The 56,509-nt window shown below is 71.3% G+C and carries 51 protein-coding genes and 1 pseudogene (2 of these 52 running past the window's edge); 26 read left to right on the forward strand and 26 right to left on the reverse strand.

Translation table 11 applies throughout. The annotated features are described in order from the left end of the window. The 5 genes from ACFC0D_RS06310 to ACFC0D_RS06330 all read right to left on the reverse strand — a co-directional run. Positions 1-1,020 carry the 5' portion of a threonine aldolase family protein gene (locus ACFC0D_RS06310; RefSeq protein ID WP_376431766.1) on the reverse strand. 60 nt of this gene lie to the left of the window's left edge, so the window shows 1,020 of its 1,080 coding nt (coding positions 1-1,020); it begins with the start codon at positions 1,018-1,020; its stop codon lies beyond the left edge, outside the window. Next, complete coding sequence (locus tag ACFC0D_RS06315; protein ID WP_376431612.1) at positions 1,017-1,775, reverse strand: SDR family NAD(P)-dependent oxidoreductase; 759 nt, start codon at positions 1,773-1,775, stop codon at positions 1,017-1,019. Before ACFC0D_RS06315 ends, ACFC0D_RS06310 begins: the two co-directional genes overlap by 4 nt. A 29-nt stretch (positions 1,776-1,804) precedes the next feature. Next, complete coding sequence (locus tag ACFC0D_RS06320) at positions 1,805-3,211, reverse strand: DUF6421 family protein (protein WP_376431614.1); 1,407 nt, start codon at positions 3,209-3,211, stop codon at positions 1,805-1,807. Between the two features lie 80 nt (positions 3,212-3,291). Continuing rightward, positions 3,292-4,314, reverse strand: a complete 1,023-nt coding sequence (locus tag ACFC0D_RS06325) for an alpha/beta hydrolase (RefSeq protein ID WP_376431616.1) — start codon at positions 4,312-4,314, stop codon at positions 3,292-3,294. Continuing rightward, complete coding sequence (locus tag ACFC0D_RS06330) at positions 4,311-5,444, reverse strand: LLM class flavin-dependent oxidoreductase (protein WP_376431618.1); 1,134 nt, start codon at positions 5,442-5,444, stop codon at positions 4,311-4,313. Before ACFC0D_RS06330 ends, ACFC0D_RS06325 begins: the two co-directional genes overlap by 4 nt. Positions 5,445-5,495: 51 nt before the next feature. Between ACFC0D_RS06330 and ACFC0D_RS06335 the strand changes: the two genes are divergently transcribed. Next, on the forward strand, positions 5,496-6,104 hold the full coding sequence (locus ACFC0D_RS06335; protein WP_376431620.1) for a helix-turn-helix transcriptional regulator: 609 nt from the start codon (positions 5,496-5,498) through the stop codon (positions 6,102-6,104). 151 nt (positions 6,105-6,255) lie between these two features. Then, positions 6,256-6,939 carry a glycerophosphodiester phosphodiesterase gene (locus ACFC0D_RS06340; protein WP_376431622.1) on the forward strand — a complete coding sequence of 228 codons (684 nt, stop codon included), beginning with the start codon at positions 6,256-6,258 and terminating at the stop codon, positions 6,937-6,939. A 16-nt stretch (positions 6,940-6,955) separates the two neighbouring features. Here the strand turns inward: ACFC0D_RS06340 and ACFC0D_RS06345 are convergent, their stop codons facing one another. Continuing rightward, positions 6,956-7,507 (reverse strand): GNAT family N-acetyltransferase, encoded by a 552-nt coding sequence (locus ACFC0D_RS06345; protein ID WP_376431624.1) that lies wholly within the window; start codon positions 7,505-7,507, stop codon positions 6,956-6,958. Positions 7,508-7,659: 152 nt separating this feature from the next. Here ACFC0D_RS06345 and ACFC0D_RS06350 point away from each other — a divergent pair, with 152 nt between their 5' ends. From ACFC0D_RS06350 to ACFC0D_RS06365, 4 genes are all read left to right on the forward strand, one after another. After that, entirely contained in the window at positions 7,660-8,217 is a 558-nt protein-coding gene (locus tag ACFC0D_RS06350) for a DUF5134 domain-containing protein (RefSeq protein ID WP_376431768.1), read from the forward strand. 86 nt (positions 8,218-8,303) lie between these two features. Continuing rightward, positions 8,304-9,239, forward strand: coding sequence for a M56 family metallopeptidase (locus tag ACFC0D_RS06355; RefSeq protein WP_376431627.1), 936 nt, complete (start codon positions 8,304-8,306; stop codon positions 9,237-9,239). Positions 9,240-9,305: 66 nt separating this feature from the next. Further along, positions 9,306-9,983, forward strand: a complete 678-nt coding sequence (locus ACFC0D_RS06360; RefSeq protein WP_376431629.1) for a phosphatase PAP2 family protein — start codon at positions 9,306-9,308, stop codon at positions 9,981-9,983. A 129-nt stretch (positions 9,984-10,112) separates the two neighbouring features. Continuing rightward, the gene (locus tag ACFC0D_RS06365) at positions 10,113-10,817 is read left to right on the forward strand and encodes a TetR/AcrR family transcriptional regulator (RefSeq protein ID WP_376431631.1); all 705 of its coding nucleotides are present in this window, start codon (positions 10,113-10,115) and stop codon (positions 10,815-10,817) included. On the opposite strand, the gene ACFC0D_RS06370 is transcribed toward ACFC0D_RS06365, so the two are convergent. Continuing rightward, a complete protein-coding gene (locus tag ACFC0D_RS06370) occupies positions 10,793-12,322 on the reverse strand; it encodes an LVIVD repeat-containing protein (RefSeq protein ID WP_376431633.1) in 1,530 nt (509 codons plus the stop codon). The genes ACFC0D_RS06365 and ACFC0D_RS06370 overlap by 25 nt on opposite strands. Positions 12,323-12,515: 193 nt before the next feature. Here ACFC0D_RS06370 and ACFC0D_RS06375 point away from each other — a divergent pair, with 193 nt between their 5' ends. Both ACFC0D_RS06375 and ACFC0D_RS06380 read left to right on the forward strand, forming a co-directional pair. Next, positions 12,516-13,166, forward strand: coding sequence for a DUF305 domain-containing protein (locus ACFC0D_RS06375; RefSeq protein ID WP_376431635.1), 651 nt, complete (start codon positions 12,516-12,518; stop codon positions 13,164-13,166). 112 nt (positions 13,167-13,278) lie between these two features. Next, positions 13,279-14,700 (forward strand): FAD-dependent oxidoreductase, encoded by a 1,422-nt coding sequence (locus ACFC0D_RS06380; RefSeq protein ID WP_376431637.1) that lies wholly within the window; start codon positions 13,279-13,281, stop codon positions 14,698-14,700. A 76-nt stretch (positions 14,701-14,776) separates the two neighbouring features. Here the strand turns inward: ACFC0D_RS06380 and ACFC0D_RS06385 are convergent, their stop codons facing one another. After that, the gene (locus tag ACFC0D_RS06385; RefSeq protein WP_376431639.1) at positions 14,777-15,142 is read right to left on the reverse strand and encodes an ArsR/SmtB family transcription factor; all 366 of its coding nucleotides are present in this window, start codon (positions 15,140-15,142) and stop codon (positions 14,777-14,779) included. A 125-nt stretch (positions 15,143-15,267) separates the two neighbouring features. Between ACFC0D_RS06385 and ACFC0D_RS06390 the strand changes: the two genes are divergently transcribed. The 5 genes from ACFC0D_RS06390 (at position 15,268) to ACFC0D_RS06410 (ending at position 20,325) form a co-directional block, all read left to right on the forward strand. Beyond that, entirely contained in the window at positions 15,268-16,350 is a 1,083-nt protein-coding gene (locus ACFC0D_RS06390; protein ID WP_376431641.1) for an NADH:flavin oxidoreductase/NADH oxidase, read from the forward strand. Positions 16,351-16,551: 201 nt separating this feature from the next. Then, positions 16,552-17,637: a WD40/YVTN/BNR-like repeat-containing protein gene (locus ACFC0D_RS06395; RefSeq protein WP_376431643.1), complete on the forward strand. Its 1,086-nt coding sequence runs from the start codon at positions 16,552-16,554 to the stop codon at positions 17,635-17,637. A 34-nt stretch (positions 17,638-17,671) separates the two neighbouring features. Then, complete coding sequence (locus ACFC0D_RS06400) at positions 17,672-18,349, forward strand: uracil-DNA glycosylase (protein WP_376431645.1); 678 nt, start codon at positions 17,672-17,674, stop codon at positions 18,347-18,349. Beyond that, positions 18,346-19,317, forward strand: a complete 972-nt coding sequence (locus ACFC0D_RS06405) for an N-acetylglucosamine kinase (protein WP_376431647.1) — start codon at positions 18,346-18,348, stop codon at positions 19,315-19,317. Before ACFC0D_RS06400 ends, ACFC0D_RS06405 begins: the two co-directional genes overlap by 4 nt. A gap of 87 nt (positions 19,318-19,404) precedes the next feature. Beyond that, positions 19,405-20,325 carry a sirohydrochlorin chelatase gene (locus tag ACFC0D_RS06410; RefSeq protein WP_376431649.1) on the forward strand — a complete coding sequence of 307 codons (921 nt, stop codon included), beginning with the start codon at positions 19,405-19,407 and terminating at the stop codon, positions 20,323-20,325. 77 nt (positions 20,326-20,402) lie between these two features. On the opposite strand, the gene ACFC0D_RS06415 is transcribed toward ACFC0D_RS06410, so the two are convergent. Together ACFC0D_RS06415 and ACFC0D_RS06420 are read right to left on the reverse strand one after the other, a co-directional pair. Next, entirely contained in the window at positions 20,403-21,449 is a 1,047-nt protein-coding gene (locus ACFC0D_RS06415) for a lactonase family protein (protein ID WP_376431651.1), read from the reverse strand. A gap of 134 nt (positions 21,450-21,583) precedes the next feature. Beyond that, complete coding sequence (locus tag ACFC0D_RS06420) at positions 21,584-23,086, reverse strand: FUSC family protein (protein WP_376431770.1); 1,503 nt, start codon at positions 23,084-23,086, stop codon at positions 21,584-21,586. 312 nt (positions 23,087-23,398) lie between these two features. Here ACFC0D_RS06420 and ACFC0D_RS06425 point away from each other — a divergent pair, with 312 nt between their 5' ends. The 4 genes from ACFC0D_RS06425 to ACFC0D_RS06440 all read left to right on the forward strand — a co-directional run bounded on the left by ACFC0D_RS06425 (position 23,399) and on the right by ACFC0D_RS06440 (position 25,796). Then, a complete protein-coding gene (locus ACFC0D_RS06425; RefSeq protein WP_362356832.1) occupies positions 23,399-23,881 on the forward strand; it encodes an Lrp/AsnC family transcriptional regulator in 483 nt (160 codons plus the stop codon). 24 nt (positions 23,882-23,905) lie between these two features. Beyond that, positions 23,906-24,592 carry an HAD family hydrolase gene (locus tag ACFC0D_RS06430; RefSeq protein ID WP_376431654.1) on the forward strand — a complete coding sequence of 229 codons (687 nt, stop codon included), beginning with the start codon at positions 23,906-23,908 and terminating at the stop codon, positions 24,590-24,592. A 112-nt stretch (positions 24,593-24,704) separates the two neighbouring features. Continuing rightward, on the forward strand, positions 24,705-25,325 hold the full coding sequence (locus ACFC0D_RS06435) for a DinB family protein (RefSeq protein ID WP_376431656.1): 621 nt from the start codon (positions 24,705-24,707) through the stop codon (positions 25,323-25,325). Positions 25,326-25,580: 255 nt separating this feature from the next. Continuing rightward, complete coding sequence (locus tag ACFC0D_RS06440; protein WP_376431658.1) at positions 25,581-25,796, forward strand: DUF6243 family protein; 216 nt, start codon at positions 25,581-25,583, stop codon at positions 25,794-25,796. Positions 25,797-25,916: 120 nt separating this feature from the next. On the opposite strand, the gene ACFC0D_RS06445 is transcribed toward ACFC0D_RS06440, so the two are convergent. From ACFC0D_RS06445 to ACFC0D_RS06455, 3 genes are all read right to left on the reverse strand, one after another. Beyond that, positions 25,917-27,770 carry an N-acetylmuramoyl-L-alanine amidase gene (locus ACFC0D_RS06445; protein ID WP_376431660.1) on the reverse strand — a complete coding sequence of 618 codons (1,854 nt, stop codon included), beginning with the start codon at positions 27,768-27,770 and terminating at the stop codon, positions 25,917-25,919. 229 nt (positions 27,771-27,999) lie between these two features. After that, a complete protein-coding gene (locus tag ACFC0D_RS06450; RefSeq protein WP_376431662.1) occupies positions 28,000-29,187 on the reverse strand; it encodes an RCC1 domain-containing protein in 1,188 nt (395 codons plus the stop codon). A 452-nt stretch (positions 29,188-29,639) separates the two neighbouring features. Continuing rightward, positions 29,640-30,242: a sporulation protein gene (locus ACFC0D_RS06455; RefSeq protein ID WP_376431664.1), complete on the reverse strand. Its 603-nt coding sequence runs from the start codon at positions 30,240-30,242 to the stop codon at positions 29,640-29,642. Positions 30,243-30,293: 51 nt separating this feature from the next. Here ACFC0D_RS06455 and ACFC0D_RS06460 point away from each other — a divergent pair, with 51 nt between their 5' ends. Then, the gene (locus ACFC0D_RS06460; RefSeq protein ID WP_376431666.1) at positions 30,294-31,205 is read left to right on the forward strand and encodes a sporulation protein; all 912 of its coding nucleotides are present in this window, start codon (positions 30,294-30,296) and stop codon (positions 31,203-31,205) included. 11 nt (positions 31,206-31,216) lie between these two features. On the opposite strand, the pseudogene ACFC0D_RS06465 reads toward ACFC0D_RS06460, so the two are convergent. Both ACFC0D_RS06465 and ACFC0D_RS06470 read right to left on the reverse strand, forming a co-directional pair. Continuing rightward, positions 31,217-31,357: pseudogene (locus ACFC0D_RS06465) on the reverse strand (transposase); the annotation flags it as partial. After that, entirely contained in the window at positions 31,342-32,115 is a 774-nt protein-coding gene (locus ACFC0D_RS06470) for a hypothetical protein (protein ID WP_376431668.1), read from the reverse strand. The gene ACFC0D_RS06470 and the pseudogene ACFC0D_RS06465, both read right to left, overlap by 16 nt. 161 nt (positions 32,116-32,276) lie before the next feature. Between ACFC0D_RS06470 and ACFC0D_RS06475 the strand changes: the two genes are divergently transcribed. Continuing rightward, positions 32,277-32,729: an SRPBCC family protein gene (locus ACFC0D_RS06475; protein ID WP_376431670.1), complete on the forward strand. Its 453-nt coding sequence runs from the start codon at positions 32,277-32,279 to the stop codon at positions 32,727-32,729. 7 nt (positions 32,730-32,736) lie between these two features. On the opposite strand, the gene ACFC0D_RS06480 is transcribed toward ACFC0D_RS06475, so the two are convergent. The 3 genes from ACFC0D_RS06480 to ACFC0D_RS06490 form a co-directional block, all read right to left on the reverse strand. After that, positions 32,737-33,537, reverse strand: a complete 801-nt coding sequence (locus ACFC0D_RS06480) for a TIGR01458 family HAD-type hydrolase (RefSeq protein WP_376431672.1) — start codon at positions 33,535-33,537, stop codon at positions 32,737-32,739. A 215-nt stretch (positions 33,538-33,752) separates the two neighbouring features. Beyond that, on the reverse strand, positions 33,753-36,191 hold the full coding sequence (locus ACFC0D_RS06485; RefSeq protein ID WP_376431674.1) for a discoidin domain-containing protein: 2,439 nt from the start codon (positions 36,189-36,191) through the stop codon (positions 33,753-33,755). 271 nt (positions 36,192-36,462) lie between these two features. Further along, a complete protein-coding gene (locus ACFC0D_RS06490) occupies positions 36,463-37,494 on the reverse strand; it encodes a LacI family DNA-binding transcriptional regulator (protein WP_376431676.1) in 1,032 nt (343 codons plus the stop codon). A 124-nt stretch (positions 37,495-37,618) separates the two neighbouring features. On the opposite strand from ACFC0D_RS06490, the gene ACFC0D_RS06495 reads away from it, so the two are divergent. From ACFC0D_RS06495 to ACFC0D_RS06515, 5 genes are read left to right on the forward strand one after another with little or no spacing between them, the layout of a single operon-like run. Then, a complete protein-coding gene (locus tag ACFC0D_RS06495; protein WP_376431678.1) occupies positions 37,619-38,902 on the forward strand; it encodes an ABC transporter substrate-binding protein in 1,284 nt (427 codons plus the stop codon). A 56-nt stretch (positions 38,903-38,958) separates the two neighbouring features. Continuing rightward, positions 38,959-39,831: a carbohydrate ABC transporter permease gene (locus ACFC0D_RS06500; RefSeq protein ID WP_376431680.1), complete on the forward strand. Its 873-nt coding sequence runs from the start codon at positions 38,959-38,961 to the stop codon at positions 39,829-39,831. Between the two features lie 2 nt (positions 39,832-39,833). Next, on the forward strand, positions 39,834-40,679 hold the full coding sequence (locus ACFC0D_RS06505; protein WP_376431682.1) for a carbohydrate ABC transporter permease: 846 nt from the start codon (positions 39,834-39,836) through the stop codon (positions 40,677-40,679). A 37-nt stretch (positions 40,680-40,716) separates the two neighbouring features. Continuing rightward, positions 40,717-41,997, forward strand: coding sequence for a glycosyl hydrolase (locus tag ACFC0D_RS06510; RefSeq protein ID WP_376431684.1), 1,281 nt, complete (start codon positions 40,717-40,719; stop codon positions 41,995-41,997). A 33-nt stretch (positions 41,998-42,030) separates the two neighbouring features. Further along, positions 42,031-45,096, forward strand: a complete 3,066-nt coding sequence (locus tag ACFC0D_RS06515) for an alpha-mannosidase (protein WP_376431686.1) — start codon at positions 42,031-42,033, stop codon at positions 45,094-45,096. On the opposite strand, the gene ACFC0D_RS06520 is transcribed toward ACFC0D_RS06515, so the two are convergent. From ACFC0D_RS06520 to ACFC0D_RS06530, 3 genes are all read right to left on the reverse strand, one after another. Next, positions 45,059-46,426, reverse strand: a complete 1,368-nt coding sequence (locus ACFC0D_RS06520) for an MFS transporter (protein WP_376431689.1) — start codon at positions 46,424-46,426, stop codon at positions 45,059-45,061. The two genes, ACFC0D_RS06515 and ACFC0D_RS06520, sit on opposite strands and share 38 nt — an antisense overlap. Positions 46,427-46,520: 94 nt before the next feature. Further along, positions 46,521-46,880, reverse strand: a complete 360-nt coding sequence (locus ACFC0D_RS06525; protein WP_376431691.1) for an ArsR/SmtB family transcription factor — start codon at positions 46,878-46,880, stop codon at positions 46,521-46,523. Positions 46,881-46,955: 75 nt separating this feature from the next. Continuing rightward, the gene (locus tag ACFC0D_RS06530) at positions 46,956-47,177 is read right to left on the reverse strand and encodes a hypothetical protein (protein WP_260227397.1); all 222 of its coding nucleotides are present in this window, start codon (positions 47,175-47,177) and stop codon (positions 46,956-46,958) included. A gap of 172 nt (positions 47,178-47,349) precedes the next feature. On the opposite strand from ACFC0D_RS06530, the gene ACFC0D_RS06535 reads away from it, so the two are divergent. Further along, complete coding sequence (locus tag ACFC0D_RS06535; protein WP_376431694.1) at positions 47,350-47,991, forward strand: DUF7019 family protein; 642 nt, start codon at positions 47,350-47,352, stop codon at positions 47,989-47,991. 37 nt (positions 47,992-48,028) lie between these two features. Next, positions 48,029-48,730, forward strand: coding sequence for a hypothetical protein (locus ACFC0D_RS06540; RefSeq protein WP_376431696.1), 702 nt, complete (start codon positions 48,029-48,031; stop codon positions 48,728-48,730). A 33-nt stretch (positions 48,731-48,763) separates the two neighbouring features. On the opposite strand, the gene ACFC0D_RS06545 is transcribed toward ACFC0D_RS06540, so the two are convergent. The 5 genes from ACFC0D_RS06545 to kdpA all read right to left on the reverse strand — a co-directional run. Then, on the reverse strand, positions 48,764-49,996 hold the full coding sequence (locus ACFC0D_RS06545) for a protein kinase (protein ID WP_376431699.1): 1,233 nt from the start codon (positions 49,994-49,996) through the stop codon (positions 48,764-48,766). Further along, on the reverse strand, positions 49,993-53,598 hold the full coding sequence (locus ACFC0D_RS06550; RefSeq protein ID WP_376431701.1) for a protein kinase: 3,606 nt from the start codon (positions 53,596-53,598) through the stop codon (positions 49,993-49,995). Before ACFC0D_RS06550 ends, ACFC0D_RS06545 begins: the two co-directional genes overlap by 4 nt. Before the next feature lie 84 nt (positions 53,599-53,682). Next, a complete protein-coding gene (locus ACFC0D_RS06555) occupies positions 53,683-54,360 on the reverse strand; it encodes a potassium-transporting ATPase subunit C (RefSeq protein WP_376431703.1) in 678 nt (225 codons plus the stop codon). A 2-nt stretch (positions 54,361-54,362) separates the two neighbouring features. Then, positions 54,363-56,504 carry a potassium-transporting ATPase subunit KdpB gene (kdpB, locus tag ACFC0D_RS06560; RefSeq protein ID WP_376431705.1) on the reverse strand — a complete coding sequence of 714 codons (2,142 nt, stop codon included), beginning with the start codon at positions 56,502-56,504 and terminating at the stop codon, positions 54,363-54,365. Next, on the reverse strand, positions 56,501-56,509 hold the final stretch of the coding sequence (gene kdpA, locus ACFC0D_RS06565) for a potassium-transporting ATPase subunit KdpA (RefSeq protein ID WP_376431708.1). Its footprint extends 1,656 nt past the window's final position; the window shows 9 of its 1,665 coding nt (coding positions 1,657-1,665); its start codon lies off the right edge, out of view; it ends in the stop codon at positions 56,501-56,503. The genes kdpB and kdpA overlap by 4 nt, the downstream gene beginning before the upstream one ends.

Genomic DNA, 56,509 nt, shown 5'->3' on the forward strand with positions numbered 1-56,509 from the left:
GTCGAAGGAGCACATCCAGCGCACATCGCCGGCGGCCTCGTCCCAGAAGTAGAAGCGGAAGCGCTCCTGGAGCCGGGTGCTGACCTCGTGCGGCAGCCGCGCGAAGACCGCGTTGGCCTGGACCGGGTAGAGGATCTCCACCCCGTCCACCTCCCGCACGCCGGCCGCGAGGCGCTGTGCCATCGCGTTGGCGTGGGAGGCGTTGCGCAGCCACAGGTCCTTGGCGAGCAGCGCCTCCAACTGGACCGACACGAAGCGCATCTTGGAGGCGAGCTGCATGGACAGCTTGCGCAGATGCTTCATGTGGCTGACCGCGTCCGGGTTGAGGACGACCACGGCCTCGCCGAAGAGCATGCCGTTCTTGGTGCCGCCGTAGGAGATGACGTCCACGCCGACCGCGTTGGTGAACGCGCGCATCGGCACGTTCAGGGAGGCGGCGGCGTTGGCTATCCGGGCGCCGTCGAGGTGCACCTTCATGCCCTTGCCGTGGGCGTGCTCCACGATGGCCCGGATCTCGTCCACGGTGTAGACCGTGCCCAGTTCGGTGTTCTGGGTGATCGAGACGACCTGCGGCATGGCCCGGTGCTCGTCCTCCCAGCCCCAGGCCTGCCGGTCGATGAGCTCCGGCGTGAGCTTGCCGTCCGGGGTCGGCACGGTGAGCAGCTTGAGGCCGCCCATCCGCTCCGGTGCACCGCCCTCGTCCACGTTGATGTGCGCGGACTCGGCGCAGATCACGGCGCCCCAGCGGTCGGTCAGCGCCTGCAGGGCGGTGACGTTCGCGCCGGTGCCGTTGAAGACCGGGAAGGCCTCGGCGTTCGGGCCGAAGTGGCTGTGCATGATCCGCTGGAGGTGCTCGGTGTAGTCGTCCTCGCCGTAGGCGATCTGATGACCGCCGTTGGCGAGCGCGATGGCCGCGAGCACTTCCGGGTGGGCTCCGGCGTAGTTGTCGCTGGCGAAGCCCCGGACCGACGGGTCGTGGTGACGACGCGCGTCGGTCCTGGTGGGCAGAGCCGGGGTCACGGCTTGGGGGTCAGCCACAGACGCTGTCCATTCACTTCCTGTGCGGGCCGGTCCCAGACGGCGGCGATCTCGTCGGCCAGATCCGTGACGTCGGTGAAGCCCGCGAACTTCGCATTCGGGCGCTCGGCGCGCATGGCGTCGTGCACCAGTGCCTTGACCACCAGGATGGCAGCAGCGGCCTTGGGACCCTCGTCGCCCCCCGCCTTGCGGAAGTCGTCTCCCATGGCGAGCGTCCACGCCTCGGCCGCCGCCTTGGCGGCGGAGTAGGCCGCGTTGCCGGCGGTGGGCTTCGAGGCGCCCGCGGCGCTGATCAGCACGTAGCGGCCGCGGTCGCTGCGCAGCAGCGGCTCGTGGAAGGCGAGCGAGGTGGACTGGACCGTGCGGATGAGGAGCTTCTCCAGGAAGTTCCAGTCGGCGAGATCGGTCTCGCCGAAGGACGAGCTGCCGCGCCAGCCCCCGACGAGGTGCACGAGCCCGTCGATCCGGCCGAACTCCTTCTCCGTCTTGTCGGCCCACTCCCGCGCCGCGCCCAGGTCGAACAGGTCGACCGTGTCGCCGACGACCGTGGCGCCCCCGTGGGCGTACCGGGCGGCGTCGACCGCCTCGGCCAGGCGGGCCGGGTCGGCGTCGGCACCGACGACGATGGCTCCGGCTTCCGCGAGACGCATCAGCGTCGCCCGTCCCGCCGGACCGGCCGCTCCCGCGACCGCGATGACGGCACCCTCCAGCGGCCCGCCGTTCCCGTTGGCGTTCATGGTCGTCCCCTCCTTCTCCGTGACTGGGTTCACGCGGCAGCCTGCTCGGTCCGCGAAGCGTTCGCGGCGGTGATGCCCTTGGTGGAGGCGATCACGTCCTTCAGCTTCTTGGACAGGGCCTCATAGAACATGCTGAGCGGAAACTCGTCCGGAAGCACGTCGTCGACGAGCTTGCGGGGCGGCAGGGAGAGGTCCAGGGCGTCCGGACCCTTGGCCCACTTCGACCCCGGGTGCGGAGCGAGGTAGGTGGAGACGAGCTCGTACGCCTTGAACCAGTGGACGAGCTTGGGGCGGTCGATGCCCTCGCGGTACAGCTTCTCGATCTCGGCGCAGAGCTGGTTGGTGACCTCGGGGGCCCGCTTCCAGTCGATCTTGAGCTTGTTGTCCGTCCAGCGCACGACGTCGTGCTTGTGGAGGTACGCGAAGAGGAGCTGGCCGCCCAGACCGTCGTAGTTGCGGTTGCGGTCGCCGGTGACGGGGAAGCGGAACATCCGGTCGAACAGGACGGCGTACTGCACGTCCCGGCCGTGGGCGTTGCCCTCGCCCTCCAGCTTCACGGCCTCCTTGAAGGCGGTGAGGTCGCAGCGCAGCTCCTCCAGGCCGTACATCCAGAACGGCTGGCGCTGCTTGATCATGAACGGGTCGAACGGCAGGTCGCCGTGGCTGTGGGTGCGGTCGTGGACCATGTCCCAGAGCACGAAGGCGGACTCGCAGCGCTTCTGGTCCTCGACCATGGCGGCGATGTCCTCGGGCAGCTCGATGCCGAGGATGTCCACGGCGGCCTCGGTGACCTTGCGGAAGCGGGCCGCCTCGCGGTCGCAGAAGATGCCGCCCCAGCTGAAGCGCTCGGGGGCCTCGCGCACGGCGATGGTCTCGGGGAAGAGGACGGCCGAGTTGGTGTCGTACCCGGCGGTGAAGTCCTCGAACGTGATGCCGCAGAACAGCGGGTTGTCGTAGCGGGTGCGCTCCAGCTCGGAGAGCCACTCGGGCCAGACCATCCGCAGCACGACCGCCTCGAGGTTGCGGTCCGGGTTGCCGTTCTGCGTGTACATCGGGAAGAGCGCCAGGTGCTGGAGCCCGTCCTGGCGGTCCGCGGCCGGCTGGAAGGCCAGCAGGGAGTCCAGGAAGTCCGGCACCTGGAAGCCACGCTCGACCCACTTGCGCAGGTCGGCGACGAGGGCGCGGTGGTACGCGGCATCGTGCGGGAGCAGCGGGGAGAGCTGCTCGACCGCGGTCACGATGCGCTCGACCGCACTCTCGGCGAGGGCGCGGGACGGCGCGCCCTCGGTCTCGAAGTCGATGGACCCGTCCTTGCTCTGCCAGGGCCGGATCTCCTCCACGGCATTCTTGAGCTCGGGCCAGGCAGGGTGCTCGATCACCGGGGCATCGGTGAATATCCCCCCACCGGTCACGTCCTGCACAAGAATTTCCGTCATGTCACTTCCTCCACAGGAGAACCTCGCGTCAAGACACCGTATCCGGCCGCGGTTCCTCCGGACAAGAGGAGCAAGAGAAATTATCCTGCGAGACCCCCTTGGTCACCGTCAATTTTCCTGTCGGGAAGCGTTGAGGCGATCGCATCCCCCGCGCCGGCGAAGGCCTGAGCCGCCGCACCGAGGTACTCGTGCAGGGCCAGGAAGCCATGGAACATCCCCGGGTGGTGGTCCTCCGTGACCTCCACGCCCGCTGCGGCCAGGGCGGCGGCGAAGGCCCGCCCCTCGTCGCACAGCGGGTCGCAGCCCGCGGTGACCACATGGGCGGGCGGCAGGCCGGCGAGCTCGGCGCGCAGCGGGGAGGCCAACGGATGGCGGGGGTCTCCGGCCGGACCGAGGTAGTGGTCGCGGTACCAGCGCATATGGGCGTCGGTGAGGTAGTAGCCCTCGCCGTTCGTCCGGTACGACGCGTGGACGCCGGCCAGGTCGGTCGCCGGGTAGATCAGCACCTGGAGGGCGAGCGCGGGGCCCTGGCGGTCGCGGGCGAGCAGCGCGGCCGCCGCGGCGAGGTTGCCTCCCGCGCTGTCCCCGGCGACGACGAGGGCCGCGGGCTCGCCGCCCAGCTCGTCGATGTGCGCGGCGGCCCACAGAAGCGCCGCGTAGGCGTCCTCGACGGGTGCGGGGAAGCGGACCTCGGGGGCGAGCCGGTAGTCGACGGAGACGACGACGGATCCGGACTCCCGGCACAGGATCCGGCAGGAGCGGTCGTGGGTGTCCAGGCCGCAGAGCACCCAGCCCCCGCCATGGAGGAAGACGGTGGTCGGGCGGGGCCTCGCGTCCCCCTCGGGCCGGTAGATCCGCACCGGGAGCGGTGGGGCGCCCTCGGGGCCGGGGACCATCCTGTCCTCCACGGAGCCGACGACGGGCGGCTCACCGGGCGGCGCGGGGGCGCCGGCGAGCAGCCTCCGGGCCTCGACGGGGTCGGTGACGGCGCCGCCGATGTCCGGGAAGACGGCGGTGAGCAGATCGACGAAGGGACGGGCCTCGGGGTCGAGCCGGTCGCCCGGAGGACTGTCGGGACGGCCGGTGGGTGCGGTGTCCGTCATCGTGCGCCCTCGCCCTCGGTGAAGTACGGGATGACCTTCTCGCCCCACTGACGCAGGGTCTCCAGACAGGCCTCCTGCGGCACGGTCCCCATCTGCATCAGGCACATGATCTCGTCGGCGCCCGCGTCCCGGAGCCGTTCCACGTAGGCGATCGCGTCCTCGGCGGTGCCGTAGGCGTGGTCGGCGTGGAAGGTGGCCGTGGCGGAGGGGCGTACCGGTATCCGCTGTTCGTTCAGCCGGGCGACGACCTGCTCGGCAGCGCGGCGCATGTCGGCGGCCTCGTCCGCGCCCTCCACCACCGCCTCGTCGGGGATGCCCGCTCCCCCGTACCAGTGGCCGATCGACTGGGCGAAGAAGCGCTGGCCCCGGATGCCGATGCGGCGGGCCTCGGCGCGGTCGTCGAGGACGATCGTGGGACAGAGGACGGAGAAGTGGTCGTTGACGACCGTGGAGACGAACCGGTCGCCGGTGCGTGCGGCGCGGGCCGTGTCGTAGGCGCGGCGCATCTCGGCGATCGACCCGGGTCCGGCGAAACCCATCACGAGCGCGCCGATGCCGAGCTCGGCGGCCTGGGTGAGGGTCTCCGTGCGGCTGCAGGCGAGGAAGAGCGGCGGATGCGGGGTCTGCCGGGGGCGGGGCAGGATCGGATGCGGATCGATCCTGATCAGCTCGGAGCTGTACTCCAGCTCGTCCTTCTGCCAGGCCCTGCCGATGATCCGCAGGGCGTCCTCGACCTCCTGGGCCGTACGGTCCCGGTCGACACCGCACAGCGAGGTCTCCTGCTCGGTGCCGCCCCGCCCGGCGCCGAGGTCGAGACGTCCGCCGGAGAGCAGGTCGAGCATGGCTGCGCGTTCGGCGACGCGGGCGGGGTGGTTGAAGTTGAACGGCATGCAGACCACGCCGTGGCCGATGCGGATGCGGCTCGTCCGCGCGGCGACGTAGCTGAGGAAGACCTCGGGGGCGGACATGTGGGCGTACCACTTCAGGGAATGGTGCTCGACGGCCCAGATCCGGTCGAAGCCCATCTCCTCCGCCAGGACGGCCTGTTCGACGCAGTCGTGGATGACCTGGTGCTCGTGCTCCACGGTCGGGTCGGCCAGCTGTGCCTCGAAGATGACGGAGAACTTCATATGCCCTCCAGGGGGTTGTGTCGGGAAGCTGTCCTTGTTTCGATTAGCCATATGACTAGTCGTCAGATCGTGAAGAGGCAAGAGACGGAACACGGATTGCCGCAGACGGCCTGGGCGGTGCTCGGGCTGCTCTCGTTCCCCGGCGAGCGCACCGGCTACGAGCTGAAGAAGTGGGCGGACGCGTCCCTGCGCTTCTTCTACTGGTCGCCGGCGATCAGCCAGATCTACGCGGAGCTGCGCCGACTGGAGTCGCGGGGATACGTGATGTCGGCCCGGTCGGGTCCGGAGGAGCCGCGGACCAAGCGGCGGTACGCGATCACGGAGGCGGGCCGGGCGGCGCTGGCCGACTGGGCGGACGGCGACGGCGGGCCCGTGGTGCTCAAGCATCCGCTGGTGCTGCGGGTCTGGCTGGGGCATCTCGCCGCGCCGGAGCGGCTGCGGACACTCGTCGAGGAGCACATCGCCCGTACACGGGGTGAGCTCGAGGAGGTCCGGGACGCGCTCGCCCGCGCGGAGTCCGAGCCCGAGTGGCACCATCCGGCACTGGCGCTGCGCTGGAGCGAACGGCAGCACCTGGCGGAGCTGGAACTCGCCGAGTCGATGCTGACGGACCTGGAGGCACTGGTGGAGGCTCCGGCGAGGGGTGACACGGGGCACTGACGGGCCCGTGGGTGTGACGCCCGGAGTGTCAGGTTCCGACGCCCCGCGCGCATGCGCTTCCTTCTTGCGGTGAAGTCATTAGGCTGCGCCCCGAGCCGCACCGGGAGCCCGGAGGGACCTGGGCCCGGACATCGACGGAAGCGAGAAGATCTTGAGTTTCCTCACCATCGGTCATCGCGGAGTCATGGGCGTCGAGCCCGAGAACACCCTGCGCTCCTTCGTCCGGGCCGAGCAGGTCGGCATGGACGTCATCGAGCTGGACCTCCATCTGAGCAAGGACGGCGCACTCGTCGTCATGCACGACGCCGACGTCGGCCGGACCACCGACGGCAGCGGGGCGATCGCCGAGAAGACCCTCGCCGAGCTGCGCGAGCTGGACGCGGGCGCCGGGGAGCACGTCCCCGTCTTCGAAGAGGTCCTGGACGCGGTGCGGTCCCCGCTCCAGGCCGAGATCAAGGACGTGGCCGCCGCCCAGGTGCTCGCCGAGGTGATGAACCGGCGTGACCTGGTGGGGCGCGTGGAGGTCCTCTCCTTCCACGACAAGGCCCTCGCGGAGATCTCCCGGCTCGTCCCGGGCGTCCGTACCGCGCTCGTGGCGGACCTGTGGGACGCCGACGTCGTGGACCGGGCCAAGGCGGTCGGTGCCGGCGCGCTCGTCCTGAACATCCGGCACCTCACCCTGGAGACCGTCGAGCGCGCACACCGCGAGGGCCTGCGGGTCATCGGCTGGGTGGTGAACACCCAGGACCACCTGCGGCTGGTGCGGGCCCTGGAGCTCGACGGCGCGACGACCGACTATCCGGAGATCCGCCGCACCGGCCGCTTCACGGCCTGATTCGCGGGCCCGGCCCTCAGACCAGCGGCTTCACCAGGAGCTCGAACTGCAGGTCGTCCCGCTGCGGGACACCGAAGCGCTCGTCGCCGTACGGGAACGGGGTCATCTCTCCCGTACGGCGGTAGCCGCGCCGCTCGTACCAGGCGATGAGTTCCGCGCGCACGGAGATCACCGTCATGTGCATCTCGCGCACGCCCCAGATCTCCCGCACCCGGCGCTCCGCCTCGGTGATGATCAGGCGGCCGAGACCCGCTCCCTGGAGTTCGGGGCGGACCGCGAACATGCCGAAGTAGGCGGCGTCGCCGCGATGTTCGAGCTGGCAGCAGGCGACGACCTCGCCGTCGCGCTCCACCACCATCAGTCGGCTGCCCGGGGTGGTGATGACGGCGCGCACCCCCTCGGCGTCGGTCCGCTGCCCCTGCAGGATGTCCGCCTCCGTGGTCCAGCCGGTCCGGCTCGAGTCGCCGCGGTAGGCCGACTCCACGAGCGGCACGAGGACCGGGACGTCGTCCTCGACGGCGTCGCGGTAGCCGATCCGACCGGTGTCCTGCGGCGTGGCGGTGTCCATGCTGTTCGGGTCTCCCCTCGGGGCGCTGACGATCCCCCCGAGCGTAACGCCCCAGCGCCGTGCTCCCCTGCTCCCCCGCGTACGCCTGTGCGCTCGCGTACGCCCGGCCGGGCATGGGCATCGACCCGGAGGAACCCACCGGGAGGTGTGCCGTGCACGGACCGGCGTTGTCGGCCTGGCTGTTGCTGACGCTCTGCGGGGCGAGCGGGGTGTACTGCCTGCTGCGGATGCGCCGGTGCGCGGGCGAGGAGCGCAGAACGGCGGGGGGCGAGGCCGTGATGGGCTTCGGGATGGCGGCGATGGCGCTGCCCCCCGCCGTACTCACACCGCCCTCCTGGTCGTGGGCGGTGTACGCGGCCGTGTTCGGGGCGGCGGCCCTGCACGCGCTGTCGACGGTGCGGCGCGGCGGGCACCATCTGCACCATCTGCTGGGCTCCTTGGCGATGGTCTACATGGCGCTGGTCATGGCGGCCCCGTCCCAGGGAGCGCACGGAGGACACGGGGCAGGGGCCTCCGCGGGCGTACCGCTCGTCACGGGTGCGCTCCTCGCGTACTACGTCGTCTACGTGCTCCGCACGGGGACGCGGCTGGTCCCGGTGGCGGTGCCCGCGGGCGGCGCGCCGACGGCCTGGGCCACCCGGCCGGAGTTCGCGCTGGTGTGCCGGCTGTCCATGGCGCTCGCGATGCTGGCGATGCTCGTGACCCTCTGACGCCGGCCGCGTCGAAACCGTGGCGTACGTCACTTGGCGTGCGAGGCCATACCCCCGAGTAGTACGCCACTCATAGGCTGGACGCCATGTTGGTCTCCCTCGCGCTGCTCTCGCTCGGCGTCCTGACCGCCGCCGTGGCCCCACGGCTGCTGTCACGGTCCGACTGGGCGGAACGCGAGCCCGTGGTGGCCCTGTGGGTGTGGCAGTGCGTGGTGGCGGCGGTGCTGCTGAGCTTCGCGCTGTCGATGACGTTCAGCGCGGCGGCAGCCTGGCAGGTGGTACGGGGTCAGGTCTTCGCGGGCGCGCCGCACGGGGTGCTCGAGGCGTACGAACTGGGCACCCATCAGCCCTGGTCGGCGGCGCTCGCCGTGGCCTTGGCCTGTGGTGGGCTGTGGACCGGCGCGATGCTCGGCCGGGAGATCCGCCGGGCGCGGGCGCGTCGTCGGCAGCGCCGCTGCGAACTGCTCGTCCGTTCCCCGCTGTTGCCTGGTGAGGAGCCGGGCAGCGAGCGCCTCGTGGTGCTGGAGGGAGAACGTCCGGACGCCTGGTGGCTGCCGGGGACCGCGCCGCAGCTGGTCATCACGACGGCGGCGCTGCGCCGCCTCAAGGGACGCCAGCTCGATGCCGTGCTCGCGCACGAGCAGGGACACGCCCGGGCGCGCCACGACTGGCTGCTGCACTGTTCGGGGGCGCTGGCGGGCGGGTTCCCGGGGATTCCCGTCTTCGCGGCCTTCAGGGGCGAGATGCACCGGTTGGTGGAGCTGGCGGCCGACGATGTGGCCTCGCGGCGGTTCGGGCGGCTGACGATCGCGCTGGCGTTGGTGGAACTGAACGAGGAGCGCGGGGTGTTCGGGCCGGGTACCGCACCGGACGCGGATCTTCCGCAGCGGGTCAACCGCCTTCTCACGGCCGCTCCGCGGCTCACCGCGGGCCGGCGGCTGGGGCTGACGGCGTCCGCGGCGCTCGTCCCGGTCGTACCGGTTCTGGTGGCGTTCGTGCCCGCCCTCAGGGCACTCGGATAACCGGGGGTTCCGGCGCGTAGTCGGGGATTCCGGCGTGCCGGCGCGCGGGTCGGGGAAGATCGGCCCATGCGTTCCTCCGCCGTGGTCTCCGCCGCCCTGGCCGTGCTGCTGCTCGTCCTGGTGGCCGTGGGCTGGCCACCACTGCTCTCCCTGGACCGGTCGGTCACCGAGGAGCTGCACCGCAGCGCCGTCGCCGAGCCCGGGTTCACCCAGCTCAACCGGATCCTGAGCGACTGGGTGTGGGACCCATGGACGATGCGCGCGCTGATCGCCGTCGCGGTGGTGGTGCTGTGGTGGCGACGCGAGCGGCGGCTGGCCCTGTGGCTGACGGCGGCCGGCCTGCTCACGGCGGCCGTCCAGCAGGGGATGAAGTGGGCCGTCGGCCGGGAGCGGCCCGACTGGCCGGATCCGGTGGACTCGGCGCAGTACGCGTCGTTCCCCTCGGGGCACGCGATGACGGCGACCGTGAGCTGTGGGCTGCTGCTCTGGGTGCTCGCCCTGCACTGGCGGGAGAGCTGGCGGGGCTGGAGCGTGATCGCGGTGGCGGCCCTGGTGTCGGTGCTCGGTGTGGGATGGACCCGGGTCTATCTGGGGGTGCACTGGCCGTCGGACGTGGTGGCCGGCTGGTTGCTCGGCTACTGCCTCGTGATTGTGTCGATCATCACGTTCCGTGCATACGGCCGGGGCGCCGGGCGGGCCGGTCCGCCGGGGACGGGACGGAGGAGAATGGGAGAGACGCGATGAAGCCGCCTGTCCTGGACGATCCCCCGCGTCGCCCAGAACAGACGGCAAACCCGCTGAACAGCCACGAAGGCGCGACAGCAGGCTGCGCTGAGTATATTGGCTGCGAGCCAGTCAACGCAGGAGTCAAGCATGTCCCCGCGTAGCCCATCGGTCAATGAAGAGCTTCGGCGACGCTCTCGGGAGCGCCTCCTCGAGGCGACCGTCGAGCTCGTCTCCGAGCGCGGGTACGAGTCGACGACGCTGGGCGACATCGCCGAGCGGGCCGGTTCGGCCCGTGGTCTGGTCTCGTACTACTTCCCGGGCAAGCGCCAGCTGCTGCAGTCGGCGGTGCACCGGCTGATGCACCTGACGCTCGAGGAGGCGCTGGAGCGCGAGCCGCGGACCGATGACGGCCGGGAGCGGATGGCGCGGGCCATCGACGCGATCCTGGGGCTGGCCGTGGACCGCCCGGTACTGATGCGGACACACATGGCGGGCATCCTGCAGGCCGAGGGGTTCGTGCAGTGTCCGGAGCAGCAGCGGCTGGCGTTCCTGCTACGGGACACGGTGACGCGGTACGGCTCCGCGAACGTGGACGCGGACTATCCGCTGCTGCGGGCGCTACTGATGGGCGCCGTGGTGGCGGTGCTGCTGCCGGGGGCGCCGATGCCGATGGCGCGGCTGCGGTCGGAGCTGTTCCAGCGCTACGGACTGGATTGGGAGCAGGGAATGCCGCCGGACGGCGGTCCGCCCGACGGCATTCCCTTCACGGCCTCGGTGTCGGAGCTCCGGGTGCCGTGTCAGTCGCCCATGGCACAGACCTCGAAGACTCAGTCCTCGAAGTCGTCGAAGTAGTCCGGCTGGGTCTGGACGTTGAGCGCGTCCATCCGGATCCGCTTCGCCGGGTCCGTACGACGGTCGTCGAGCTTCAGGACGTCGAAGCCCTTCGCGATGTCGTTGGAGTAGATGTAGCCGTTGTAGTAGTAAGCGGACCACGAACCGCCGGTGCTGATGGTGGTGGCGGAGAGCGGACCGCGCTCGAAGTAGGCGATCTCCTTCGGCTTGCTGGAGTCGGTGAAGTCCCAGACGGAGACGCCGCCCTGGTACCACGCCTGGACCATGAGGTCCTTGCCCTTGACCGGGATCAGCGAGCCGTTGTGGGCGACGCAGTTCTCGGTGTCCGCCTGGTGGCGCGGGATCTTGAAGTAGCTGCGGAAGACGAGCTTGCGGTGCTTGCCCTTGCCGACGATGTCGTAGATGCCGTCCGCGCCGCGGTTCGGGCCGACGGCCGCGTTGCAGGTCGCGCCGGAGCCGCCACCGAGCTCGTCGGTGAAGACGACCTTGTTGGCCTTCTGGTTGAAGGTCGCCGAGTGCCAGAACGCGAAGTTGACGTTGTCCTGGACCTGGTCGATGACCTTCGGGCGTTCCGGGTCCTCGATGTCGAAGAGGATGCCGTCACCCATGCAGGCGCCGGCCGCGAGGTCCTTGCCCGGCAACACGGTGATGTCGTGGCAGCCGGTGGTCTTGGAGACACCCGGGTTGGTGGGACCGCCGGGGTTGCCGCCGCCGTCAGGGCCCTCGCCCGGGAACAGGACCGGGAAGCTCACGATCGCGGCCTTCTGGGGCGCCTTGCGGGGCACCTTGATGACCGAGATGCCGTCGTGCGGAGGCTGGCAGTCCGGGAACGCGGCGTTGGGCGAGTACGAGGAGACGTAGACGTACACGTCCTTCTTCTTGGGCACCAGCGTGTGGGTGTGCGAACCGCACGCGGTCTCGACGGCGGCGACGTACTTCGGGTTGCGGATGTCGCTGATGTCGAAGATCTTCATGCCCTCCCAGGAGGACTTCTCCGTGGCCGGCTGGCTGACGCTGGCACAGGAGTTGTCGCTGCGGGAGGAGTCGGTGGAGAGGAAGACGAGGTTGCCGGAGACGGAGATGTCGTTCTGGGAGCCCGGGCAGAGGACCTGGGCGACCGTCTTCGGGGCGCGCGGGTTGCTGATGTCGAAGATGCGGAAGCCGTCGTAGTTGCCCGCGAAGGCGTACTTGCCCTGGAAGGCCAGGTCGGAGTTGGTGCCCGCGAGCGCATCCTTGGGGATGTTCACGAGGTGCTGGATGTTGTCACTGTGGACGATCTCGTCCACGCCGGGTATCTCGCCGCTCTGAATGGCGGACCGGGCCTCGGCCGCCTGTGCAGAGGAGACGGTGCCCTGCGCGGTGGCGTCACCCGGGTCGGGCGTGGCGGCCGCGGGGCCGGCCGCGAGCAGGCTGACCAGCAGTCCGGCCGCGGCGGTCGCCACACCCAGACCTCTGATCCGTGCGCGCGGGGTACGCGTGATGCGCGTGGTACGCAACGAAGTCACTCCGTCCTCCCTTGTATCCGTTCGTAGTTGAACGGGTGATGGACCCCGGCAGTATCGTCCTTAGCGTGCACATCTCAACAGATGGCAACACACATGTAATGAATGTTTTTGCTCGATGCCCCTGAGAAGCGTGCTAGGAACGGTGCCCGACGCTTGTCCCCCCGGTCCCTCGGAACCACCCCTGGAGGTCGCCTTGTTGAACCGCCGTATCCGTGGAGCTGTCGCCGTCGCGCTGAGTGTCGCCGCGGTGTGGGCGCTGTCCGCCTGCGATTCGGCCCCGGACGGGAAGGCGCCGCAGAGCAAGGAGTCCACGGCGGCCTCGGTGGTGGCTCCGGGCAAGCCGGGCGAGCCGGCGCGGAGGATATCGCCGGCCGAGGCGTCCCGGCTGCTGCCCGACGACAAGCCGAACGCGGCGGACTTCACCTATGCGCAGATGATGGTCGTGCACCACAAGCAGGCGCTGACCATGACCGCGCTCGCTCCGGAGCGGGCCGGGTCGACGCAGGTCAAGAAGTTGGCGGACCGGATCACGGCGGCGCAGAAGCCGGAGATCGACGCGATGGAGGGCTGGCTGAAGAACAACGGCGGCCCGCGCGAGCAGAGCGGTCACGACCACCACACGATGCCGGGGATGGCGACCGAGACGCAGTTGGCGGAGCTCAGGAAGGCGAACGGCAAGGCGTTCGACGAGCTGTTCCTGAAGCTGATGGTCACGCACCACGAGGGCGCGGTGACGATGGCGGCGGAGGTGCTGGGGGAGGGCAACAACGTCCTCGTGGAGGAGATGGCGAACGACGTGATCGCGCAGCAGACGGCGGAGATCAACCGGATGCGCTCGATGTAGCGGAGCCCGTCCCGGGCCGACCGGGCCTGTCGCGCGTCTCCCCTGTCGGGGCTTCCGGTGCCATGCTGGAAGCCTCTCGGCGGGAATACCCGCGGCGGGAAGGAGTACGACCGTGCTTCGTGTCGCTGTCGTCGGTTCCGGGCCCAGCGGGGTCTACACCGCCCAGTCGCTGGTCCAGCAGTCCGGGGTGCCCGGGGTGCGGGTCGACGTCCTGGACCGGCTGCCCTGCCCGTACGGTCTGGTCCGCTACGGTGTCGCGCCCGACCACGAGAAGATCAAATCACTCCAGCAGAACCTGCGCGCGGTCCTGGAGGACCAGCGGGTCGGGTTCGTCGGCAACGTCGAGGTGGGCGAGCGGGGGCTGACCCCTGAGCGCCTCCTGGAGCTGTACCACGCGGTCGTGTACTGCGTGGGCGCGGCGCGGGACCGTCGGCTGGGGGTGCCGGGCGAGGATCTGGCGGGCAGCCACTCGGCGACGGACTTCGTCTCCTGGTACAGCGCTCATCCCGATGCCGCGGACAACGGATTCCGTCTCGACGGGCCCTCGGCGGTCGTGATCGGCGTGGGCAATGTGGCGGTGGACGTCACCCGGATCCTGGCCAGGGGCGCGGACGAGCTGCGGGCCACCGACGTGCCGCAGGGGGCCCTCGCGGCCCTGGCGGCCAGCAGGGTGCGCGCGGTGCACATGGTGGGGCGCCGGGGCCCCGGGCAGGCCAAGTTCACGACGAAGGAGCTCCGGGAGCTGGGCGGCCTGGGCAGCGCGCGGGTGAGCGTGGATCCGGCGGATCTGGCGCTGGACCCCGCGTTCGCGGACTCCTCGGCGCTGCCTGCCGTGAACCGGCGGAACCTGGAGGTCGTCCGAGGGTGGGCGGCGGGTGCGGCGGAGGGCTCGGGCGCGGCGGCGCGGGACGGCGCGGCCGAGGCGGCGCGGACCATCAGCCTGCGGTTCTTCCTGCGGCCGGTGGAGCTGCTGGGCGAGGACGGCCGGGTGGCCGCGGTCCGCTTCGAACGAACGGAACCGGACGGCACCGGCGGCGTGCGGGGCACGGGGCGGTACGAGGAGATCGAGGCCCAACTGGTCCTGCGGGCCGTCGGCTACAAGGGGGTCGCCCTGCCCGGGCTGCCCTTCGACCAGGCCCGGGGGACGGTCCCGAACGAGGCGGGCCGGGTGCTGCGGGACGGCGTGCCGTCGCCGGGCGAGTACGTCGCCGGCTGGATCAAGCGTGGCCCCACGGGCGTGATCGGCACCAACCGCCCGTGCGCCAAGGAGACCGTGACCTCCTTGCTGGCCGACGCGGCGGAGCTGGCCGGGCGGCCGGTGCCGGCCGACCCGATCGGCGCGCTGCGGGACCTGGGCCACGAGCCGGTCGCCTGGCGGGGCTGGCTCTCCATCGAGCGCGCGGAGTCGGACCTGGGCCGCTCACTGGGCCGCGGCCGGGTGAAGATCCCGGACTGGCCGGGCCTTCGGGCTGCGGCGCGGGAGGATGCGGACCTTCGCGCGGCCGCGAGGGAGGGCGCGGACCAGGAGGCGTAGCCGCGCCAGGGCTCTCGTCACGGCCGAACCGAGGCCACCACCCCGCTGGGGGTGCCGCGCGTCGGGCGGGGAGTCGCTACGCCTCGGCCGGGGTCGACTCCGCCAGGCGCTTCGCCTGGGCCCCGGCCGCCCGCAGGACGCTGTCCAGGAGGCCGGGGAAGAGGGCGTCCAGGTCCTCGCGGCGCAGGGCGTTCAGCTTGGCGGTGCCCCGGTAGATCTGCTGGATGACGCCGGCCTCGCGGAGCACCCTGAAATGGTGCGTCGTCGTCGACTTGGTCACCGGAAGGTCGAAGTAGGAGCAGCTCAACTCGGTGCCCTCGCGCGCCATGTCGCTCACGATCGTCAGCCTCACCGCGTCGGACAGGGCGTGCAGCACCCCCTCCAGGCGGATCTCCTCCCGCGCGGGGTGGTCCAGGACCCGAGGGTTGATCGCGGTCGTCACGGCGGCGGCTCCACTTCATCCGGGGTACGCGCCCATTGTACGAGAACTCTCGTAGTTTGACAGATGGCGTACTACGATGAGTATCGTACGAGCATCCTTCGAGGCCCCCCGAAACGGAGTCCGTCATGAGCGTCGCCCTGTTCGAGCCCTACACCCTGCGGTCGCTGACCATCCCGAACCGGGTGTGGATGGCCCCGATGTGCCAGTACTCGGCAGAGGTGTTCGGGCCGAACGCGGGAGTCGCCAACGACTGGCACTTCGCCCACTACGCCTCCCGCGCCACCGGCGGGACCGGCCTCATCCTCGTCGAGGCGACCGCCGTCGCCCCCGAGGGCCGGATCAGCCCCGCGGACCTCGGCATCTGGAACGACACCCAGGTCGAGGCGCTCCGCCGCATCTCCCGGTTCCTCAAGGAGCACGGCACCGTCCCCGGCATCCAGATCGGACACGCGGGCCGCAAGGCGTCCACCAAGCGCCCCTGGGACGGCCGCGGTCCGGTCGCCACCGGCGACCACGGCTGGCAGCCCGTCGCGCCGAGCCCCGTCGAGTTCGCCGAGGGCTACCCCGTCCCGACCGAGCTGACGACGGCGCAGATCGCGGAGATCACCGGACAGTTCGCCGACGCGGCCCGCCGGGCCCTGGCGGCCGGCTTCGAGGTGCTCGAGGTGCACGGCGCCCACGGCTATCTCATCGGCGAGTTCCTCTCCCCGCACAGCAACCGCCGCACCGACACGTACGGCGGCTCGTTCGAGAACCGCACCCGCCTGGCCCTCGAAGTAGTCGACGCCGTACGGGCGGTGTGGCCCGAGGAGCTCCCGCTCTTCTTCCGGATCTCGGCCACCGACTGGCTGGAGGAGCAGGGCTGGACCCCGGACGAGACCGTCCGCTTCGCGCGCCTGCTGCGGGAGCACGGGGTCGACCTGCTCGACGTCTCCAGCGGTGGCAACGGCGGCCCGGCCGAGATCCCGGTCGGCCCCGGCTACCAGGTGCCCTTCGCCGCCCGGGTCAAGGCCGAGACCGATCTGCCGGTCGCGGCCGTGGGGCTGATCACGGAGATCGACCAGGCGGAGAAGATCGTCGCCAACGGCGAGGCCGACGCCGTGCTGCTCGGGCGCGAGCTGCTCCGCGACGCCTCCTGGGCCCGCCGGGCGGCTCGCGAGCTGGGCGCCGAGACCCACGCGCCGAGCCAGTACGCCTGGGCGATCTGAGCCCTCCCGTTCCCGCCGCGGAATCCCCGCTTCGGGTTCCTCACTACGGATTCCTCGCTACGGGAACGCGCTTCGGACTCTCCCCAGGTTGACGCGGAACACGCCCGTGACCTGGGGAGAAGACCGTTCCGGGAGCCGCTGTCAGTGGCCGGGTGCAGACTGGCCCGTATCCGCGACAACGGCGTCCTGGAGGTGTCGGCCATGTCCGACGTAGTACTGACCGTAGGCACCCGCAAGGGTCTGTTCATCGGCCGAAGGCGCGACGGCCGGTGGGAGTTCGACGATCCCCACTTCAACGCGCAGGCGATCTACTCGGTCGCCATCGACAACCGGCGCTCCACGCCCCGGCTCCTCGTGGGCGGCGACAGCTCCCACTGGGGCCCGTCCGTCTTCCGCTCCGACGACCTCGGCGACACCTGGACCGAGCCGCCGAAGCCCGCGGTCAAGTTCCCCAAGGACACGGGGGCTTCGCTGGAGCGGGTCTGGCAGCTGCACCCCGCGCCCGCACACTCCCCGGACGTCGTCTACGCGGGCACGGAGCCCGCCGCCCTGTTCAGGTCCGACGACGGCGGTACGTCGTTCGAGCTGGTCCGCCCGCTGTGGGAGCACCCGACCCGGTCGCGGTGGGTGCCCGGCGGAGGCGGCGAGGCCGTGCACACGATCGTGACCGATCCACGCGATCCGGAGGCGGTGACGGTCGCGGTGTCGACGGCCGGAGTGTTCCGTTCCCGCGACGGAGGGGCGAGCTGGAACCCCTCCAACCAGGGAGTGTCCGCGGTCTTCCTGCCCGATCCGGACCCGGAGTTCGGCCAGTGCGTGCACAAGATCGCGCAGGACGCGGGCGACGTCGACCGGCTCTATCTGCAGAACCACTGGGGTGTGTACCGCAGTGACGACGCCGGCGCGAAGTGGACCGACATCGGCGCGGGTCTCCCCTCCGACTTCGGCTTCGCCGTCGCCGCGCACCCCCATCGGCCCGATATGGCCTATGTGTTCCCCATCAACGCGGACGAGGACCGGGTGCCGGCCGGGCGCCGTTGCCGTGTCTACCGTACGAGTGACGCCGGGGCCAGCTGGGAGGCGCTGACGGCCGGGCTGCCCGAGGGCGACCACTACGGCACGGTCCTGCGCGACGCGATGTGCACGGACGACGCCGACCCGGCGGGCGTCTACTTCGGCAACCGCAACGGCGAGGTGTACGCCAGCGCGGACGACGGGGACACCTGGCAGCTTCTCACCGAGCACCTGCCGGACGTGCTCTGCGTGCGGGCGGCGGTGATCGGGTGAGGCGCCCGGGCACTGCGCCAGTAGAGTGACGCCCGTGGCAGCACGACCGTTGAATGAGATCGTCGAACCGGGGTGGGCGCTTGCGCTCGCGCCCGTGGCCGAACGCATCGCCGCTATGGGCGACTTCCTGCGTCAGGAGATCGCCGCCGGGCGAACCTACCTGCCCGCGGGAGCGAACGTCCTACGGGCGTTCCAGCAGCCCTTCGACGAGGTGAGGGTCCTGATCGTCGGCCAGGACCCGTATCCGACGCCGGGGCACGCGGTGGGCCTGAGCTTCTCCGTGGCGCCGGAGGTGAACCCCGTGCCACCGAGCCTGGACAACATCTTCCGGGAGATGCACACCGATCTGGGGCTGCCCCGGCCCTCGAACGGCGATCTGACGCCCTGGACCCGCCAGGGTGTGCTGCTGCTCAACAGGGCGCTCACCACCGCGCCCCGGAAGCCGGGCGCCCACCGCGACAAGGGGTGGGAGGCCGTCACCGAGCAGGCCATCCGGGCGCTGGCCGCCCGCGGGAAGCCGCTGGTGTCCGTGCTGTGGGGCCGAGACGCGCGCAATCTGCGTCCACTGCTGGGCGATCTGCCGGCGATCGAGTCCTCGCACCCCTCCCCGATGTCGGCGGACCGCGGTTTCTTCGGCTCCCGGCCGTTCAGCCGCACCAACGAACTGCTCCTGCGCCAGGGGGCGCAGGAGGTGGACTGGCGACTGCCGTGACGGACGCGGGCTGGGTCGTCGGGATCGACTCGGGCGGCTCGGGGCTGCGGATCGCCCTCGCACGGGCGTCGGACGCCCGCCCCGTGGAGACCGTGACGTCGCGCGAGCCGGTGCGGACCGGTCCCGGCGGAATCGAGGCGGCCCATCTCCTCGCGCAGGTCCTGCCCGCCGTCGAGGCGATGAAGGCCCGCACCGGGGCCGGGGACATGGCCGCCGTGGCGGTCGGAGCCGCCGGTATGGCGACGCTCGGCGACGAGCTGCGTGCCGTGCTGCCGGGCGCTCTGGACCGGGCGCTGGGCGTACGGCGGCTGGCGCTGGCCGCCGACGCAGTCACCGCGTACGCGGGGGCCCTCGGGCAGCGGCCCGGGGCGGTGGTCGCGGGCGGCACGGGCCTGATCGCGCTCGGCACGGATCTCACGACCTGGCGCCGGGCCGACGGCTGGGGCCATCTGCTCGGCGACTGCGGCAGCGGTGCCTGGATCGGCCGGGCCGGCCTGGAGGCCGCGATGCGGGCCTTCGACGGGCGCCGCGGCGGTTCACCGGCGCTGCTGGCCCGGGCCGAGGAGCGGTTCGGTCCCGCCGCCGGGCTGCCGGGAGCGCTCTATCCGCGGACCGACCGGCCCGCCGTGCTGGCTTCCTTCGCCCCCGAGGTGGCTCACTGCGGCGCGGCCGGCGACGAGGTGTCGACGGCGATCCTGCGGCAGGCCGCCGCACATGTGGCCGAGGCCGCGGCTGCCGTGTGCCCGGCCGCGGGAGAGTCCGAAGTGGCTTTGACGGGCGGCCTGTTCAAGATGGGCGACCCACTCCTCGTACCGCTGCGCGCCGAGCTGGCGGAACAATTGCCGCATGCCCGCCCGGCATCGGCGGCGGGGGATCCGCTCGCCGGGTCGCTCGCACTCGCAGGTTGGCTGGCCACGGACACGCTTCGGCTGCCCACGGAGCCTCAGTTGCTGCAATTGACCCGGTAAACGACGGTTCGGACAAAGAGGGGCAGATAACGCGCTGCTGCACCTCAGTGCCCTGCGCGGCGGTCGAAACCAGTAACATGCGGCGCCATGAGCTCCCCCACTGGGCCTGCTTCCGGCCTGCCTGTACGAATGCCGCGACCCCGCCAGCCCGGACGGCACCGTCGCCCCGAACCCGTGGCGGCGCCCGAGGGTGCTCCCGCACTCGTTCTCGCCGTCCCCGGCGCGCCGTCGGCCGCCATACGCTCGCTGGCCGACGAGGTCGTGAGCATCGCCCGTTCCGAGCTGCCCGGCCTGGAGGCCGTGATCGGCTACCTGGACGGCGACGACGCCGAGTACCCCACCCTCGGAACCGTGCTGACGCGTGCCGAGACGCTGCGCACCGAGCGGTACCAGCTGGCCCTGGCGGCCGGCCGTGAGGTCAGCGCCCCCGAGGGCCCGGCCGCCGTCGTGGTGCCGCTGCTCGCCGGCCCGGACAGCGCCCTGATGCGCCGGATCCGCCAGGCCGTGATGGACAGCGGCAACGTCGCCGAGCTGACGGATGTCCTCGGCCCGCACCCGCTGCTCGCCGAGGCCCTGCATGTGCGCCTGTCGGAGGCCGGTCTTGCCCGCGCCGACCGCGCCCGGCTCTTCACGGTGGCCACCGCCGCCGACGGCATCGTCCTGGCCACGGTCGGTGGCGAGGAGGCCGTGCAGGCCGCCGGCATCACCGGCATGCTGCTGGCCGCCCGGCTGGCCGTCCCGGTCATGGCCGCCGCGCTGGACCAGGAGGGCTCGATCACCGCGATCGCCGAGCAGCTGCGCGGCTCCGGCTCGGTGCAGCTCGCGCTCGCCCCTTACCTGATCGGCCCCGAGCTGGCCGACGGCCTGCTCGACGCGGCCGCCAAGGAGGCCGGCTGCGCCGCCGCCGAGCCGCTGGGCGCCTACCCGGCGATCGGCAAGCTGGTGCTCTCGCAGTACACGGCCGCGCTGGGCATCGCCCCGCAGCAGCAGGGTGCCCCGGCCGTCTGATCGATCCACGGCATTCGGAAGGGCCCGCACCGGAGATGTCCGATGCGGGCCCTTCCGTATGCCGTGGATCCGGGGGTTCAGCCGAGGACCACGCAGGTGGCGGCCGGGGCCTCGATCGCGCCCGCGCGGCGCGGGACACCGCTCTCGGCGTCGATGTCGAACCAGGTCACGTCGCCGGAGCGCTCGTTGGCCGCGTACAGCCGCCGCCCCGAGGGGTCGAGGGCCAGGTCGCGGGGCCAGTGGCCCCCACAGGGCACGGTGGCGGCCAGGGCGGCCTTCTCGGCGTTCGGATCGAGGGTCAGGACGGCGATGCTGTCGTCGCCCCGTACGGCGGCCCACAGGAAGCGGCCGTCGGGGGAGACCGCCACCCCGGAGGGGTAGCTCGCCCCCGTGGCGCCCTCGGGCAGCACGGATGTCTCCGCGATCGGCTCGAGGGCTCCGGCCGCCCCGTCCCAGCGGCAGACGGTCAGGGTGGGTTCCAGCTCGTTCAGGACGTAGGCGTGGGTGCCGGCCGGGTGGAAGGCCAGGTGGCGCGGGCCCGTGCCCGGACGCAGGGCGGTCTCCGCATGCGGGCGCAGTGCTCCGGAGGCGGGATCGAGGGCGTAGATCCGTACGGAGTCGGTGCCGAGGTCCACGGCGGTCGCCCAGGGCCCGCCGGGTGCGGGCAGGACCTGGTGGGCGTGGGGGCCGCGCTGGCGTTCGGTGACCGGTCCCGAGCCCTCGTGCCGGGCGACGTCGGTGGCGGGGCCGAGCACGCCGCCCGGGCCGATGGGCAGGGCGGTGACGCTGCCGGAGCCGTAGTTGGCCGTGAGGACGTGGCCCCCGGCGACGGCGAGGTGCGTGGGTCCGGAGCCCTGTACGGCCATGTGAGTGCCGAGGAGCCGGGGGACGGCTCCGGTCACGTCGAAGGCGGCCACGGCGCCCTCCTCGGCCTCGGAGACGGCGTACAGCACCGTGCCCGCGAGGGCGAGGAAGGACGGGTCCGCGAGCGCGGCGGTCTCGGAGGTGACGGTCAATGCGCCGGTGGAGGCGTCGACGTCGGCGGTGAGGATGCCACGGCCCCCGGCCGAGGTGAACGATCCGATGAAGGCCCGTACAGGTCCCCGCGCGTCTGTGCCGCCCATGGCGTCTCCCCTCTCCGCCGGGCGGTCATGGCCGACCGCCCGCGTCGTCGGGGCCGACGTTAGCAGGCGGTCTAGACCAACTTGGATCACGCGGCCGGAAGGAGCCGATCCGCGACGCGGATACGAGCGGGGAGCTAGGCCGCGGGGACGAGCGGGGCGCGCGGGGAGGTGCGCATCGGCGCGGCCAGGTCGACCAGCGCGCGCTCGAGGCCGTACAGATGGCCGAGGGCCGCTTCGGCGCCCGGGTGGTGCGGCGGCAGAGCGTCCGCCGCGACGGAGGTGGAGCGCGCGGGACGGGTCGGCGGGACGAGGGCGTGGACGGCCGCCTCGACCCGCCAGGAGGCGGCGGCGAGCCGGGCGTCGTGGGAGGCGTCGGGGTCGGCGGCGACCGCGGCGAGGCCGCGGATCTCGCGGGCGCAGTCGTCGAGGAGGGCGAGGACACGGCGGGCGCGGGCCTTGCGGGCCCGCAGCGGGCTCAGCGGGTGGACGAGCGGCGCCAGCGAGAGCCGGACCCGGCCGAGCAGGACCTCGAGCTCGGCGGCGAGCGGCGCCGGGTCGGCGTCCGGGTCGCCGGCGAGCCGGCGCGCCGCGACGGTGGTGCAGTCGTGCACACAGGTCACGGCCCGCTCGATCCAGGCGTTGGTGGCGGCGTGGGTCGTCACGGGCAGCAGGGCGACACCCACGGCCGCTCCGATCGCGCCGACCGCGGTCTCCTCGAAGCGGAGCAGCAGGAGCCCAGGGTGCAGGACGCCGAGCAGTCCGTACAGCAGCCCGGCCATGACGGTCACGAAGAACATCATCCAGCTGTACGAGAGCGGGGCGGTGTAGAAGATCCCGAAGACGCACACGGCGACGAGGACGGCGGTCGGGGCGGGCGCGCCGGCGAGCGGGATCGCGATCAGGAGTCCGGCGGCGATACCGGTGACCGTGCCGACGACCCGGCGGAAGCCGCGGACCAGGGTCTCGCCGCGCGAGGCGGTGTTGACGAAGATCCACCATGCGGTGCCGACGGCCCAGTACCAGCGCTCGTGGGAGATGAACTGACCGGCGGCGAGCGCGACGGCGCAGGCGGCGGTGGCCTGGAACGCCTGCCGGGTGGTGGGCCGGTGCAGGCCGCGGCCGGGCAGCGGCGTGGGTGCGGCGGCCGGCGGGACGCGCCGCTCGATGCACCAGGCGACGAACCGGACCGCTCCCGAGACGGCGAGGGCGAGAGCCACCGCCACGTAGAGCTCCGGCAGCTGAGCGGGCAGCGCGTGCAGGAACTGGGTGACGAAGAACATCATGAAGGCGAAGATGCCGAGCGCGTGCCCGCGCGGGCCCCAGCGGCGCGCGTACACGCCCGCGAAGACGACGAGCAGCCAGGACGCGTCGCGCAGCAGCGGCGCGCCGTGCAGGGCGGTGGCGAGGGCGAGGACCGGGAAGCCGACGGCGGGCAGCAGGGCCGTGGTGGCCAGCTGCCGGCGAACGGTCGGGTCGCCGACGGTGAAGAGCGCGAGCAGCGCGGCCAGACCGCCGGTGATCGAGGCGGTGAGGGAGAGTCCGGCGAGTTCGGCCGCGGCGACGGAGAGTCCGACGCCGAGGACGGCGCGCGAGGAGACCCGCAGCCTGACCCGGCCCGGGTCGGGTGCCACGAACACGAGTCGGACGAGCCGACGCCCGGCCGCCCGGAACTGCTTCACGACGGTTGTTCCGCCCCCGCTGCCGTACACACACCCTCTTCGCATGATCTCGTGCCCCGGCCTGCTTGTGGCGGCCCCTGGACATGGGAAAGGCGCCGCGGGTCCGGTTCCCGGCCTCATCGCCGGTCCGGCGCGTGCGCGGCGCCATCTCTTCGTACTCTCCTCAGAGGAAAACACCTGGTCACCCGCTGGCTCAACTCAACCGCGCCGAGGTGTGCCATTGGTACAGTCTTCGCGAGTAGAACTCGGCCAGAAGGAGACCAACGGACCATGGCTGTGGATGAGCTCGACACGCGCATCCTGCGGTTGCTGATCGAGCAGCCGCGTACCAGCGTGCGTGAGTACGCGCGGATTCTGGGGGTGGCCCGGGGCACGGTGCAGGCCCGGATCGACCGGCTGGAGCGGGACGGGGTGATCACCGCCACCGGTCCCGTGCTCTCCCCCGCGGCGCTCGGTCACCCCGTGCTCGCGTTCGTCCACATCGAGGTCACGCAGGGGCATCTGGACGAGGTCGGCGACGCGCTCGCCGCCGTGCCGGAGATCGTCGAGGCGTTCTCGATCACGGGCGGCGGGGACCTGCTGACGCGGGTGGTGGCCCGGGACAACGGCCATCTCGAGGATGTGATCCAGCAGCTGATCCAGCTGCCGGGCGTGGTCCGCACCCGCACGGAGATGGCGCTGCGCGAGCGGGTTCCCCACCGGCTGCTGCCCCTGGTGGAGGCGGTGGGGCGGGCGTCGGGCCGGGGTGCTTGATCCCGGGTTGAGATGCTGGGACCCATGAGCACTGCGCGCCCTGCGGTCATCTTCGATCTCGACGGAACGCTGGTGGACAGCGAACCGAACTACTTCGAGGCCACCAGGCGGACCCTCGTCGCGTTCGCCGGGGACACGGACTTCGACTGGGAGCGGCACACCCGCTTCATCGGCATCGGGACACGGGAGACGCTGGAGATCCTCGGGGAGCGGTACGGGATCGAGGCGCCCGTCGACGCGTTGCTCGCCGCGACCAACCGGAACTATCTGGAACTGGCGCGGGCGTCCACGCCGGTCTATCCGCAGATGCGGACCCTCGTGGAGCGGCTGTACGCGGCGGGGGTGCCGATGGCGGTGGCGTCCGGCTCTTCGCGCACGGCCATCGAGGCGGTCCTCGGCGGGACGGGCCTCGACGCGTGGCTGACCACCCTGGTCTCGGCGGAGGAGGTCGAGCGGGGCAAGCCGGAGCCGGACGTCTTCCTGGAGGCGGCGCGCCGGCTCGGGGCCGAGCCGGCGCGGTGCGTGGTGTTCGAGGACGCGGCCCCGGGTGCCGAGGCGGCGCGGGCGGCGGGGATGCGGTGTGTGGCGCTGCCGTACGTGGCGGCGACGGTGGACGATCCGGCGTTCCGCGCGGCGGATCTGGTGTTCCGTGGCGGGCAGGCGGAGTTCACCGCCGATGCAGCGCTGGCCTGGCTCGACGACCTGGCTTAGATCCTCCGGCCGTCGCGGCTCCGGCCGTCGGACCGGCAGAAATCCGGGCGCCGGGCGGCATGTTCGTGTGGCAGGGTACGGACGCCCCGCCCCACCGCGCCCTGGAGCATTCATGTCGCTACCGTCCCGACTGATCCCGCTGCTCGACCAGTTCGACTTCGCGCGGCTCAGGCTCCGGCAACGCATGGCGGGGCCGTTCGTGGACAGCGGCAACGGCACCGACGTGGGGGTCGAGACGCTCACCGACGAGGAGTACCTCTGGGAGCCGGTTCCCGGCTGCTGGTCGGTGCGCCGCCGCAGCGACGGCCCGGGCCCTCGGGCGACCGTCCTGACCGGCGTGGGCGACTGGGGGCGGGACGCCACCCCGCCTCCGCACCCCACTCCCCCGCCGTTCACCACCATCGCCTGGCGGCTGAGCCATCTGAGCGAGCTCATGACGCTGCGCGCGGACCACACCGACGGCAGCCACAGCCTGACCCGTGACGACTACCTGATCAGCGGCGACGCCTCCTCGGCGATCGAGGCCTTCGACGCGGGAGCGGAAGCCTGGCGGAAGGCGCTGCTCTCGGTCGACGACAAGGCACTCGACACGGTGGGCCTCAGCACCTACCCGCACGGCAGCGATCCCGAGGACGCCTTCCTCGACGTCGTCTGGTGGGTCAACCAGGAACTGCTGCACCACGGAGCCGAGATCGCACTCCTAAGGGACCTCCACCGGGAACGCACCGCCTAGCCAGGACTTGTCCGGGCGATCACGGTGCCGGCGGCTGAGGGGCGCCGGGACTGCGGACGGTCGCTTGGCCGACGCCGGGGCGGCGCAAAGGGTTGGCGCGCGGGGCCGACGGAACCGGGTAACGTCTTTGTCATGTTCTTCCAGACGCCGATTTACGAGTGAGAGCGTGACGGGCCCGCTGACGACCTTCGACGTCGCCGCCCGTCCCCCACCGATGAATCCGTAGATCACTTCACATCATTACCGGGAGAACCCGTGACCGACAGCAAGAACATCAACAATCCCGTGGGCCAGGGCGGCGGCCAGCGCAAGAAGCTGTCCCGCGCCGAACGGCAGAACAACGGTCCGCACCGGAACCTCGACCGCCAGGGTGCAGCCGACAAGAAGGCGGAGCTGGTGCGCAAGATGCGCGAGAAGGCGCGCGCAGCCGAGGACGCCGCGCAGGCGAGCGACGACACCGCGCAGAGCTGACGCACCGCCGCCGCAGCGCGGCATCGCTCGGGGCAGGGCCCGGACCGCGACGCGCGGTCCGGGCCCTGCTGCCGTATCGGGCGCGGCCGGTCCCGGTCAGCTCACGGCCGGATCCGGGTGTCAGCTGCGCGTTTCCGCATGGTTCACGGTGGCAAGGCGGCGGTTGTACTGGATCACGTCGTACTTCTGGTCACCGGTGACCACGACCTCCGGGCGCGTGGGCGTGGCAGGGAAGAAGTCGTCGGCGCCCACCGGTGTGCGGGCGGCCACGTACGCCTGCCCTTGGGGGAACGCGTACATGTCGAACCGCGTCTGTTCCGACGCAGCCACTCCCTGGGGGTACTCGTCGACGCGAGGGTAAGCCGTTGTGTAGACGGAGACGGACTCTGCCCCACTCGCGGGACGGACGATCCGCGCGTTCGGGGCGGGGCGGGTGTGGATGCCCGCCGGGTTGTGGATCCATCCCTTCTGCCCACTGAACCAGATGGCCGTCCAGTCCCCCAGCACGTCGGCGACGACGAACTCCTGCCCCCACATCGCGGTGGCTCCCCAGTCGTCGATGCGGTCGGTTCCCGCCGATCCGTCCGGATGGAGGGCACGGTCGGATACGAGCGGGGCATCGCCGCTGGGCGCCGCGCGGACGTAGAGGAAGTTCGAAGGCTGGGTCTGGGTATGGCACTTCGGATCGCACACCGTAACTGTCTGCGGGTTCTCGCCGTAATCCGGGGCGATCATGACCGCCTGTCCGATCCCGATGCGCTCCCCTCCGGCTCCTCCCTCCGCCCCGAGCTTCTGGGGGGCATCGGCATCGAGGAGAGCCATGAACTCCTCCCAGTCCCAGTAGGGGCCGGGGTCCCAGTGTGCGTCCGGCGCGCGGGCCGGCCTCGTGGGGAGGACGTTGTCGTGTCCGATGATGTGTTTGCGGTCCAGTGGGACGTCGAAGCGCCGTGCGAGGTAGACCACCAGCGCGGCAGTCGCCTTGTACTGGGCCGGGGTGAACCAGGTGGGCCCCTGGGCGGCGTACCCCTCCAGTTCGATACCGACGGCGTGCAGATTGACCCAGTAGTTCCCGGCGTGGAAAGCAATGTCCTTGGTGGCAACCATCTGGGTTGCCTCACTGCCGTCGGCCTTCATCACGTAATGCGCGGAGACCCCGCTGGACGGGTCCTGAAACCAGCTGATTCCCGCATCGTAGGGCCCTTCGATGTCATGGATGACGATGAAGTCGACGTCGATGCCATGGGAGTTCCGTGTAGCCACCTGGTAGTTCGAGGCAGCAGCGGGAACGAACCGGCAGTTCAGCTCGCCGGGGCACTCCGGCACCACCGCTGCGGGAAGTGTCCGCAACCTCAGGGAGGCGAGCTGTGACTTCGACGGACGGACGTCGGGCCTCTTCGACAGCGATACCGTCTGGCCGTCCTCGCGCACCCGCTGCTGACCGGTGCGGATCACCGTGAACACGCCATCGGCGAACTGTCCGGCCGTCGCGGTGTCGGCGGCCTGGCTGTACCGTGCCACAGCCCCGTACCAGCTCCCTGGATCCGGCGAGAACTCACGGGTGATCCGCCGTTGATACGAGGCGAGGAGAGCAGCGCCCCCTCGGAGGTTCTGCAGCTCGTCCCTCTTGAGCGTCTGGGGTGCGACGCCGATCATTGCGGCGGCAGCCTGCAAGGTGTGCTCGGAAGGGTCGTCGGTGCCCGTGGCATCCACCGGCCCTTCGCCCGGGCGGTGGGTGTACGTCCTCCCGGACGTCGTGTCCGTCAGGTGCATCGGGCCGTAGCCGCCCTTGGTGCTCGGGCGGCCATGGTTGTCCTCCCACCAGGAGGACTCGTAACTGACCCCGAGAAGCACTTCCTTCGGCACACCGAACTCTGCTGCCGCCTGCTCGGCCGCCCGCTCGAAGCCACCCGGTGTCCGTTCGGACGGCCGGGCGTTCCCAGCGGCGGCGCAGCCCCAGATGAGGGCTACCGCCACACCCGCTGCGCCGAGACCCCGTCGCGCCCTTCGTCTTCTGGCCACACCACGTCCGTTTCGCTATGGCGGTCGGAGTTGTCTTCGGCCGGTCCTGCGGCCGCCACAATCCTTTGGGCGACAGCCTCCTGGTCCGACCGACACGCCCAATACACGCGGGCCCGTCACCGCACCGGAGCAGTTGACGATCAGGACGGGGCCGGGGATCGCCTGCCCGGACTCGCAGTGGGGCTCAGGCCGCCAGGCTGGTGGATGTGGTGAAGGGTGTGACCGCTGCCGCGATGTACCTGACGTAGCCGATTCCGGTACGCACCGGGACCGGAACGTTGCTGTCGTCGGTGGTGCCGTTGCCGAGCTGCCCGGTGCTGTTTCCACCCCAGGCACGGACGGTGCCGTTGGCCAGGCGTGCCAGGCTGTGCGAGCTGCCTGCGGCGATGTCTCGGACGCCACCGAGCCCGCTGACCGGGACCGGAACGGGGCTTTCGCCGACGGCGCTGCCGTTGCCGAGTTCTCCGTTGCTGTTGTTGCCCCAGGCACGGACGGTGCCGTTCGCCAGGCGTGCCAGGCTGAAGAAACCACCTGCGGCGACATCTCGGACGCCACCGAGCCCGCTGACAGGGACCGGAACGTTGCTGTCGGCGGTGGTGCCGTTGCCGAGCTGCCCGGTGCTGTTGCCGCCCCAGGCGCGGACGGTGCCGTTCGCCAGGCGCGCGAGGCTGTGATTGAAGCCCGCGGCGATGTCCCGGACGCCACCGAGCCCGCTGACAGGGACCGGAACGTTGCTGTCGGTGGTGGTGCCGTTGCCGAGCTGCCCGGTGCTGTTTCCGCCCCAGGCGCGGACGGTGCCGTCGGACAGCAGGGCGAGGCTGTGATCGCAGCTTGTGGCGACCGCTGTCACCTTGCTCAGTCCACTGACGGGGACGGGAGTGGTGCTGGTGCCACCGGTGACGCCAATGCCGAGCTGCCCCAAGGCGTTGTCGCCCCAGGCGCGGACGGTGCCGTCGGACAGCAGGGCGAGGCTGTGGCCGCAACCGGCGGCGACCGCCGTTACGCCGCTCAGCTCGCGCACCCCGCCGGGGGTGGGGTGGTTCGTCGTGGTGCCGTCGCCGAGCTGCCCGAAGAAGTTGTGGCCCCAGGCCTTGACGGTTCCGTTGGACAGCAGGGCCAGGCCGTGAATTCTGCCTGCGGCGAGGCCGGTGACGCCGGCGGCGGTCAGACCGGACACGGTGACCGGGGTGTGCCGGTCGGTGTCGGTGCCGTCGCCGAGCTGCCCGACGCCGTTGTCACCCCAGGATTCGACGCGCTGGGCCTGGGCAGCGGCCATGGGTGCGGGCAGCGCGAACGCCGCCAAGGTGGTCAGCAGGACGAGCAGTCCCGCCGACGGGACGGATCTCGGCCTGCGCCGTCTTGTCCGCAGCATGTGTCACCTCGGGATGCCGGGTGCGCGGCCGTCCCGGCCTGCGCTACGTGGAGTGATGATTGCGATTCACCAGGTGACAGTTTGATACATAGGCGACATATGTGGCGCTGCCGGTTGCTGCGGACGGCCGAACCGAGTGTGAGGTGTTGTTCCTTCGGGCCTTGAGTTGCTCCTAGGGCCTCTCCTGCCGATCAGGCCGGGCTCGCCTAGATCCGGTGCAACCGGTCCAGCCGAACGAGGTCGGCCATCGCCTCGCGCAGGCGAGGAGCGAGGTCCGCTTCGCCCACCTCGTGATGGGCGACGGGGAAGGACAGCGCGGGCGGCCTCTGGTCCCAGCTGCCGAACCTGTCCCGGTCATGACGGCGTACGAGGACGAGGGCGCCGACCTGACTGTTGAGGACGGAGACCTCGATCTCCGCGAAGGCATCGGTCTTCCGGCTCGGGTCCTCCAGTCAGTACGTCTGGAGGTAGTACTGGCGCTGGGCGACGTTCGGGATTCTGTCGTCCGTCAGCCGGGCCTCGACCCGGCTGTACCCCTCGGCGAAGAAGGCGTCCATCACCGCCTCGTGCAGCGGCGGCGCGGCCACGTGCAGGAAGTCGATGTCCTTCACCACGTCGCTGCCGCGGGATTGGACCGTGGTGACCACGGAGAGGTCGACGCCCGTGGACCGGCCGCCGAGTTCTGTGACCGGACACTCCCAGGGCAGCCGTCCGCCGAACCGGATCCGGTGCTCCCCGCCGGGCTCCACCTCGACCGAGGTCTCGTAGCGGGCGGGCATGAGCCTGGCGACCTCGACCTCGCGGATGACGCCCTGCCACGTCACGCACTTGGCCATGACACGCAGGTCGAAGCGATCGACGTCGAGCCCCGTACCGCCGCCCCGGAAGACGACCTCGCCCCTCACCCACTCGCCGGGCCGGGCCTCGACGGTGCTGATGACGGCGTCGATCTCGGGCGGCTCGAGGTCGCCGGAGCCGTCGCCAAAGTCAGCGCCGTCACGGGCATCGCCCTTCCCGGCCCCACGCCCGAACCCGAAGAGCCTGAGCAGCCCCACCCGTCCTCCTCCCACAGCCCCCGGAAAAGCCTGCCGAAGCCTATTAGGCTCGTGCCCCAGGACGAAGGGGAGGGCAGGGCGTTGGCGTTCCGCAAACTGTTCGGGGAGGGTGAAGGCGCGGAGGGCTCGGCCGAGGTCGACCCACCCGAGCTCGACACCCGCATCAGCACCCTCACCCTCCGCCCGGGCGCGGAGGTCAGCGGCCGGCTGGTGATCCGCGCGGGGGGTACGGACCTCCGGATCGGGGAGACCGTCCTCCAGCCGGTGGGCAGGATCCACCAGCCCAGCGGCAAGCTGATCACCGACCACGTGACGTTCTTCCACACGTCGATCATCCGCTTCGACGTCCCGGCCGGCACAGAGCGACAGGTGCCGTTCACCGGGCGGCTGCCCTGGTACACGCCGTTCACCGACTTCGACGGCCGGGCCCTCGGCGTGGACTTCTCACTCCGCACGAGAATCATCCTCGACGACGGCGCCGACACCGTCCTCACCGACACCGACTTCCTCCACGTCGACCCGCTGCCGGCCGTCGAGGCCGCGCTCGACGCCTTCGGCGAACTCGGTTACCTGGAGCGGTACTCCCACCTGGTCAAGGACCAGATCAAGGACTCGGAGTCGATCTCGGAGGACTACCAGCCGGTCTTCCTCAGCGACCCCAGCGGTGGCCAGGCGGACTTCCCCGAGCTCGAACTCGCCTTCGACACCAACGCGGTGGGCACGATCTGCCACCTCCGCGCATCCGCGCCGGATGTCTTCGCCTGGGACGACAAGCCCGGCACGGTCTGGTTCCCGGTGGCCCACCACGAGGCCGGCAAGGCCGACGTGACCGCCCGCGCGGCCCGGGCCCTGGAGGAGCTCGCGGCCTTCTACCGCCGTCACCCGAAGAAGGCCCGCAGGGGAGGAAGGGGCAGCGGCAGGGCAACGCGGAACCCGTGGCCTTACGACAGAATCGCCACCTAGGGCCTGTCCGGTCGACCACCGGTTCCGTCGGCCGACCACAGGCGGTGGCGTTCATCCACCGTCGTCCACGGGCCGAATCGTTCGGGCAGGTCACGCCACTGAACGCCGGTCCGCACCCGGTGCGGAATCCCGTCGATCACCTGTCGGAGATCGGCGGGCTCGTCGTCGCGTCGCCGGTGGACCGCAGCAGGCGGAGGAACGCCTTGAGGCCGGCGATGATCTCCTCGTTGTCGGTGAGACGGTCGACCGTCGCCTCGAACTCCCGCGCCATCGCGGCGATCCGGCGATCGGTGTCGTCGGCCCGTCGGTGTGCGGAGAGGCCGGACGCGTCCACCGCGCGCCGCAGCTCGGCGAGGGCGCGGTACTGCTCCTCGGCCTTGTCCTCCAGGACCTTCACCCCACTCTCCGCGCGGGCGACCCTGGCCCGCAATTCCACGACGTCGTCGCGCGGGTGGGTCACGTCCTTGAGCAGGAGGCCCAGTCGGCGCCGCAGTTGTGCGAACCAGGCGCCGGCGGGCCGGAAGAACGTGCTCAGCAGGAAGAAGCCGGCGAACCAGTAGCCCGCCGCGTGTCCGCTCGCGAGCGTGACCGCGAGGGCCACGACGGCCGTGAGGACATGTCCGGCGACGGCGACCCGCAGCATCGTCCGCCCGATCCTGGCGGCTTCGGCGTCCCGCTCCCCGGAGACCGTCAGGCCCTTCTCCCGGCTGATCGCGATCTCGGCCCGTACGGCGTGCGCACGGAAGTACAGATTCCATGGCGCGGTGAGAAGAAGAAGCAGCCAGAGCAGACCGAGGACCCCCGCGCCGGCCCCGAGGACGAGACCGGGCGGTGCCCCGACGGCGTAGGCCACGACGAGTGCCACGACCGTCGCACCCGCGACCACGAACGCGCCCACGACCTTGCTCATGCCGCCCCCCTCCGACGCCGACTTCCGGTCATCGTCCCGCTCGGACGGGTGGGCGGCATGAGTACCGCTACTCACTTCGACACGATGGCGACGTTCCGCCACCCGTGGGATCATTTGTGTGAAGTAACAACAGCCCCGACGAAGACGATCAAGAGGGCGAAATGTCTGCCATCAAGGAATCCATCGACATTTCCCGCAGCCCTGAGGAGGTCTTCTCCTACGTGACCGACCCGACCCATCTGCCCGACTGGCAGGAGAGCGCCGTCTCGGTCCGTCTCCTGGGCGAGGGGCCGGTCGCCGTCGGCTCGAAGGTCGCCGTGACGCGGCGGATGGGGCATCGGTCGATGGTCAGCATCATGCAGGTCATCGAGCTCGATCCGCCGACGAGTTGGCACATCCACGGCATCGACGGCCCGGTGCGCGGCGACGTCCAGGGCAGGATCGAGCCGATCGACGACGGCGAGCATTCACGGGTGACGATCGCCCTCGATTTCGAGGGTCACGGTATCGGCAAGGCGCTGGTCCCCCTCGTCGTGCGCCCGCACGTACGCAAGGAGATGCCCAGGAACGAGCAGACCCTCAAGGACATTCTGGAGGCGGGAGCGGCTCGCTGATCGACGATCAGCCTTCGCGCCTGCCGAGGAGCTCGGGCAGATCCGGCAGATCGGCGAAGGAGTCCAGCACATGGTCCGGTGCGCCGTCGGCCGCCTCGACGGTCCCGGGCAGGTACTTGCCGGTCCGCACCAGGACGCCGGTGATGCCGCAGCGCTGGGCCGCGAGGACGTCGGACTCGATGTCGTCACCCACCATGAGCGTCTCGCCCGCGGCGACACCGAGGCGGGCGAGCGCGGTGGCGAAGAAGGTGGGCGAGGGTTTCCCGGTGATCTCGGCCTCGACGCCGGCCGCCCGTTCCAGACCCAGGAGGAACGCTCCCGTGTCCAGGTCGAGCCCGTCGGCGGTGCGCCAGTAGAGATTGCGGTGCATCGCGACGAGCCGCGCGCCGTCGCGCACATGGCGGAAGACCCGGTTGAGGGAGTCATAGCCGAACGCGTCACCCGCCCCGCCGAGAACGACCACGTCCGGCGCCGGGCCGTCCTCGCCGACCAGCGTCAGGCCACCGAGGTCGTCGTGGACGTCCCCGGTGTTGATCAGCAGAACGCGCGCCCCCGGCCAGTGCTTCCGCAGATGGGCCGCCGTGGCGGCGGGCGCGGTGAGGATGTCGTCGACGCCGATGGGGAAGCCCTCCCCCGCCAGCCGCGCGGCGACCGAGGCACGGGTCCGCGAGGTGGTGTTGGTGACGAGCGCGAGCGGGACATCGGCGGCGCGCAGCCGCTCCATGGCCGCCACAGAGCCGGGCAGCGCCTTCCAGGAGACGGTGAGCACGCCGTCGATGTCGATCAGTGCCGCTCGGATACGTGACATGGGGAGGAGCCTCCACACATGCAGTCCCCGGTAGTCCATCTCCGCACTCGGGCTTCTCAGCCGTCGCTGATTGCCCTGAGATCCGGGAGGATCTGCCGGGGGCCTGGCCAGAGCCAGCGAGTGGGTCACGCGGGTCGGCGAACGTCTTCGCCGGCGGGTGCGGCTCGCTCTGGTTTTCTGGTGTATTAGGGATTTTCCTCCTTATTTCACCCCCGTCAAGACCCCCAGGCCTCGAACTCGTAGATCCGTGCGGCGGGGTCGGATGTCTGGGTGGGCCTGGTGATCTCCAGACGTACGTAGCGTGCCGGAGCGGCCACGGGGTGTGTGGTGGAGGCCGCCGTGTTGCCGGTGACGGTCGCCGCGGTGGTCCACGGGTCGGTGGTCGATCCGCGGACCTTCAGGGTGAAGTCCCGGGTGTTCCAGGACGCGCTCTCGCCGCCCGCGGCCGCGTGCTTCACCGTGAGGCGGTCCACCGTTCGGACCGAACCGAGGTCGATCTCCAGCCACTTGGCGGTCGTGGTGGTGCACCACTTGTCGCCGTTTCCGCCGGAGACGGTGCCGTTGACGGCCTTGGCGGGTGTCTCGGTGCCGTTGCACTGGCCGGAGGCGGTCGCGGGGCGGTTCAGCGCGAGGTTGGACTCGGCCGTGCCCGACCAGCCGACGGTGGCGGTGGCGGCCGGCGAGCGGCCGTACTCGGTGGAGACGGCCTCGACGTCGAGCGTCGTGGTGATCTCCGTGCCGGCGCGGTCGAGCTGGGGGACGAAGAGCGCGTCGTTGGGGGTGGCGCCGAGGAAGGTACGGGTGCCGTCGGTGTTGCGCCGGTACACCTCGTAGTGGTGCACGGAGCCTGCGGCCGAGGCCGTCCAGGACAGGCGCAGCGACTTGCGCGTGGGGCTCACGTCGGTGGTGCCGAGCACGGTGACGGCGGTCGGTGCGGCCGCCGTGTCGACGGCCCCGTCGTAGACGGCGATCTGCCCGACCTTCACGTCGTACGAGGCGTCGGACCCGGCGGCCTGCAGACCGATCTGGGCGATGGTCCGGCCGGCGTGGGCGGACAGGTCGAGCGTCTTGCGCTCCCAGCCTGTGGTGCCGGTGGAGCCGAGGTCGAGAGTGGTGAAGGTGGTCGGGGCGTCGGTGAAGGAGATCGCGGCCTTGAGGCGGCTGGGTCCCGCGGCCGGGGTCTTCACGACGACGGACAGCTTGGTGTCGGCGGCGACCGGCAGCTTCGTCTGGTACAGCCGGGTGGTGTTCACCGCGTCGAGGGTGCCCGTCAGACGCAGCGAGGAGCCACCCTCGTACGCGTCGGTGAAGTCGATCGAGGGGGTGAGCTCGGAGCCGGTGGAGGCGACCAGCCAGCGGTACGTCGGGGGCACGTCCTGGAGCGAGAGGTTGTTCCAGCCGGTCGACCCCACCCGTACGCCGCCGGAGTGGAAGAAGTCGCCCTGGCCCGCACCGAACGAGGTGACGAAGGGTTTGGCGGTGACGGGCGAGGACTCAGGGACGTAGTGGGCGAGCCCCTTCCAGGCCGAGGTCGTCGTCGTGTCGGACGGGTCACCGTTGGCGCCGTCCCAGTAACGCGCCTCCCTGGCATGGGAGTCGGCCCGGTTCGCCGACGAAGTGAAGGTCCACTCGGGCCGGTAGATGCCGAGGGAGGTGACGTGCGGCTGCCCGGCGGGGAAGACAGAGGCCCAGGGGACGGAGGTGTTGGAGCCGTTCGCCTCGGTGTCGATGCCGGAGTACAGCTCGTACTCGCTGCGGCCGAGGGAGCGTGCGAGCGTACGGGACGAGCTCAGCCCCGAGGCGCTCCAGCCGAAGTCGAGGAACATCGAGTCGGAGGTGCGCAGCGAACCCTCCTGCAGGAAGGAGTCGTTGGCGGAGGTGAGGGAGTCCTGCCAGCTCACCGCGCCGGACTCGGTCATCGCGTCGTACCACATGAACTCGACCGGGCCGAGGGAGCGGGCATAGCGCATCTCGTTGCGCAGCTCGGTCGCGAGGGCCGCGTCGCCGCCCGCGGTCTCCTGGTTGATGAACCAGCCGTCGAAGCCGTAGTACTGCGCGACCTGGGCGAGCTTGTCCGCGACGGGGTAGGTGGAGCCGGTCTTCTTCGCGAAGTCGCGCACCCACTGGATCTGGCCGCCGTAGGCCGTGGGCGGGAAGAAGACGGTGCCGTAGACCTTCACGCCGTTGCGGTGGGCGGCGTCGATGACGGTCGCATTGGGCGCGAGGATCAGGCCCTCGCTCGCGGAGCCGCCCCAGAAGACCAGCTTGTCGATGTACTGCCAGTGGCCGAAGGCGTAGTAGTGCGGGTTGGTGGAGCCCTGCGAGGGGTTGTTCGAGGTGGGGCCGAAGGAGACCAGGGAGGCGATCTTTCCCTCGCCGGCGCGGGCGTTGGCGTTGGCCTTGAGCGCGGGATCGGAGACGCGCGGTCGCAGGGGGACGCGGGAACGGTTGAACCGCGCGTCGGGATCGGTGGCCGGATCCCAGCTCAGGAGGGTGTTCGGGTGCCAGTACGAGGCATAGGGCTGGTCGCCGGCCGCCTGCGCCCGCGCGGGGGCCTCGGCCCCGGCGGCGCTCGCGGCGGACGCGAGAGGTGCGAGGCCGAGCAGGGCGGCGAACAGCGCCGCGATCGGCAGAAGGGGCAGGTGTCGTCTCATCCGATACTCCGGTCCAGCGAAGGGTGGGGGTGCTGGGCGTACGGGAGGTACTGGTGGTGCGGATGACGCGTGACGGGTGGTGCGTGGCACGTGGGGTACGGGTGCGGGCCGGATGGCGCGTGGCGTGCTGCGCCGTGCGTGCTGCGCCCCGCGTGCTGTGCCGACCGAAGCGACCCCGGGGGCCGCGCGGGGCCGTGCGGACCGATGCACGCGGGAGCGATCGCGACGGGTGGCGCCATTGGTCCGTCTCGCCCCGGGAGGCTAAACGGCTTTAGTTCGCCGGGTCAAGAGCCGGTGGCGCCGTGCTCTCACGCACCGTCAGGCGTGGTGTCGGGTTCTTGATGTCCCGTGCCGCCGCCGGGTCGTCGACGAGCGCGAGCAGTTCCCGCGCGACCTGCTCGCCGAGGGCGAAGGTGTCGCGGGAGAGCGCGGTGAGGGCGGGGTGGACGATGCGGGCGAGGGCGGAGTCGTCGAAGGAGACGATCGACAGTTCGCCGGGGACGGCCACGCCCATCTCCGTGGCCACACCGAGCCCGGCCACCGCCATCACGTCGCTGTCGTAGATGATCGCGGTCGGCCGCTGGGGCCGGGCGAGCAGCGCCCGGGTGGCGGCGGCGCCCTCCGCGTCGCTGAAGTCGGTGGGCAGCGACACCGCCTCGGTCAGACCGAGGCGCCGCGCGCTGTCCCGTACGGCACGGATGCGGCGCTGGGTGTGCTGGAAGGCCGGCAGGCCGGCCAGGTGCGCGATCCGGCGGTGGCCGAGCGCCGCAAGGTAGTCGACGATCGACACCATCGCCTCGCGGTCGTCCGCCCAGACGCTGGGCAGACCGCCGTGCCGGCCGGGGCCGCCGATCACCACGGTGGGCACGCCCAGCTCCTCCAGGACGGGGATCCGCGGGTCGCGGACCTGGAGGTCGACCAGGACGAAGCCGTCCACCCGGTGCTCGGAGGTCCAGCGCCGGTAGACCTCGATCTCGGCCGCCGTATCCTCCACGACCAGCAGGTTCAACGCCGTGCCGCGCACCGAGAGTCCGGACTGCAGTCCGCTGAGCAGATGGCCGAAGAACGGCTCCAGGCCGATGGTGCGCGCCGGGCGGGCGAGGACGAGGCCGACGGCGCCCGCCCGTGCCCCGCCGAGGGCGCGCGCGGCGCTGTGGGGCCGCCAGTTCATCTCCTCGGCCACCCGCAGGATGCGCTCCCGGGTGACCTCGCTGACTCCCGGCCGGCCGTTGAGGGCGAAGGACACCGCGCCCTTGGACACCCCGGCCCGGCGGGCGATGTCGGCGATCGTCGGTCTGGCCACGCAGCGCCCCTCCTTCCTCGCGCACTGTCTTGACAGCGGAGTGTAGCGGGAGCATAGTCCCCCATCGCTAGACCGGTTTAGTAACTCTGCATCCTCCGCCAGAACAGACCGGGAGACCTCTCATATGCGAACAAGCCACTGGGTGCGGGCGGCCGTTGCCGCGGTCGCCGCGGCCACGCTCGCCGGCTGCGGCCTCGGCGACCCGAACGGCTCCGACGACACGGACGCGGCGGCCGGCGGCGAGGTGAAGGGCAAGGTCTCGCTCCAGACCTGGGCCCTGAAGCCGAAGTTCACCGCGTACATGGAGGGCGTGATCGACGCCTTCGAGAAGAAGAACCCGGGCGTGGAGGTCGAATGGCTCGACCAGCCCGGCGAGGGCTATTCCGAGAAGGTGCTCAGCCAGGCGGCCGGCGGCACCCTCCCCGACGTGGTCAATCTGCCGCCCGACTTCGCTCTGCCGCTGGTGAAGCAGTCCATGCTGCTGGACGTGGCGAAGGCCGACCCGAAGCTGGACACCGACTACGTCAAGGGCGGCACCGACGCCTTTCGCTTCGCCGGTCGCGACGGTACGTACGGCTACCCCTGGTACCTCAACACCGACGTCAACTACTGGAACTCCACGCTGCTCACCCAGTACGGCCTGGACCCGAAGAAGCCGCCGGCCTCCCTGGACGAGCTGATCACGGCGGCCAGGACCGTCAAGCAGAAGTCCAACGGCTCGGTCTATCTGATGAGCCGCAAGCCCGGTCTCATGGACTTCGCCAACGCCGGGGTGAAGCTCATGTCGGACGACGGCACGCGCTTCACCTTCAACACCCCCGAGGCCGCAGCCGTCCTCGACACCTACCGCGCGGCCTTCAAGGAGGGGCTGCTGCCCAAGGACGTGCTGACCGAGACGTACGCGGGCAACACCAAGCTGTTCAGCTCCGGCACTGCCGCGTGGACCACCGCCGGCGGCAACTACATCACCTCGCTGGCCACCGACAACCCGAGTCTCGCTCCCAAGGTGGTCTCCTCCCCCGCCATCGGCACCCCGCCGCTGTACGTCCAGGGCCTCTCGGTCTCGAAGGGCACCAAGAACCGGGCCACCGCGCTGGCGCTGGCCCGCTGGGTGACCAACGCCGAGAACCAGGCCGCCTTCGCCCAGCTCACGAGCATCTTCCCCTCGACGAAGGCCTCGGCCTCGGACCCGTTCTTCAGCAGGAGCGACGGCACCAACGCCGGTGATGCCAAGGTCACGGCCTTCACCTCGCTCGCGCAGGCCACGATACTGGAGCCCGTCCAGGCGAACGACGCGATCAAGACGGTCATCAACCAGCAGATCGCCCTCGCGCTGAGCGGCCAGGCCGGCTCCAAGGAGGCCCTGGACACCGCGGTCGCCCGCGCCGACCAGCTGCTCAAGGACTGACCGGCGAGCGGCGCCGCCTTCCCCCGGCGCCGCTCCCCCTTCCCGGAAGGCACCCCATGACACACCGGCGCTGGTTCACGCCGTGGCTGCTCGCCGGGCCGGCCGTGGTCTGGCTCGTCGTCTTCAACCTATGGCCCGCCCTCAACACGGTGATCTTGTCGTTCACCAACGCCAAGCCACTGGGCGGCGGCCGCTTCACCGGCCTCGCCAACTACGAACGCGCCCTGAGTGACGAGCAGTTGATCGACGCGCTGATCAACAGCATCGTCTACCTCCTGATCTGTCTGCCGCTGCTCACCCTGATGCCGCTGCTCCTCGCCCTCCTGGTGGAGAAGAAGCTCCCGGGCATCACCTTCTTCCGTACCGCCTTCTACACGCCGGTCGTCGCCTCCGCCGTCGTGGTCGCGCTGATCTGGGGGTGGGTCCTGGACGACCGCGGCCTGATCAACGGTCTCCTCGGACAGCTCGGGCTCGCCGACCGACCGGTCGACTTCCTCACCGACCGCTGGCTCCTGCTCTTCAGCGCCATCGGGCTCACGGTCTGGAAGGGGCTCGGCTACTACATGGTCATCTACCTGTCGGCGCTCGGGAACGTCGGGCGCGAGCTGCACGAGGCCGCCGCCGTCGACGGAGCCTCCGCCGTGCGGCGGTTCTGGCACGTCACCCTGCCCGGTGTCCGGACCACGATGATGCTGGTCTCCGTCCTGATATCGGTCTCCGCCCTGCGGGTCTTCTCGGAGCTGTACGTCCTGTCCAACGGCACCGGGGGCCCCGGCGGCCGGGACATGTCGGTGGTGATGCTCATCCAGATGTACAGCCGCGGCTTCACCGGGCACATCGGCTACGCCTCCGCCCTCAGCCTGCTGCTCTTCGTCATCACCGTCGGCCCGATGCTGCTCCTGGCCCGGCTCAACCGGAAGGCGGCCTGACCATGCCCGCACGCGGATTCGGTACGCCCGCCCCGGCCGCGAAGGCGGTCCGCTACCTGCTCCTGGCCGTGGTCCTGCTGCTCACGATCGGCCCGTTCCTGTGGCAGCTCTCCACCTCGCTCAAAGGGCCCGGCGAGGACGTGTACTCCCGTACGCCGGACTTCCTGCCGCGGGACTGGACCCTCTCCAACTACGCCCAGGTCGCCGACACCATCCCGGTATGGACCTACGCCGTCAACTCGCTGACGGTGGCGGCGATCACCGTGGCCGGCAATGTCGTGGGCGCCACCCTCGCCGGGTACGCGCTGTCCCGGCTGCGGTTCCGCGGGGCACGCCTGGTCCTCGGGCTGTTCCTCGCCACGCTGGTGCTGCCCGGCGAGGTCACGATCGTCTCGCAGTACGTGACGGTCCGGAGCATGGGCCTGACGGACACCCTGCTCGGGGTGGCGCTGCCCGGGGCGATCGCCATGCTGAACGTGCTGCTGATGTACACCGCCTTCCAGGCGGTGCCGCCCGAACTCGACGCGGCGGCGCTGGTGGACGGCGCCACGGTGTGGCAGCGCCTGATCCACGTGGGCCTGCCCAACGTACGGGGGATGCTGAGCGTCGTCGTGATCTTCACCTTCATCGGCGCCTGGGACGACTTCCTGTGGCCGCTGATCGTCCTCAACGACCCCGAGCGCTACACCCTCACCGTCGGGCTGCAGTACCTCGACGGAACGTTCACCGCCAACCCCCGGCTGATCGCGGCCGGCACCATGATCGCCTTTCTGCCGATCGTGGCCGTGTTCGCCGCGCTCCAGCGGTTCTTCTTCAAGGGCGTCGAAGAAGGCGCCATCAAGGGATGACCTCCGCACCGGACTCGGGAAGGACTCGACACCGCGCATGACCACTCCCCAGGACCTCCCTGCCGAGCATGAGCGCGCCCCTCGCTTCGGCGTCAACTACACCCCCAGCAGGGGCTGGTTCCACCACTGGCTCGACTTCGACCTCGACGCCGTCCGCGCCGACCTGGACTCGATCGCCGCCCTCGGCCTGGACCACGTCCGGGTCTTCCCGCTGTGGCCCGTCTTCCAGCCGAACCGCACACTGATCCGGCAGCGCGCCGTCGAGCAGCTGGTGGAGCTCGTCGACGCTGCGGCCGAGCGCGGACTCGGCGTGGCCGTCGACGGGCTGCAGGGCCATCTGTCCAGCTTCGACTTCCGGCCCTCGTGGACCCTGACCTGGCACCGGCGCAACATGTTCACCGACCCCGAGGTCCTCGACGGCCAGGCCACCTATCTGCGCACCCTCGCCTCGGCCCTGGCCGACCGGCCCACCTTCCTGGGCATGACCCTCGGCAACGAGATCAACCAGTTCTCGGGCGATCCGCACCCCGACCCGGACCGGATCACCCCGGGCGAGGCGGAGCGCTGGCTGCGCCGCATGCTGGCGGCGTGCGAGCAGGGGGCGCCCGGCCGGCTCCATCTGCACGCGGAGTACGACGCCGCCTGGTACCTCGACGACCATCCGTTCACGCCCGCCCACGCGGCCAGGATCGGCGCGGTGACGGCCGTGCACTCCTGGGTCTTCAACGGCACCGCGCAGCGCTACGGCGCCGACTCGGTCGCGACCGGGCAACACGCCGCGTATCTCGTCGAGTTGTCGAAGGCATGGGCCGACGACCCGGGGCGGCCGGTGTGGCTGCAGGAGGTCGGGGCGCCCGCCCCGCACATCGCCGCCGACCGGGCCGGCGCCTTCACCCGTACGACGGTGGACGCCGCGCTCGACTGCCAGGACCTCTGGGGCATCACCTGGTGGTGCTCCCACGACGTGGACCGCTCGCTCGCCGACTTCCCCGAACTGGAGTACAGCCTCGGCCTGTTGACCACCGACCGAGTGGTGAAGCCGGCCGGAAGGGCGCTCGCCGAGGCCGTGACGGAGGCCCGCGCGCGCACGCGTCGCCCGCGGCCTCGCTCCACGGCTCTCGTCCTCGACCTGCCCGACGACGCGCCGAAGCGTTCGACATGCGCACCCGGAGGGGCGTTCTTCGAGGCGTTCATGCGACTGGCCGCGGACGGCGCGCGGCCGACCGCCGTACTGGCGTCGCGGGCGTCGGACCGCGATCATCTCACCGCACGCGGGATCACCGAGACGGTCACCGTCGACGACGTCGGCCGGGCCTGACCACCGCCCTCTCTACGTGATGGAGCGACTGCCATGCATGACGACCGCACCCTGATCGAGTCCCGGCTCCGGCGCGTCCTCGACGAACGCATCCGGCCGGCGATCCATCCGGAGTCGGTGCCCCTGGAGGTGGGGATCTGGACCGCGCCCGACGAGCCGGTGCCGGTGGCGGAGGGGATCGCCGCGCCGCGGACCCCGATCGCCGCCGGCGACGCCTGGGGCGCGCCCTGGGGGACGAGCTGGCTCACCGTCTCCGGCACGGTTCCGGCGGGCTGGGCGGGCCGGACGGTCGAGGCGCTGATCGACCTCGGCTTCGACGCGAACATGCCGGGGTTCCAGTGCGAGGGTCTGGTCTACCGGCCCGACGGATCGCCGGTGAAGGGGCTCAACCCGCGCAACCAGTGGGTGCGGATCGCCGCCCCGGCCGCCGGTGGGGAGGAGGTGCTGCTGCATGTGGAGGCGGCGTCCAACCCGGTGATTCTCGACTACCACCCCTTCCTGCCGACCGAGCTCGGCGACAAGGAGACGGCGGGCGACCGGCCGCAGTACCGGCTGGAGCGGATGGATCTGGCCGTCTTCGACGAGACGGTGTGGCAGCTGGTGATCGATCTGGAGGTGCTCGGCGAGCTGATGGCGGAGCTGCCCGTGGAGGGCGCCCGCCGCTGGGACATCCTGCGGGCGATCGACCGGGCCCTGGACGCGATCGATCTCCAGGACGTCAACGGGACCGCGGCGGCCGCCCGTGAGCAGCTGGTCGCGGTGCTCTCGGCGCCGGCCGAGCCGTCGGCGCACCGGATCAGCGCGGTCGGGCACGCGCACATCGACTCGGCCTGGCTCTGGCCGCTGCGCGAGACGGTACGCAAGGTGGCGCGGACCACCGCCAACATGACGGCGCTCCTCGAGGACGAGCCGGAGTTCGTCTACACGATGTCGCAGGCGCAGCAGTACGCGTGGATCAAGGAGCACCGGCCGGAGGTGTACGCGCGGGTCAAGAAGGCGGTCGCCGAGGGCCGGTTCGTGCCTGCCGGGGGCATGTGGGTGGAGTCGGACACGAACATGCCGGGTTCGGAGGCGATGGCCCGTCAGTTCGTTCACGGCAAGCGGTTCTTCCTGGAGGAGTTCGGCGTCGAGAACGAGGAGGCGTGGCTGCCGGACACCTTCGGTTTCGCGGGCGGGCTGCCCCAGATCATCAAGGCGGCCGGGTCCAAGTGGCTGCTGACGCAGAAGATCTCGTGGAGCCAGGTCAACACGTTCCCGCACCACACCTTCTTGTGGGAGGGCATCGACGGGACGCGGATCTTCACGCACTTCCCGCCGGTCGACACGTACAACTGCTCGATGAAGGGCAAGGAGATCGCCCATGCCGTCCGCAACTTCAAGGACAAGGGGCGGGCGCGGCACTCGATCGCGCCGACCGGCTGGGGCGACGGGGGCGGCGGCACCACGCGCGAGATGATCGCGAAGGCGGCGCGGCTGCGGGATCTGGAGGGCTCGGCGCGGGTGCGCTGGGAGCGGCCCGCCGAGTTCTTCGCGAAGGCCGAGGCCGAGTACCCGCATCCGCCGGTCTGGGTGGGCGAGTTGTACCTGGAGCTGCACCGGGCGACGCTGACGAGCCAGGCGCGGACCAAGCAGGGCAACCGGGCGAGCGAGAACCTGCTGCGCGAGGCGGAGCTGTGGGCGGCCACCGCCTCGGTGCGGACCGGAGTGCCGTATCCGTACGAGGAGTTGGACAGGATCTGGAAGACGGTGCTGCTGCACCAGTTCCACGACATCCTGCCCGGCTCCTCGATCGCGTGGGTCCACCGTGAGGCGGAGCGGACGTACGCGGCGGTCGCCGAGGAGCTGACCGGGATCATCGGGCGGGCGCAGCGGGTGCTGGCCGGTGACCCGGTGGCGGGTGGCGAGGTGGTCTTCAACGCGGCTCCGCACGCGCGGGCGGGCGTTCCGGCGGGCGGCGGCCGCAGGGTGGTGGCCGCGGCGGACGGCTCCCCCGGGGAGTGCACGGTGGAGGCCCGGACCGGCGGCGGGTTCGTGCTCGCCAACGGGCTGCTGCGGGTGGTCGTGGACGAGCGCGGTCTGGTGGTGTCGGTGGTCGATCTCGCCGACGGGCGGGAGACGGTCGCGCCGGGCGCGGCCGCCAACCTCCTCCAGATCCACCCCGACTTCCCGAACATGTGGGACGCCTGGGACGTCGACCAGTTCTACCGCAACACCGTGACCGATCTGACCGACGCGGACGAGGTGGCCGTGGCCATGGAGACGGGGCGGGCCGTCTCGGTGCGGGTGACCCGTTCCTTCGGCTCGTCCCGCGCGATCCAGACGCTCACTCTGGCCGCCGGTGCGAAGCGGCTCGATCTGGAGACCGAGGTCGACTGGCACGAGACGGAGAAGTTCCTCAAGGCCGCCTTCCCGCTGGATCTGCACGCCGACCGCTACGCAGCCGAGACCCAGTTCGGCCATCTGCACCGCCCGACGCACACCAACACCAGTTGGGAGGCGGCCAAGTTCGAGGCTTGCAATCACCGCTTCGTCCACTTCGAGGAGCCCGGCTGGGGTGTCGCCCTGGTGACGGCGTCGACGTACGGGCACGACGTCACCCGTGCCGTACGGACCGACGACGGCGGCACCACGACGACGGTACGGGTGTCCCTGCTGCGCGCCCCGCGCTTCCCGGACCCGCACACCGACCAGGGCGTGCACCGCTTCCGCCATGCGCTGGTGCCCGGCGCCTCCGTCGGCGACGCCGTCCGCGAGGGCTACCGCGTCAATCTGCCGGAGCGCCGGGTGCCAGGGGGCGCGGACGTGGTCCCGCTGGTCGCCGTGGACGACGACGCCGTCGTGGTCAGCGCCGTGAAGCTGGCCGACGACCGCAGCGGCGATGTGGTGGTCCGGCTCTACGAGTCGCGGGGCGGCCGGGCCCGCGCCGGGCTCACCACGGAGCTCGACCTCGGCGGGGTCACGGTGTGCGATCTGCTGGAGCGCCCGCTGGACGACGTCCCGGCCGGCGCGGTCACCGTGGCGGACGGCGGGCTGGAGCTCGCCCTGCGCCCCTTCCAGCTGCTCACGCTGCGTTTCGCGGTCCCCGGGGCCGCGCGGTGAGCATCGGAGCGGGCCAGCGGGGGTGGAGGGCGTCTATGCGGTAGTCGTGGGCGTGGCGTCGGCCCGTACCGGCCAGGTGCGGATGGTCCGGCGCCAGCTCGGCGTGGACGTGTTCCAGTTCGTCCGGGTCGGTGCGCGGCCAGAGCCGGACGGCGGCGACGGCCCCGAGGAGGGCGACGGCGCTCAGCGCACCGGCGGCGAGGGGGAGACCGGCGTGCGCGGCGGTCCAGCCGGCGAGGGGGTAGGTGAGCAGCCAGCAGGCGTGCGCGAGGGAGAAGCGGGCGGCGAAGACGGCGGGCAGGTCTCCGCCACCCGCCGAGCGCCGCAGCAGTCGCCCGCCGGGGGTCAGGACCGCAGAGCAGGCGGCTCCGAGCAGCAGCCAGGCGGCGAGCAGGGCCGGCCAGGACCAGGGGCCGGAGCTCGCCGCCAGGCCGGCCGGGAGGAGGGCCAGGACCCCGGCCGTCACGAAGGCGGCGGGGAGCAGCACCGCGCGGTCACCGACCCGGTCCAGGAGCCGTGGCAGCAGCAGCGCCACGACCATGGAGCCCGCTCCGTACGCGCCGAGGGCGAGGGCGACGTCGCCGTCCGGGCGGCCCAGGACCTCCCGTACGAGCACGACGGTGTTGACGAGGACCATCGCGCCGCCTGCGGCGACGACCAGGTCGAGTGCGAGGAGGGCCCTCAGCCGTGGCGTGGCGAGGAGGAGCCGGGTCCCGTAGGCGGCCTTGGCGTACGCGCGGCCGGTCCGCTCCACCGGTTCGGGTTTCGGGAGCAGGACCGAGGCGACCAGGGCGGCGGAGGCGAGGAAGCCCGCGGCGGTGCCGGTGAAGAGCAGCCCGGAGGGGACGAGGGTCAGCAGGGCGGCGGCGAGAGCGGGGCTGAAGAGGTTCTCCAGGTCGTAGGCGAGCCGGGAGAGCGACAGGGCGCGGGTGTAGTCGCGCTCGTCGGGCAGCACGTCGGGGACGGTGGCCTGGAAGGTCGGCGTGAAGGCGGCCGAGGCGGCCTGGAGCAGCAGGATCAGGATGTAGATCTGCCAGACCTCGGTGACGAAGGGCAGGGCCAGGGCGGCCGCCGCGCGGGTGAGGTCCATGGCGACCAGCAGCGCGCGCCGGGGTATGCGGTCGGCGAAGGCGCTGATGATCGGGGCTATGCCGACGTACGCGACCATCTTGATCGCGAGGGCGGTCCCAAGGGCGGCGGAGGCGTCGGCGCCCGCCAGGTCGTACGCGAGCAGACTCAGCGCGACCGTGGCGAGTCCCGTCCCGGCAAGGGCGACGACCTGGGCGGTGAAAAGGCGGCGGTAGGTGCGGTTGCGCAGCACGGACAGCATGGGGCACGCCCTCGTTCGGCTACGGGGTGTTCACCACCGTAGCCGACACGTGCATGGTTGCGCACATGTTGAATCTATAACCGAGGGGGCCCGGTCAGTCGTGCCAGGGCTCCCCCGTCACCTGGTGATCGGCATGACTGATCGCTTCGACCACAAGGCGCCGCATATGTCCGTCCGGCAGTGTGTACACCACCCGCCGGCCGTCCTTGCGGTGCTGGACGAGTCCGCCGAGGCGCAGTTTGGCCAGGTGCTGGCTCACCGCGGGCCGGGCCGCGCCGCACGCCTCGGCGAGGGCGCCGACGTCCGACTCCCCGCGCGTCAGGAGCCACACCAGATGCAGGCGGGTCGGATCCGAGAGCAGCGCGAACACACCGGCCGCGGCGGCGAGCTCGGCAGCGCCGGGGGTGCGCTGGTGCACAACGCTCGCTGTTGAGGTTCCCTCGCGTTCGGACATGGGGCCATCGTAGGCGCGGCAAAGAAAACCGCCCCTGGCACGGGGCACCGGGGGCGGATTCGGGGAAACGAGCGGTCAGAGCTTGTGCATCCCCTTGTACGGGCTGAGGACGCGGACCTGGGTGGCTCCGAAGTCGACGAGAAGCGCACCCGTCGGCTCCGTGCCGATGATCTTCCCGAGCCCGTGACGATCGTGGGAGACGCGGTCACCGACAGCGAACTCCTTGATCACGGGATCGACGGGAGCCGCGAAGGGGCTGGTGGACAGGTGGCGCCGGGGCGCGGATCGGTTCGTCATCGTGATGCCAGTATGCCCCGCGCGATGGCCTCAGGACAGACTCGAGCGCCCGCCCGGTGTCCGGCCCCCGGGTCCTCTCGACCCTCCGCCGGGCCCCTCCGACATCAAGTACGCCGATTTCGGGGCCGGTTCGACGGGTAACATCCGCTTCACCGCGAGAGGGGAATGGATTGTGTCGGTCCGCTACTACCTTTACGTCAGTGACGCCAAGGTCGACATGCTGCTGTCACAGATCGACCCCGCCTGGGCGCGCAAGCGCGTCACGGAGTTCGGCGTCGATCTGAAGCTGGCGACCGCCAAGCGCAGCGTCGAGGCGGCGGGCACGGATCGGGTCGCGCGCCTGGAGCGCGTCGTACGGCACCTGGAGGACCACGCCGACCTGGGGGACGTGGACGAGCCGGGCCAGTACGTGCACGGGGTGCTGCCGATGCAGTGGTCCGTGCTCGGCGACGACGAGGCGGTCTACTTCGGCGGTCGGAGCGATCGCACGATCGTCGGTCTCGGCGGGTCGACGAACCATCTGCTCAGCACCGTCACCGCCGCGCCCCTCACGCAGAACCGGCTCAGCGCCTCACTGCTGCCCGTGCTGTTCGAACAACTGACCACGCTCGCCCACGAGAGCGGCACGCCGGCGGGGTCCGACACCCTGGCCACCGTCATGCGGGCCAATGCCGCCCTCCGCGGCCCCGCGCAGACCGTCGAGTTCCTGGCCAAGCGGCTGTTGCACGGCCCGTGCCCGTACCCGGAGCTGGCTCCTCGGGACGACATGACCGTGCTGCTCGCCAGCCCGCTCTACGTCGCGCTCGTCGACTGAGGGCGGGGCCACCGGGATGACCTCCACGGGTCCGGCTATGTCCGTGCTGATCGAGTCGGCCTGCAGGACCATGACGAAGCTCGCCGCCTCCCCCTTGGCTTTGGAGATCGCCCCGGGTGGGGCCCGGATCCTGGCGGTGATGCGGGAGCACGCGCTCGAGAGGCGCAGCCGGGGTCCGTACAGTCCGGACAATCTGCCGCCCGAGGCCATAAGCATGGTCGAATGGATCGCTCTGCTCTGGTCGGTGGAGTCCGAGCGGCCGGACTTCACCGTCGAGGGGGGCGGCCGATGGCCGGGTCTGGTGGTGACTCTGCCGGTCAGCCGGGTGCGGGTGCACTACGTCGTGCCGGAGTCGGCGACCTGGCCGTATCCGCCCGATCCCGGCAACAAGGACTTCGGTCTGCATCTCACCCTGGCCCTGCGCTATGTGGCCGGATCGCTGCGGGAGGCTGCCGGACGGCGGGGTGAGGAGCCGCCCGTCGCGCTGTCCCTGAGCTATCCGGCGGACCCGTCGTACGCGGAGCGGCTCGCCTCGACGGACGAGCAGTTCCACCACCACCTGCCCTCGGTCGTGCCCACCATCGAGGTGGACAGGAGCCGTTGCTCACAGAAGCAGCGGGAGGCCCACGACAAGGCCCTGCGCGCGGTCGCGTACGCCGACCAGGAGGTGCTGCCGCTCGGCCGCTCCGGGTTCACGACCCGGGTCGGACTGGGGCGCGTACAGGACTCCGGCGAGTGAGCCGGGGCCGGGCGGTGTCCTCCGGATCGGGACCTAGACGCTCTCCCGCAGCGCCCGCGACAGTTCCTCCGCCGTCCTGATGCCGACGGTCGGGGTGTCGACGAGCGACGCGTCGATCACGTCCGCGAGCCGCGGCGGGATCGAGGGGTCGCGGTCCCTGATCCGTACGACCGGCTCGCGCAGCGCGATCGCCACCGGATCCTTGTGCGGCGGGAAGTCGCGCGGCGTGGCGCCCGTGAGCATCCAGTACAGGCAGGCGGCCGCCGCCCAGACGTCGACCTCGGGTCCCGCGTACTTGTAGCCGAGCAGCTGGCCACGGGGCGTGAAGGGGATCGTGCCGCCGAGCGCTCCCGTCCGGGTGTGCCCGGAGAGACCGGCGTGCTCGAACGCCTTGGCCAGACCGAAGTCCGCGAGCTTGACCACCGGTCCGTCGTCCGTCGCCTCCCCGGTGAGCAGGATGTTGGCGGGCTTCACGTCGCGGTGCACGAGACCCCGGGCGGTGGCCTCGCTGCCGTCCGCCAGACGTGCGGCGGGCAGCTCGGCCCGGTGCGCGTGTTCCAGACCCGCCAGCACCTGCCGTGCGACGGACAGCGCCCGGGGTACGGGCACGCGGCCCTCGTGCCGGGCGGCCAGCCGTTCCAGAGAGCCGCCGGAGCAGTACGCGCAGGCGAACCAGAACGCGTCGTCCCGGTCGCCGCTCTCGCGGAACTCGACGATGTTCGGATGGCGCAGGGCGCGGATGCTCTCGAACTCGCGCCGGAACGCGAAGCGCGCGTGCTCGTCGACCACCCCCACGGCCAGGACCCGCTTCAGCGCCACCGACTCGCCCGTACGGCGGTGGCGGGCCAGGTGGACGACGCCCTGCGACCCGCGGCCCAGCTCCCGGAGGACCTCGTAGTCCGGGACGGCCGGCAGCGGCGGGGCGACCGTCTCCTCCGGGGGCGCGTCCGCCCGCTCCTCCACGCCGATCCGCAGGCGTACGTCCCCGATCACGATCTCGTCGCCGTCCGCCAGCAGGCGCTCCGTGAGGCGGCCGAGCCGGGAGCCGTTGACGTACGTGCCGTAGCTGCTCCCCAGGTCCCGAAGGCGCAGTCCGGGCGGGTCGATGTCGAGTCGGCAGTGGCGCCTGGAGACGCTGCGGTACCGGTCGGCGATCCGGATGCCGCACGTGTCCGACCGTCCGACGTCATGCCCGACCGGCTCGCCGTACACGTACTCCTCGACGCCGTCCGGGGTGTGGACCGCGACGGTGACCCACGCGCTCACGCGGCGCCGGTCCCGGCCGTGAAGTCGTAGTCCCAGTCCAGCTCCCACAGCCGGATCGACGGCCGGAGGTCGGCCGAGACCACGTTGCGGCCGTCGGCGGTGAAGGCGACCCCGGAAAGGTCCATGGAGTGGCCTTCGAGCCGGTGCGCGCACTCTCCCGTACGGACGTCCCACATCCGCAGGACCCGGTCGCTGCCGCCCGTCAGGAGGTAGCGACCGTCGGGGCTGAGGTCGTACACCTCGGTGAACTCGGAGAGTTCGCGCAGGGTGCGGCCACTCTCCGTGTCCCACACCCGCACCGTGCCGATGCCGGAGGAAGCGGCCACGCGCCCGTCGGCGCTCATCGCGAGCGTCCAGTGGTAGGCGGCCTCGTGCTTGCCGATCTCCCGGCCCGTCCGTACGTCCAGGACCGTGACCTGCTGTGCGTCGTTCACGAACAGCCGCCGACCGTCCGCGTCGAACCTCAGGGTGGTCTCCCCCGGACCGACGGGGAATTCGGCCAGCGGGCGTCCGGTGGCCGTCTGCCAGAGTCTGCCGATGCGGTCGTCGAACCCCGCCGACGCGGCGTACTTCCCGTCCTCGCTCATCCCGACCGCGCCGACCTTGCCCTCGTGCCCGAGCATCGTGCGGATCCGCGCGCCGCGGGTCAGATCCCACAGGCACACCGCACCCTCGCTGTCGCCGATGAGCGCGTACCGGCCGACCCGATCCATGGCGGCCTTGGTGACGTGCCCCCGGTCCCCGTACAACTGGCAGCGCCTGGCACCGCTCTCGAAGTCCCACAGGTGCGCGGCGCCTCCCCAGTCCGCCGTGACGGCGAGACCCGGCTCTTCGGCGAGCAGAACGGTGTGGGTGTTGTCCACGCGCTCGGGAAACGTGTGCAGGCACTGCCCGGTCTGGAGCTCCCATACGCGGATCCGGCAGTCGGCTCCCCCGGTCACGGCCAGTTCGCCGTCGCGGCTCAGGGCGAAGCTCGGTTTGAGGGTGAGGGCGAAGTTGCTGTAGAGGTCGTAGCGCTGCCAGATGGCGAGCAGGTCGGTGCTACGGCCCGCGACGCGCCCCACGTCGTTCCACGCGCTCCGCAGCTGGGGGTGGCGCTCGAAGCCGGGGATGGCCCGGGCGGCCCGCAGCTCCTCGGCGGCGGCCACGAACGAGCCCTGCTCGGCCAGCTCCTCCGCGCGCTCCAGCGCTCGCAGCGCCCGTGTCTCGCCGTCCTCGAGGGCGAGCGCGGTCCGCGGGCGGGCGTAGCTCCAGCCGGCGCGAAAGCCGGGCTCCGGCAGACGCCACATCCGGATGCCGCCGTAGTCGTCGCCCACGACGACGAGCCGGCCGTCCCCGCTGAGGGCCACGCACTGGGGGTGCATGAACCGCAGGTCGTCGACCGCCGCGGTGGAGATCGTGCGCAGGCAGCGGCCGTTCCGGGTGTCCCAGATCCTCAGCGGCTGTGCGAGACCGTCCACGCCGACGGAGGCGGCGACGGATCCGTCGCCGCTGAGCGCGAGGACGTCGTGAGGGTTGAGAAGGTTCGGCGCGGTGTGACGGATACGGTCGGTCCGGGTCTCCCAGACACGGAACATCCGTGCCGCACGGCCGGTCAGCAGCGCGTACGTGCCATGAGCGCCGAGCACGACGCCATCGATGCCGGTCCCGTGGAAGTCGGCGGAGGTGACCAGTTGGTGCAGCGGACGTGCCGCTGCGACGTCCCAGGCCACGACGCTGCCGTCGGACGGCGCGGCCGACACGACGACGGAGCCGTCCTCGCTCAGCCCGAGCACCGTGGCCGTCGAAGGGCGGTGGAAGGTCTCCGAGCCGATCCGGCGCGTCGTCGGGTCCATCTTCCGGTACGGCGCGGGCGGGTGGACGAAGTCCCGGATCAACCGGCCGGCCAGGTTCCACACCTGGACGGACCCGCCGTCGTATGCGACGGCAGCGAGGCCCGCGCCGTTCAGCGCGACCGCGGTGACGTGTGTGGCGTGGCCGGGGAGGGTACGCAGCAGGGCCCCGGATCCGAGGTCCCACACCTCCAGGACGCCTTCGCCCCGCGCGGAGAGCCCGGTACGGCCGTCGGCGGTGAGGGCCACGGCCGTGACCGGTGCCGCGTCGTTCCCCGGAGACGCGGGCAGCTCGTACCGACAGCTGCCGCCCTCGGCCGTCGACCACACCCGGATCCGGCCCTCCTTGCCGCCGGTGAGGACGACCTCGCCGGTCGCGTCGACCGCCAGCGCCGTCACGGCCCCGTCGTGGCCGGGCAGTCGTACCCACTCCGGCGTCGGACCGCGACGCTCCAACTCGGCACGTGCCAGCTCGACTTCGGGCAGATCCGGCGCGAAGGCGAGCAGCGTGCGGGCCGCTTCGTCGTCTCCCCGCTCGACGTGGACGAGGCCGAGCAGATGGTCCCCCTGCCAGCGCGCACCCTGGACGGTGCGCGCGGTGCTCAGCTCGCTCAGGACCTCTTCGTCGGTGAGCGTGCCCTCCCGCCAGCGGTGCAGGGCCCAGTTGTACACCGTGGACGGGTGGTGCGGGTCGATGTCCATGGCGGTGCGCCACAGCTCCTCGGACTCCTCGGGCAGCCCGAGGTCGAGGAGGGAGAGCGCCTGGTTGGAGAGACCGTCGGCGAGCAGATTGGCCGCCTGGGGTTCCGGGCGCGGAAAGGACGTGCCGACGACGTCGGCGTAGATCTCCGTGACGGCCGTGGCGAGTTCGGCCATCCCGCGCGGGCGGGCGGCCGGGTCGATCGCGAAGCAGTCGTGGAGCAGTTCGGCGAGCGCCGGGGGCATGGCGGGTGCCGCCGGTCCGGCGCGACCGCCGGACGCCAGGAACGCGGCGAACACCTCGGGCGCGGACTGCCCGTAGAGCCAGGGCCGGTCGCCGATGAACATCTCGAGCACGCACAGCGCCCAGGACCAGACGTCCGTGGCGCGCGTCAGGGTGACGCGTGCGCCGGCGGCCGCGTCGGCCTGTTCCGGTGAGCAGTACGCGGGGGTCCGGCCGCCGTAGCTGGCCGCGAGGCTCGCTCCGGGCGGCGGGGCGGCGCTCTCCCCCGCCGCCGCGCGGGCACCGGAGATGCCGAAGTCGGTGACCTTCGCGGTCCACTCGGCGTCGATGTCGACCATGATGTTGGCGGGCTTGACGTCCTGGTGGATCACGCCCTGGTGGTGCGCGTGGTCGATGCCCCAAGCGATCTGTACGGCGAGGTCGAGGACACGGGCGGGGGACGGCACGCCCCCGGCTCCCGCGTCCACGTCTGCGTCCGCGTCCACGTCCGCGTACAGTCGGCCGTCCCGCACCACCTCGGCGAGCGAACCGCCGCCCACCCACTCGGCGAACACGCACGGGATGTCGTCGATCCTGCGGACGTAGAGGCAGTTGACGACATGGGGGTGCAGTCCGAGCCCGACCCACATGCCCGCCTCGGCCTCGAAGCCGGTGCGCCCGGCGGTGGTGGCCACGAGCTCGGGGCGTGGCACCTTGACCGCGAGCTCGGTGTTCCACTCACGGTGGCGGACGCGGTGCACCAGCCCCATCCCACCGCCGTCGAGCACGTCGAGCACCTCGTACAGATCCAGAACGACGTCCCCGCGCTGCCAACTGCCCACCGTCATGGGTCCATTGTCCCGTACGGCGGAAGACGGCGGGCCGGGTTGCGCCACGGCCCACCGACTCCCACCTCTGCCAGGAGAAGGGCATCAGCCCTTGGCCACCAGGTCCTTGAGCGCGATGTTCAGCTGGAGCACGTTGACGCGGGGCTCTCCGATGAAGCCGAGGATCCGGTCGTCGGTGTGGTCGGCGACGAGCCTGTCGACCTGGGCGACGGTGAGGTTGTTCTTCTCGGCGACGCGGTGGACCTGGAGCCTGGCGTACTCCGGGGAGATGTGCGGGTCCAGGCCGGAGCCGGAGGAGGTGACCGCGTCGGCCGGCACGTCCTCGGGCTCGACCTTGTAGGTGGCGGTGGAGTTGTCCTTGACCACGGCGGCCTTCGCGTCCTTCACCCACGTGATCAGGTCCTCGTTGTCGCCGGACCGGTTGGTCGCGCCCGACAGGATGATCGAGTACTGGGTGTTGACGCTGTTGCTGCCCAGGCCGTTGGAGGGACGCGGCTGGAACCACTTCAGGTCCGGGACCGCCGCCTCCTCCGCGTCGTCCGGGTTCTTCTTCGGCAGGTCGTACGTCTGGCCGATGAGTTCGGAGCCGACGACCTTGCCCTCGCTGGTGACCTCGGAGCCGTTGGCCTTGTCGTTGAACGCGACCTGGGCGATGCCCGTGACGGCCAGCGGGTAGAGCACGCCCGTCACCACGGTCAGGACGAGGAGGGCGCGCAGACCCGCCCAGAGCAGGCGCCCTGCGTTTCCTACGGAGTTGTTCATGATCAGCCGATTCCGGGGATGAGGGAGATGAGGAGGTCGATGATCTTGATGCCGATGAACGGGGCGATCAGGCCGCCGAGACCGTAGATCCCGAGGTTCCGGCGGAGCATCCTGTCCGCGCTCGTCGGCCGGTACCGCACGCCCTTCAGGGCGAGCGGGACCAGCGCGATGATGATCAGCGCGTTGAAGACGACGGCGGACAGGATCGCGGACTCCGGCGAGGTCAGGCCCATGATGTTGAGCTTGTCCAGGCTCGGGTAGGCGACGGCGAACATCGCGGGGATGATCGCGAAGTACTTCGCCACGTCGTTGGCGATCGAGAAGGTCGTCAACGCGCCCCGGGTTATGAGGAGTTGCTTGCCGATCTCGACGATCTCGATGAGCTTGGTCGGGTTGGAGTCGAGGTCGACCATGTTGCCGGCCTCCTTCGCGGCCGACGTGCCCGTGTTCATCGCGACACCGACGTCGGCCTGCGCGAGCGCGGGCGCGTCGTTCGTACCGTCGCCGGTCATCGCGACAAGCTTGCCACCGGCCTGCTCGCGCTTGATGAGGGCCATCTTGTCCTCGGGGGTGGCCTCGGCGAGGAAGTCGTCGACACCCGCCTCCTCGGCGATGGCCTTCGCGGTCAGCGGGTTGTCACCCGTGATCATGACCGTCTTGATGCCCATGCGGCGCAGCTCGTCGAACCGCTCCCGCATCCCCTCCTTGACGACGTCCTTCAGATGGATGACACCCAGGACGCGGGCGCCCTTGTCGTCGTCCACCGCCACCAGGAGCGGCGTGCCACCGGCCTGGGAGATCCGGTCGTTGAGCACCTGGGCGTCGTCGGAGACGGTGCCGCCGCGCTCCCGCACCCAGGCGACGACCGAGCCGGTGGCGCCCTTGCGGACCTTGCGGCCGTCGACGTCCACACCGGACATACGGGTCTGGGCGGTGAAGGCGATCCACTCGGCCCGGAACAGCTCGCCCTGGTGGCGTTCGCGCAGGCCGTACTTCTCCTTGGCGAGGACGACGATCGAGCGACCCTCGGGCGTCTCGTCGGCCAGCGACGACAGCTGGGCGGCGTCGGCCAGTTCGGCCTCTGTGGTGCCCTTGACCGGGACGAGCTCCGACGCCTGGCGGTTGCCGAGCGTGATGGTGCCCGTCTTGTCGAGGAGGAGTGTGGAGACGTCGCCCGCGGCCTCGACCGCACGGCCGGACATGGCGAGCACGTTGCGCTGCACGAGCCGGTCCATGCCGGCGATGCCGATCGCGGAGAGCAGGGCGCCGATCGTCGTCGGGATGAGGCAGACGAGGAGCGCGGTCAGGACGATCATCGAGGTCTGCTCGTCGGCGCCGGCGTAGATCGCGAACGGCTTCAGCGTGACGACGGCGAGCAGGAAGACGATGGTGAGGGACGCCAGCAGGATGTTGAGGGCGATCTCGTTCGGCGTCTTCTGCCGGGCGGCGCCTTCGACCAGGTTGATCATTCGGTCGATGAAGGTCTCACCGGGCTTGGTCGTGATCTTGATGACGATCCGGTCCGAGAGCACCTTCGTGCCACCGGTCACGGCCGAGCGGTCGCCGCCGGACTCGCGGATGACCGGGGCCGACTCACCGGTGATGGCGGACTCGTCGACGCTCGCGACACCTTCGACGACGTCACCGTCGCCGGGGATGATGTCGCCGGCCTCGCAGACCACCAGGTCGCCGATGCGCAGTTCGGTGCCGGGGACCTGCTCCTCGCCCGCCTTGGTGAGACGGCGCGCGACCGTGTCGGTCTTGGCCTTGCGGAGCGTGTCGGCCTGGGCCTTGCCGCGGCCCTCGGCCACGGCCTCGGCCAGGTTGGCGAAGATCGTGGTGAGCCAGAGCCAGGCGGTGATGGCCCAGCCGAACCAGTCGCCCGGGTCCTTGACGGCCAGGACGGTGGTGACCACCGACCCGACCAGCACCACGAACATCACGGGCGACTTGATCATCACGCGCGGGTCGAGCTTCCTGATCGCGTCAGGGAAGGACTTGATCAGCAGCTTGGGGTCGAACAGACCCCCGCCCACCCGTCCGGCCTGGTGACCGGCGGACAGGTCGCCGTGAGGCACCGTCCCCGGAGTGGCGACAGACGTCTGCTGCACAGCGTCCTCTTGCTTCTTCACGTCGATGTTCATGCCGC

The organism is Streptomyces sp. NPDC056222, from assembly GCF_042264065.1.
Taxonomy (GTDB): domain Bacteria; phylum Actinomycetota; class Actinomycetes; order Streptomycetales; family Streptomycetaceae; genus Streptomyces.

Coding starts and splice junctions, on each gene's coding strand:
- ACFC0D_RS06555 (WP_376431703.1), bottom strand. CDS start 54,360: ATGAACAACTCCGTAGGAAACGCAGGGCGCCTGCTCTGGGCGGGTCTG.
- ACFC0D_RS06470 (WP_376431668.1), bottom strand. CDS start 32,115: ATGAGCAAGGTCGTGGGCGCGTTCGTGGTCGCGGGTGCGACGGTCGTG.
- ACFC0D_RS06315 (WP_376431612.1), bottom strand. CDS start 1,775: ATGAACGCCAACGGGAACGGCGGGCCGCTGGAGGGTGCCGTCATCGCG.
- ACFC0D_RS06330 (WP_376431618.1), bottom strand. CDS start 5,444: ATGAAGTTCTCCGTCATCTTCGAGGCACAGCTGGCCGACCCGACCGTG.
- ACFC0D_RS06450 (WP_376431662.1), bottom strand. CDS start 29,187: ATGCTGCGGACAAGACGGCGCAGGCCGAGATCCGTCCCGTCGGCGGGA.
- ACFC0D_RS06320 (WP_376431614.1), bottom strand. CDS start 3,211: ATGACGGAAATTCTTGTGCAGGACGTGACCGGTGGGGGGATATTCACC.
- ACFC0D_RS06495 (WP_376431678.1), top strand. CDS start 37,619: ATGCGAACAAGCCACTGGGTGCGGGCGGCCGTTGCCGCGGTCGCCGCG.
- ACFC0D_RS06525 (WP_376431691.1), bottom strand. CDS start 46,880: ATGTCCGAACGCGAGGGAACCTCAACAGCGAGCGTTGTGCACCAGCGC.
- ACFC0D_RS06430 (WP_376431654.1), top strand. CDS start 23,906: ATGAGCACTGCGCGCCCTGCGGTCATCTTCGATCTCGACGGAACGCTG.
- ACFC0D_RS06520 (WP_376431689.1), bottom strand. CDS start 46,426: ATGCTGTCCGTGCTGCGCAACCGCACCTACCGCCGCCTTTTCACCGCC.
- ACFC0D_RS06425 (WP_362356832.1), top strand. CDS start 23,399: ATGGCTGTGGATGAGCTCGACACGCGCATCCTGCGGTTGCTGATCGAG.
- ACFC0D_RS06510 (WP_376431684.1), top strand. CDS start 40,717: ATGACCACTCCCCAGGACCTCCCTGCCGAGCATGAGCGCGCCCCTCGC.
- ACFC0D_RS06475 (WP_376431670.1), top strand. CDS start 32,277: ATGTCTGCCATCAAGGAATCCATCGACATTTCCCGCAGCCCTGAGGAG.
- ACFC0D_RS06410 (WP_376431649.1), top strand. CDS start 19,405: ATGAGCTCCCCCACTGGGCCTGCTTCCGGCCTGCCTGTACGAATGCCG.
- ACFC0D_RS06365 (WP_376431631.1), top strand. CDS start 10,113: ATGTCCCCGCGTAGCCCATCGGTCAATGAAGAGCTTCGGCGACGCTCT.
- kdpB (WP_376431705.1), bottom strand. CDS start 56,504: ATGAACATCGACGTGAAGAAGCAAGAGGACGCTGTGCAGCAGACGTCT.
- ACFC0D_RS06515 (WP_376431686.1), top strand. CDS start 42,031: ATGCATGACGACCGCACCCTGATCGAGTCCCGGCTCCGGCGCGTCCTC.
- ACFC0D_RS06480 (WP_376431672.1), bottom strand. CDS start 33,537: ATGTCACGTATCCGAGCGGCACTGATCGACATCGACGGCGTGCTCACC.
- ACFC0D_RS06345 (WP_376431624.1), bottom strand. CDS start 7,507: ATGGACACCGCCACGCCGCAGGACACCGGTCGGATCGGCTACCGCGAC.
- ACFC0D_RS06360 (WP_376431629.1), top strand. CDS start 9,306: ATGCGTTCCTCCGCCGTGGTCTCCGCCGCCCTGGCCGTGCTGCTGCTC.
- ACFC0D_RS06540 (WP_376431696.1), top strand. CDS start 48,029: ATGTCCGTGCTGATCGAGTCGGCCTGCAGGACCATGACGAAGCTCGCC.
- ACFC0D_RS06395 (WP_376431643.1), top strand. CDS start 16,552: ATGTCCGACGTAGTACTGACCGTAGGCACCCGCAAGGGTCTGTTCATC.
- ACFC0D_RS06390 (WP_376431641.1), top strand. CDS start 15,268: ATGAGCGTCGCCCTGTTCGAGCCCTACACCCTGCGGTCGCTGACCATC.
- ACFC0D_RS06500 (WP_376431680.1), top strand. CDS start 38,959: ATGACACACCGGCGCTGGTTCACGCCGTGGCTGCTCGCCGGGCCGGCC.
- ACFC0D_RS06485 (WP_376431674.1), bottom strand. CDS start 36,191: ATGAGACGACACCTGCCCCTTCTGCCGATCGCGGCGCTGTTCGCCGCC.
- ACFC0D_RS06505 (WP_376431682.1), top strand. CDS start 39,834: ATGCCCGCACGCGGATTCGGTACGCCCGCCCCGGCCGCGAAGGCGGTC.
- ACFC0D_RS06530 (WP_260227397.1), bottom strand. CDS start 47,177: ATGACGAACCGATCCGCGCCCCGGCGCCACCTGTCCACCAGCCCCTTC.
- ACFC0D_RS06435 (WP_376431656.1), top strand. CDS start 24,705: ATGTCGCTACCGTCCCGACTGATCCCGCTGCTCGACCAGTTCGACTTC.
- ACFC0D_RS06550 (WP_376431701.1), bottom strand. CDS start 53,598: ATGACGGTGGGCAGTTGGCAGCGCGGGGACGTCGTTCTGGATCTGTAC.
- ACFC0D_RS06335 (WP_376431620.1), top strand. CDS start 5,496: ATGACTAGTCGTCAGATCGTGAAGAGGCAAGAGACGGAACACGGATTG.
- ACFC0D_RS06325 (WP_376431616.1), bottom strand. CDS start 4,314: ATGACGGACACCGCACCCACCGGCCGTCCCGACAGTCCTCCGGGCGAC.
- ACFC0D_RS06355 (WP_376431627.1), top strand. CDS start 8,304: ATGTTGGTCTCCCTCGCGCTGCTCTCGCTCGGCGTCCTGACCGCCGCC.
- ACFC0D_RS06415 (WP_376431651.1), bottom strand. CDS start 21,449: ATGGGCGGCACAGACGCGCGGGGACCTGTACGGGCCTTCATCGGATCG.